Annotated in this window: 47 protein-coding genes (1 of these 47 only partly in view); 34 read left to right on the forward strand and 13 right to left on the reverse strand. The window is 51.7% G+C overall.

Annotated elements, in window-relative coordinates; genetic code table 11:
• On the forward strand, positions 1-160 hold the 3' portion of the coding sequence (gene folE, locus MKY82_RS04400; RefSeq protein ID WP_071220880.1) for a GTP cyclohydrolase I FolE. The gene continues 434 nt to the left of window position 1, outside the view; only the last 160 of its 594 coding nucleotides appear in the window; its start codon lies beyond the left edge, outside the window; it ends in the stop codon at positions 158-160.
• A gap of 108 nt (positions 161-268) precedes the next feature.
• On the opposite strand, the gene MKY82_RS04405 is transcribed toward folE, so the two are convergent.
• From MKY82_RS04405 to MKY82_RS04430, 6 genes are all read right to left on the reverse strand, one after another.
• Complete coding sequence (locus MKY82_RS04405) at positions 269-541, reverse strand: hypothetical protein (protein ID WP_194540905.1); 273 nt, start codon at positions 539-541, stop codon at positions 269-271.
• 33 nt (positions 542-574) lie between these two features.
• Positions 575-1849 (reverse strand): hypothetical protein, encoded by a 1275-nt coding sequence (locus MKY82_RS04410; RefSeq protein ID WP_339295563.1) that lies wholly within the window; start codon positions 1847-1849, stop codon positions 575-577.
• A gap of 71 nt (positions 1850-1920) precedes the next feature.
• Positions 1921-2199, reverse strand: a complete 279-nt coding sequence (locus MKY82_RS04415) for a hypothetical protein (protein ID WP_071220877.1) — start codon at positions 2197-2199, stop codon at positions 1921-1923.
• Between the two features lie 237 nt (positions 2200-2436).
• Positions 2437-2835 carry a hypothetical protein gene (locus MKY82_RS04420; protein WP_220686565.1) on the reverse strand — a complete coding sequence of 133 codons (399 nt, stop codon included), beginning with the start codon at positions 2833-2835 and terminating at the stop codon, positions 2437-2439.
• Positions 2836-2968: 133 nt separating this feature from the next.
• Positions 2969-4144 carry a Fe-Mn family superoxide dismutase gene (locus tag MKY82_RS04425; protein ID WP_220686564.1) on the reverse strand — a complete coding sequence of 392 codons (1176 nt, stop codon included), beginning with the start codon at positions 4142-4144 and terminating at the stop codon, positions 2969-2971.
• Between the two features lie 132 nt (positions 4145-4276).
• A complete protein-coding gene (locus MKY82_RS04430; RefSeq protein ID WP_194540909.1) occupies positions 4277-5269 on the reverse strand; it encodes an alpha/beta fold hydrolase in 993 nt (330 codons plus the stop codon).
• Between the two features lie 221 nt (positions 5270-5490).
• On the opposite strand from MKY82_RS04430, the gene MKY82_RS04435 reads away from it, so the two are divergent.
• The gene (locus MKY82_RS04435; RefSeq protein ID WP_339221641.1) at positions 5491-6231 is read left to right on the forward strand and encodes an IclR family transcriptional regulator; all 741 of its coding nucleotides are present in this window, start codon (positions 5491-5493) and stop codon (positions 6229-6231) included.
• 204 nt (positions 6232-6435) lie between these two features.
• Here the strand turns inward: MKY82_RS04435 and MKY82_RS04440 are convergent, their stop codons facing one another.
• Positions 6436-6591 (reverse strand): hypothetical protein, encoded by a 156-nt coding sequence (locus tag MKY82_RS04440; protein WP_194540911.1) that lies wholly within the window; start codon positions 6589-6591, stop codon positions 6436-6438.
• Positions 6592-6775: 184 nt separating this feature from the next.
• Positions 6776-9493, reverse strand: coding sequence for an aconitate hydratase AcnA (acnA, locus tag MKY82_RS04445; protein ID WP_071220873.1), 2718 nt, complete (start codon positions 9491-9493; stop codon positions 6776-6778).
• A 316-nt stretch (positions 9494-9809) separates the two neighbouring features.
• Between acnA and MKY82_RS04450 the strand changes: the two genes are divergently transcribed.
• From MKY82_RS04450 to MKY82_RS04515, 14 genes are all read left to right on the forward strand, one after another.
• Positions 9810-10832 carry an amidase domain-containing protein gene (locus MKY82_RS04450; RefSeq protein WP_339295564.1) on the forward strand — a complete coding sequence of 341 codons (1023 nt, stop codon included), beginning with the start codon at positions 9810-9812 and terminating at the stop codon, positions 10830-10832.
• A gap of 45 nt (positions 10833-10877) precedes the next feature.
• Entirely contained in the window at positions 10878-11972 is a 1095-nt protein-coding gene (locus MKY82_RS04455; RefSeq protein ID WP_071220871.1) for a D-alanine--D-alanine ligase, read from the forward strand.
• 98 nt (positions 11973-12070) lie between these two features.
• A complete protein-coding gene (locus MKY82_RS04460) occupies positions 12071-12388 on the forward strand; it encodes a hypothetical protein (protein ID WP_006208215.1) in 318 nt (105 codons plus the stop codon).
• Positions 12385-13386, forward strand: a complete 1002-nt coding sequence (gene uvsE, locus MKY82_RS04465) for a UV DNA damage repair endonuclease UvsE (protein WP_339295565.1) — start codon at positions 12385-12387, stop codon at positions 13384-13386. Before MKY82_RS04460 ends, uvsE begins: the two co-directional genes overlap by 4 nt.
• Positions 13387-13641: 255 nt before the next feature.
• Entirely contained in the window at positions 13642-14514 is an 873-nt protein-coding gene (locus MKY82_RS04470; RefSeq protein ID WP_194540915.1) for an inositol monophosphatase family protein, read from the forward strand.
• 64 nt (positions 14515-14578) lie between these two features.
• A complete protein-coding gene (locus tag MKY82_RS04475) occupies positions 14579-14845 on the forward strand; it encodes a hypothetical protein (protein ID WP_339295566.1) in 267 nt (88 codons plus the stop codon).
• 184 nt (positions 14846-15029) lie between these two features.
• Positions 15030-15365 carry a hypothetical protein gene (locus MKY82_RS04480; protein ID WP_194540916.1) on the forward strand — a complete coding sequence of 112 codons (336 nt, stop codon included), beginning with the start codon at positions 15030-15032 and terminating at the stop codon, positions 15363-15365.
• A 74-nt stretch (positions 15366-15439) separates the two neighbouring features.
• Complete coding sequence (locus tag MKY82_RS04485) at positions 15440-16702, forward strand: GDSL-type esterase/lipase family protein (protein WP_194540917.1); 1263 nt, start codon at positions 15440-15442, stop codon at positions 16700-16702.
• A 266-nt stretch (positions 16703-16968) separates the two neighbouring features.
• On the forward strand, positions 16969-18834 hold the full coding sequence (locus tag MKY82_RS04490) for an SLC13 family permease (protein ID WP_339295567.1): 1866 nt from the start codon (positions 16969-16971) through the stop codon (positions 18832-18834).
• Between the two features lie 303 nt (positions 18835-19137).
• Complete coding sequence (locus MKY82_RS04495) at positions 19138-20970, forward strand: sensor histidine kinase (protein WP_194545048.1); 1833 nt, start codon at positions 19138-19140, stop codon at positions 20968-20970.
• Positions 20970-22289: a response regulator gene (locus MKY82_RS04500; protein ID WP_216532522.1), complete on the forward strand. Its 1320-nt coding sequence runs from the start codon at positions 20970-20972 to the stop codon at positions 22287-22289. The genes MKY82_RS04495 and MKY82_RS04500 overlap by 1 nt, the downstream gene beginning before the upstream one ends.
• A 96-nt stretch (positions 22290-22385) precedes the next feature.
• The gene (locus MKY82_RS04505) at positions 22386-23321 is read left to right on the forward strand and encodes a sugar ABC transporter permease (RefSeq protein WP_194540920.1); all 936 of its coding nucleotides are present in this window, start codon (positions 22386-22388) and stop codon (positions 23319-23321) included.
• A gap of 1 nt (position 23322) precedes the next feature.
• Positions 23323-24189, forward strand: coding sequence for a carbohydrate ABC transporter permease (locus MKY82_RS04510; RefSeq protein WP_194540921.1), 867 nt, complete (start codon positions 23323-23325; stop codon positions 24187-24189).
• A gap of 130 nt (positions 24190-24319) precedes the next feature.
• Positions 24320-25768 carry an extracellular solute-binding protein gene (locus MKY82_RS04515; RefSeq protein ID WP_071220861.1) on the forward strand — a complete coding sequence of 483 codons (1449 nt, stop codon included), beginning with the start codon at positions 24320-24322 and terminating at the stop codon, positions 25766-25768.
• Between the two features lie 248 nt (positions 25769-26016).
• Here MKY82_RS04515 and MKY82_RS04520 read toward each other — a convergent pair whose 3' ends face one another.
• The 5 genes from MKY82_RS04520 to MKY82_RS04540 form a co-directional block, all read right to left on the reverse strand.
• Positions 26017-27003 (reverse strand): DUF4367 domain-containing protein, encoded by a 987-nt coding sequence (locus MKY82_RS04520; protein ID WP_339295568.1) that lies wholly within the window; start codon positions 27001-27003, stop codon positions 26017-26019.
• Entirely contained in the window at positions 26954-27553 is a 600-nt protein-coding gene (locus MKY82_RS04525) for a sigma-70 family RNA polymerase sigma factor (protein WP_194540924.1), read from the reverse strand. The genes MKY82_RS04520 and MKY82_RS04525 overlap by 50 nt, the downstream gene beginning before the upstream one ends.
• A 308-nt stretch (positions 27554-27861) precedes the next feature.
• On the reverse strand, positions 27862-28734 hold the full coding sequence (locus MKY82_RS04530; RefSeq protein WP_194540926.1) for an aminoglycoside 6-adenylyltransferase: 873 nt from the start codon (positions 28732-28734) through the stop codon (positions 27862-27864).
• Between the two features lie 172 nt (positions 28735-28906).
• Positions 28907-30223: a glutamate-1-semialdehyde 2,1-aminomutase gene (locus MKY82_RS04535; RefSeq protein WP_339295569.1), complete on the reverse strand. Its 1317-nt coding sequence runs from the start codon at positions 30221-30223 to the stop codon at positions 28907-28909.
• Positions 30224-30302: 79 nt separating this feature from the next.
• Complete coding sequence (locus MKY82_RS04540) at positions 30303-31391, reverse strand: LCP family protein (RefSeq protein WP_194540927.1); 1089 nt, start codon at positions 31389-31391, stop codon at positions 30303-30305.
• A gap of 129 nt (positions 31392-31520) precedes the next feature.
• On the opposite strand from MKY82_RS04540, the gene bcp reads away from it, so the two are divergent.
• From bcp to MKY82_RS04630, 18 genes are all read left to right on the forward strand, one after another.
• Entirely contained in the window at positions 31521-32003 is a 483-nt protein-coding gene (gene bcp / locus MKY82_RS04545; RefSeq protein ID WP_194540928.1) for a thioredoxin-dependent thiol peroxidase, read from the forward strand.
• A gap of 168 nt (positions 32004-32171) precedes the next feature.
• Positions 32172-33131 (forward strand): IS30 family transposase, encoded by a 960-nt coding sequence (locus MKY82_RS04550; protein WP_339223120.1) that lies wholly within the window; start codon positions 32172-32174, stop codon positions 33129-33131.
• Between the two features lie 395 nt (positions 33132-33526).
• Entirely contained in the window at positions 33527-33760 is a 234-nt protein-coding gene (locus tag MKY82_RS04555) for a hypothetical protein (RefSeq protein WP_339295570.1), read from the forward strand.
• A gap of 89 nt (positions 33761-33849) precedes the next feature.
• Positions 33850-35157: a polysaccharide deacetylase family protein gene (locus MKY82_RS04560; protein WP_339295571.1), complete on the forward strand. Its 1308-nt coding sequence runs from the start codon at positions 33850-33852 to the stop codon at positions 35155-35157.
• Between the two features lie 270 nt (positions 35158-35427).
• The gene (locus MKY82_RS04565; RefSeq protein WP_071220854.1) at positions 35428-35898 is read left to right on the forward strand and encodes a DUF1641 domain-containing protein; all 471 of its coding nucleotides are present in this window, start codon (positions 35428-35430) and stop codon (positions 35896-35898) included.
• 31 nt (positions 35899-35929) lie between these two features.
• On the forward strand, positions 35930-37105 hold the full coding sequence (locus MKY82_RS04570) for an NAD(P)/FAD-dependent oxidoreductase (protein ID WP_071220853.1): 1176 nt from the start codon (positions 35930-35932) through the stop codon (positions 37103-37105).
• 313 nt (positions 37106-37418) lie between these two features.
• Positions 37419-39197 carry a sensor histidine kinase gene (locus MKY82_RS04575; protein WP_113059338.1) on the forward strand — a complete coding sequence of 593 codons (1779 nt, stop codon included), beginning with the start codon at positions 37419-37421 and terminating at the stop codon, positions 39195-39197.
• Entirely contained in the window at positions 39172-40725 is a 1554-nt protein-coding gene (locus tag MKY82_RS04580) for a response regulator (RefSeq protein WP_339295572.1), read from the forward strand. The genes MKY82_RS04575 and MKY82_RS04580 overlap by 26 nt, the downstream gene beginning before the upstream one ends.
• A gap of 140 nt (positions 40726-40865) precedes the next feature.
• Entirely contained in the window at positions 40866-42188 is a 1323-nt protein-coding gene (locus MKY82_RS04585) for a sugar ABC transporter substrate-binding protein (protein ID WP_071220850.1), read from the forward strand.
• A 30-nt stretch (positions 42189-42218) separates the two neighbouring features.
• Complete coding sequence (locus tag MKY82_RS04590) at positions 42219-43169, forward strand: sugar ABC transporter permease (RefSeq protein ID WP_339295573.1); 951 nt, start codon at positions 42219-42221, stop codon at positions 43167-43169.
• 31 nt (positions 43170-43200) lie between these two features.
• Entirely contained in the window at positions 43201-44034 is an 834-nt protein-coding gene (locus MKY82_RS04595; protein WP_100540217.1) for a carbohydrate ABC transporter permease, read from the forward strand.
• Between the two features lie 188 nt (positions 44035-44222).
• Positions 44223-45770: a helix-turn-helix domain-containing protein gene (locus MKY82_RS04600; protein WP_339295574.1), complete on the forward strand. Its 1548-nt coding sequence runs from the start codon at positions 44223-44225 to the stop codon at positions 45768-45770.
• 17 nt (positions 45771-45787) lie between these two features.
• Positions 45788-47632, forward strand: a complete 1845-nt coding sequence (locus tag MKY82_RS04605; protein WP_339295575.1) for a sensor histidine kinase — start codon at positions 45788-45790, stop codon at positions 47630-47632.
• Complete coding sequence (locus tag MKY82_RS04610; RefSeq protein ID WP_339295576.1) at positions 47604-49136, forward strand: response regulator; 1533 nt, start codon at positions 47604-47606, stop codon at positions 49134-49136. Before MKY82_RS04605 ends, MKY82_RS04610 begins: the two co-directional genes overlap by 29 nt.
• A gap of 126 nt (positions 49137-49262) precedes the next feature.
• A complete protein-coding gene (locus MKY82_RS04615; protein ID WP_145040907.1) occupies positions 49263-50966 on the forward strand; it encodes an extracellular solute-binding protein in 1704 nt (567 codons plus the stop codon).
• A gap of 85 nt (positions 50967-51051) precedes the next feature.
• Entirely contained in the window at positions 51052-52011 is a 960-nt protein-coding gene (locus tag MKY82_RS04620; RefSeq protein WP_339295577.1) for an ABC transporter permease subunit, read from the forward strand.
• The gene (locus tag MKY82_RS04625) at positions 52011-52970 is read left to right on the forward strand and encodes a carbohydrate ABC transporter permease (RefSeq protein WP_007127858.1); all 960 of its coding nucleotides are present in this window, start codon (positions 52011-52013) and stop codon (positions 52968-52970) included. Before MKY82_RS04620 ends, MKY82_RS04625 begins: the two co-directional genes overlap by 1 nt.
• A gap of 57 nt (positions 52971-53027) precedes the next feature.
• Complete coding sequence (locus MKY82_RS04630) at positions 53028-57461, forward strand: endo-1,4-beta-xylanase (RefSeq protein WP_339295578.1); 4434 nt, start codon at positions 53028-53030, stop codon at positions 57459-57461.
• Positions 57462-57671: the final 210 nt, after the last annotated feature.

Raw genomic sequence — 57671 nt, forward strand, 5'->3', positions numbered from 1 at the left:
GCCAAACGGCGTGATGGTCGTTGTGGAAGGCGAGCATCTGTGCATGTGCGCGCGCGGTGTGAAGAAGCCGGGCAGCAAAACGGTCACGTCAGCTGTACGCGGTACCTTCCAGAGTGATTCTGCACAGCGTTCAGAATTTCTGTCTTTGATTAAAGACTAAGCAGGATCCAGACAATTGCAAAAGGCTTCGCCCACGGAGGCGAAGCCTTTTTTTGTGCTCAGCAACGAATGTGAGCTCATATGTTAATCGATGCAAGGCAAGGGCTTCTTAAGAGGCCCCATCCACTTGTTTCATATACTGCACATATTGGATGAGTGCTTGTTTTTGCTCCTCGATATCCCGGATGCGGCGGGACATCTCCATGAAGAAGGTTTCAATCTGATCGCGCAGCACATTGGCGGATTGTCCCTTCCAATCCTGCAGACGGGCGTACATGACCCGTGCCTCCTGTTCGTCGGCCCGAATGGCTGCCAGCAGTCCTGACAGCTCGCGTTCGGCCTGAAGCAAATCATCCAGCTCCAGCAGAATCTCTCGACTCATCTCCATCCCTCCCGGTAGTTTTCGTATTGATGTTTACCCGCTGTTGTCTGTCCGTTCAAATAAATCCGCTTTGAATTTAATATACTGAACGATGTCGGTGGTATGCTGCAGATGCCATTGACTCATCGACATGATAGATGTATCCAGCTGCTGGACAATAGGCTGCAGACGTCTGCTGTGGCTGGAGAACATGTATTTGGAGAGACGCTGCCGGATTCCTTGGATTTCGGCATCACTTTGATGGGCGTGTGCTCTCCATTTCTCGGCTACGCTTCGCAGCTCGGCAGGGGTTACCTGGATGGTACCGGAGGAGCCTCCTGCGGAGCCGCCCAGGGCTCCCAGCGAGCCGCCCAAACCTAAGCCCAAATTGCTCAGCGGTCCGCCAAGACCAAACAAGAGATTGCCGTGAGCAGGGATTCTGGGCGAATCGACGGCTTTATCGGTAGAGCCGTCATAAAGACGGTTCGAAATGTAGCCATCCTCGAATCGATAGCGGTCAAGCTGATGATAATTGGGGCCGCCCAGTGTATTATCAATTTTTTCTTTTATACTGAGACCGTCATTGGCGTCTTTATAACTGGAGTCTATGTAATAGGTAGAACCGACATGGCCATCGAAGCCGCCGAGCGCGCCGCTGGCAATAATGTCGCCTGGATGGGCGAAATTAATGATTTGGGAATCGAATTCCCCGTTCTCTGCCTTTCTTCTGGCTTCAGGGGAGAGGCTACCGATGACCGACGGAGCACTGAAGGTGACAGCCGACATGCCCGTATAGGCGGCAGCATATTGCGCGTTGGCTCCCCCTAGGGAGTGACCCGTGAGGGTGAAATCAACACCCTTGTATTTCTCCTTCATTTCCAGCGCATAATCCTCGGCTTGATACAACTGGTTGGTTCCCAATATATCCGTTTTTTTATCGATCTGCCGCGATTGTTCACCGAACCAATCCGTGACATCGTTAATCCCCGTGGCTTCTTTGACTTTGTCTACATGGTCCGCCCAAGGTGGCCGAAATTCCGGGATTTTTCTTTTGATCTCTTCAATACCAATGTCCGCATCGGCCAAATAATCGGGGAGAGCATGGGATAAGTCTTTCCCTGCCTCGGTGCCCCGGTAAGCGATAACGGCCTGATTCGTTTCCTTGTTGTAAAAAGTTACCGCATCAAAGCCTGATATGCTGTTGCTCTTATAGTCCTCAAGGACTTCCCACCCAGGCAAGTCCTCAACGGTATCTTCTTTTTTCAGATCGAGATAAGCCGCTTCTGACATCAATCGGTACGTCTCGTCATCCACTTGCGGTGAACTCAAATATACTCCCTCCTTAACATGACTCAGCAGGATCAGAACCTTTAGTTACAGCCAAAAGGCAGCACAACCCATCACTCGCCCTTAATCGCTTTTCTGAGCTCCGGGTTCATTACGAAATTAGATGTCTCGCCTGTGTTGAAATCAACGGATATTTTAAAGGTTTGTTCCGGATGATCTACTACAAACCCTTCAAGGTTGACCTTGTCCGCTACAATAGAAGGCATCATCTCTTCTTTGGTAATCTCGACATCCAAGTTGTATTTCTCTTTAAAATGCTCAACGGCTGTGGTCTTAGCCTTCGTTATGACTTCGTCCGAGCTGTCGTCTGTATTGGCTTGGTTATTGTTCACTGGCTGGCATCCTCCAACAATTAAAATGATAAGCACAAAAGCAAAAATGAAAACACGTGATTTGAACCTACTGTTCACACTGACCCATCCCTTCAGTGGTGATGTTCTGCTCTTACAGGCATGCTGAATCTTGCAGTACTAGTTTGGAACGCAGCGTTTCTCTTCGTTTCGCCTTAGGCAATGTAGAAGTGGCGCACCAAGCTTACTGTCATATCATAATCCAGCATATGGTAGCGTTCAACCGAATAAATAACCAGATATGTAGTAAAAAAGACCTAACAATAGGCTCGGGTTATTCCTTAGTTTTAATAATCTGTCCAATTCTGGACTCATGACCAAGTGCCCGGTTTCAAGGGTCTTGTAGTTTACAGATAAATTGAAAGTCTGATCGGGATGCCCTATGACAAAACCTCCAACATCAATTTCATCGGCGACATATGTAGGTAATTTATTTTGGCTCGTTATTTGGACCTCCAGATCGTACGTTTCCTTAAAGTATTGAATCGCAGCATTGCTTGCTGCAACGATGGATTCATTGCCATGGCGATTGTCATTGTTGATGGAAGACGGATGGCCGCATCCTACGGATACAAAAAAAGGATGAGTAAGGTAAGCAATCCCGACCCCTTTATCCAATGTGCTCCAGTGTACAGAGAATCACCCCTTTGAATAAGGATAAGCCCTCCTTAAGCTCCATAATGAAGTAAGGAGGGCTATAGACATCATACCCAATATTAACCAATGTGAAGCAACCCAGCAAGGCTTTAAATTAAAAAGGCTTCCATTTCAGCTCACTGGCATGCTTGAAGCGCTCCGCAACCGCTGGCCAGTAGACCACGTTCCACCAATCCTTGATGTAATCCTTGCGTTTGCTTTGATGTTTGAGGTAGTAGGCGTGCTCCCATACATCCAGTGCCAGAAGAGGTACGACGTCCCACTGGGAGAGGTTCTGATGCTTCTCGGCTTGCAGAATTTCCAGTCGATGGCTGCGCGGACTCCAGACGAGGATCGCCCAGCCGCCGCCTTCCACTTTGTCTGCAGCTTCGGAGAAATGCTTTTTAAAGCGATCGAAGTTTCCGAAATCCTTCTTGATCTGCTGGGCAAGCTCCCCGCCCGGTTCCCCACCGCCCTGCGGGTTCATAATGTCCCAGAAGATCGTGTGCAAATAGTGGCCGGCTCCGTGAAAAGCCAGCTCGCGTTCCCAATGCTTCACCAGCTCGAAATCGCCGCTTTTTCTGGCCGCCTCCAGTTTTTTCTCCGCTTTGTTTAAACCGTCGACGTAGCTTTGGTGATGGATATCGTGATGAATCCGCATGGTTTTCTCGTCGATATGAGGCTCCAGCGCATTATATGCGTAAGGCAGCGGAGGAAGGCGATGTCCGCCAATCGGTACGGCCTTGCCGCTGTCTCCCATGCCTTGAATGGACAGATCAGCCTCAGAGCGAGATGGCGGTGGGGAGGAGGCCTCGTGAAGCGTCATGGATTGCACCGGCATCTCCACATCCATAAATCTCTCCAGCGCTCCAGCGGAGTTGAGCGTCTCCAGCGCGTTCAGGAAGTATTCGGACTCCCGAATCACATGGTGCAGCACCGTGCTGGCGAGCGGCACTTTCCGAACAGCCTCACTATGCTCCTTCAAGCCATGCAGTTGGCGGATGAACTCTCTGGATTGCTCGCAGGAAGCGCGCAGCAGCTGTTCGACCTGGGCCAGCACCTGCGGAGAAGGAGGCCCGTCATAACGGAGAATGTGGCGCAGAAGTTCGTCTGCTGCCTTTTCCGTGTCGGAGAACACCACGGCCCATTGATCCAGCATTTTGACATAGTCCGGCTCCAGATCCGGCACAACGGCTTTGATGAGTCCGGTATGCTTCCTTTCCTGATGCTTCCAATAGCGGATCTCTTCGAGTAATCGTACCGGGAGCCTCGCTCCGTAAATAAATAACATGTCCGTTCCCTCCAGTATCAGGTTCACTAAACACACTATATTCACGTGACGGCCTGTATTATGAGGGGGAAATAAAAATACCCCCGCCGCATCAAAGCAGCAGGGGGAAGTGGATCGTATGATCATTAAGCATCAGGATTCATCCGGTGTTTCGAGTTTTCCTAGAAAGGTGGATACTCTGCGCAGATATTCTTTAGGGTGTTCACGGAAGATAAGCTCATGATGCGCATCCTCTACAATCCAGGAATCCGAATCCGTATGGGTTTGGTTGGAAGCAATCTTCTCGGCGATCGGGTAAGGTGCCTTGTCGTCTTTCGTTCCGTGAATGAACAAGGTCGGGAACGGATAATCGTGCTTCTTCACCTCATTGTACGGGATCTGATCCAGGCTGGTGCCATTGAGCACCGGGAAGAGCAGCTCCAGAATCTCCAGGGACGGATGACGAGGAAGATTGATCTGGTTGTGAATGTTGTGGTAAAGCGTGTCCGGCTCCAATAAAAAGGCGCTGTCCAGAATCATGGCATCTACATCCTTGGTCTCAAGCCCTGCCTGCAGCGCCGTACCGGCACCCATGGAGAAGCCCCAGACGACAATTTGCTTCGCGCCGCGCTGCTTCACATGTTCAATGGCCCCGAGAAGCTGGCGTTTCTCTTCCTTGCCCCCGGTTGCCACTTCCTTGCTGGTCTGTGAGGCAAAACCGTAATCAAACATCAGCACATTAAAATTCATGTTGTGCGCGTAATGGGCGATATCGTACATCGGTACCCAGGTTTCCTCCCGGTTAGCGCCGTATCCGTGGCTGAGCACGATGGTTTTGGAGGAGTTCTCGGCCGGGATATACCATCCATTTATATTTCGTTTGCCGTCAATGGAGTGGAACGTGATATTCTCGTAATTCATATCTTTAGCAAGCTTGGGATTGGAGTAGAGCGGAGCAACCGTCGGATTCGACAAAACCCATGCAATATAGGCATGAAGCGCAATAAAACAGAAAACCAGGAAAAAAACGACAGATAATAACAACGCTAATATAATATGCTTTAAACGAACCAAGCCTGTCGACAGCTCGGCTGGCGTGTCATTTAATTGGGAGAGTGGGGCATTACTACCAGTCGTTGTGCTCATAAGTGGCCCCTCCTTACCATATAGTCTGGATTTGTTTCGTTAACATGAAAGAGTTGGAATTATAATAATCGTATGCCCGGATGCCTATAAAGTCAATGCAAATCCATAGATTGTAAGACAACTGTAAAGTCCCTGTCTCGATGGTTTACTTTTGAGAAGAATTCTCATATAATTCTTGTAACCAGGTTTCATAGAATGAAACAGGAGAGGAGCTGGTCGGGATGGAAGACCGTAAATTGACGGTGCGTGCTGTAGAGCGGGCGCTTGATATATTGATGTGTTTTACGAAAGACAGTGAACTTGCCCTCACAGAGATTTCTACCCTTATCGGATTACATAAAAGTACCGTTCATCGGCTGCTAACAACGCTGGAAGACAAAGGATTCGTTGTGCGTAACAAAGAGACGGAGAAATATCGGCTCGGCTTGAAGATATGGGAGCTGTCCATGCATCTGTCTCAAAGCGACGACCCGGCGATTCGCCTTCTGCCCGCGATGGAGGCCTTACGGGATCAGCTTGGGGAAACGGTGAGTTTGTATTTAAGAGACGGTTCGGATCGTCTTCGGATTCAAGCGGTTCAGAGCAACCAGGGCATTCGGCGGGTCGCCCAGGTCGGAGTGCGACTTCCGTTGTCGGTTGGCGCTTCCAGCAAGGTACTGGTGGCCTTTGCGCCACCGGCCGATCAGGAGGAGCTGCTGAATGCGCCGGATTGGCCGGAATCTGTCGACCGGATCGTTTACCGGCAGCAGCTGGCCGAAATACTGGAGAAGGGATACGCGATCAGCATCGAAGAGCGCGAGCCTGGAGCCGCTGCGGTATCGGTACCCATCTTTGACCGGAATGGTCAAGTGGCGGCAGCACTGTCGATGTCAGGGCCAGTCACCCGCCTGTCAGCGGAAACGCTTCGCGAACATGCGCCAATCCTGATGGAGGCGGCACGGGAAATGGGAATGATGATTTAATTCATTCTATTGCGAGAGTGCGGACAGCATCACTATAAGTTATTGAATGACCGGGCGGCCCCATGTGATACAGCTGCCCGGTCATTTTTTATGCGGGGAAAGAGCGCTCGATAACGAGCAAAAAGACCTTACCCATGATCTTGGTGATCGTAGGAACGGTCCTTTTTGCCGTGACGGCATCGCTATGTAACAGGCAAGGCCAGCTTAAGTCAGCTTCGTGTTCTTTTCCTTCATTTTCTGATTAAGGATCTCTTGAAAGGTGAGGGCTTTATCCGTCGTTTCGTCCTTCTTAGGCGCTGCCACCGGCTGCGGCCGTTGGTATTGATATTGGAACGAAGCTAACGTATGTATTTTGATCATAGGTACTTTCCTCCTGGGTATGGATTTTCCGGAAATGTTTTTTACCAATTAACCTTCATGGCGTCATCCGAAACGGAAAATCCAATATTCAGGGAAAAAGTACCGAAAAATAACAAAATCCCCATCATCCATAAGCGGATGATGGGGATTTGTTCCTAAGGCTAAAGCGCCTGTAGGGTGTGTCTTATTGGTTCGATGCGATCATTTGACGCAGTACCGTTTGGAGGATACCTCCATTGTGGTAGTAGTCCACGTCCACCATGCTGTCGAGGCGGGCGATAGCTTGGAACTCGAATTGGGTTCCGTCTTCACGCGTAACGACAACGGTCAATTCCTGACCAGGCTTCACATCGTTGCTGAGGCCCAGAATATCGAATGTCTCGCGGCCGTTCAGACCAAGGCTCTTCCAGCCGTGACCTTCCTGGAACTGGAGCGGAAGCACGCCCATGCCCACAAGGTTGGAGCGGTGAATACGCTCGAAGCTTTCAGCCAGCACGGCTTTGACGCCGAGGAGATACGTACCTTTTGCCGCCCAGTCACGGGAGCTTCCTGTACCGTATTCTTTACCGGCGATAACGACGAGGTTCTGTCCGCCTGCTTGATAATTCATCGAAGCATCATAGATGGACATCACTTCTTCCGTTGGCAGGTAAGTCGTAACGCCGCCTTCCGTCCCTGGAGCTACCTGGTTACGGATCCGGATGTTAGCGAAGGTACCGCGCATCATGACTTCGTGGTTACCCCGGCGGGAGCCGTAGGAATTGAAGTCTTTGCGCTCCACGTTGCGGTCGCTCAGATATTTACCGGCCGGGCTGTTCACTGCAATGTTACCCGCTGGGGAGATATGGTCCGTTGTAACGGAATCGCCCAAGAGAGCCAGCACGCGCGCTTCCTTGATGTCCTGGATGTCGTTCAGGCCGTTGCCCAGGCCTTCAAAGAATGGCGGGTTCTGGATGTAAGTGGATTGATCGTCCCACTCGTACAGTTCGCCTTCAGGAACAGGAATCTTGTTCCAACGCTCATTGGCGGTAAACACATTCTCGTATTTCTCACGGAAAGCGTCAGGGCTAACGGCTTGACCGATCGCTTCGCGGATTTCCGCACTCGTTGGCCAGATGTCTTTCAGATAGACAGGCTCATTGTTCGGATCGTAGCCGATCGGTTCGTTCTGCAGGTCGATGTTCACTGTGCCTGCCAGAGCGTAAGCAACAACCAATGGCGGCGAAGCCAAGTAGTTGGCTTTGACTTGAGCATGCACGCGGCCTTCAAAGTTACGGTTACCCGACAATACGGCGGCTACCGTCATGTCGTTGTCGGCAATCGCTTCGCTCACTTCATCCGGCAATGGACCGGAGTTACCGATACAAGTTGCGCAGCCATAGCCTGCAACATAGAAGCCGAGAGCTTCAAGGTAGTGCAAGAGACCGGACTTCTCGAGGTAGTCGGTTACGACAAGGGAACCTGGGGTCAAGCTGCTCTTCACATAGCCAGGCTTCGTCAGGCCGCGTTCAACGGCTTTCTTCGCCAGGAGACCTGCGCCGAGCATAACGCTTGGGTTGGACGTGTTCGTACAGCTGGTGATGGCTGCGATAACAACGGCACCCGTTCCCATTTCACTGGTAGAGCCGTCTTTATGATTGACTTTAACGGTTTCCGCAATTTTCTCATCGCTGAGGCCGTATCCGCCTTTGTCGATTGGCGTACGGATGATATCGTTAAAGTTCTGTTTCATGTTGGTAAGCTCGATACGGTCTTGCGGACGCTTCGGTCCAGCCAAGCTCGGTACAACCGAAGCGAGATCCAATTCGATCACATCGGAGAACTCAGGGTCCGGCGTATCTGCCGTACGGAACATGTTTTGCGCTTTATAGTAGCTCTCCACGAGCTCAACCTGCTCATCGGTACGGCCCGTATTCCGGAGATAAGCCAAGGTTTCGCTATCAACCGGGAAGAAGCCGATGGTAGCGCCGTATTCCGGAGCCATGTTGGCAACCGTTGCGCGGTCAGCCAGGCTGATGTTAGCAAGACCAGGACCGTAGAATTCTACGAATTTGCCTACAACGCCTTTCTTACGGAGAAGCTCGGTTACTGTGAGGGCAAGGTCGGTCGCTGTTGCGCCTTCCGCCAGGCTGCCCGTCAGCTTGAAGCCGATAACTTCAGGCGTTACAAAATACAGCGGTTGGCCGAGCATGCCGGCTTCCGCCTCGATACCGCCTACGCCCCAGCCCACAACGCCAAGACCGTTGATCATGGTTGTATGGGAGTCCGTACCTACGAGGGAATCAGGGAAGACCAGCGTTTCGCCGTCAACCGTCTTCGTAGCCGCTACGGAAGCAAGGTATTCCAGGTTAACCTGGTGAACGATCCCCGTTCCAGGAGGAACTGCGCGGAAGTTGTTGAATGCCGTTTGAGCCCAGCGGAGGAAGCGGTAACGCTCTTCGTTACGCTCAAATTCAAGCTTCATATTCGTTTCCAGAGCTTGATCGGTACCAAAAGCGTCAACCATGACGGAGTGGTCGATAACGAGGTCGACCGGAACGAGAGGGTTGATCTGTTTAGGGTCGCCGCCGGATTTTTTAACGGTGTCACGCATAGCTGCAAGGTCTACGACAACCGGAACACCGGTGAAGTCCTGCAATACGATACGGGCAGGAATGAACGGAATTTCCTTGTTGTTGTCGCGTCCTTCATTCCACTTGGACAAGAGTTTTACATGATCTTCGGTAATTGCACGTCCGTCGAACTGACGCACGGCTGCTTCCAGCAGCACCCGAATGGAGAAAGGAAGCTTGGATACGCTGCCGTATCCTTGCTCTTCGAGAGCCTGCAGGCTGAAATAACGGTAACTTTTACCGCCCACCTCCAGGTTGCGGGAGATGGAGAATTGATCCTTTGCTGGCATTGATGAACCTCCTTAAGTCATTTCATAAATCGAATAAAGACAGTTTGAGATAAATCCTCTTTCGTTTCACTAGGTGAAACCTAATTTCATAAATTAACTACTTTAAGTATACCGTTTTCAACTCGCTGCGTAAAGCATTTTTTATAGAAGAAACGTATTTCAAAAAGGTGAAAACAAGCCTGTTTTTTACCCGAATACAGTCGCTGTGATCCCGGTGTTTCTGTATTCTCTTGACCGAAGTACATAGCCCGAACATTTTCTTCATATAGTTGTGATAGGGAACAGCGTGAAAGGCAAGGTTAGAGGAGGAGAGTAGATGAACAGTCTGAAGCAAGCAGAGAAGCCTTGGAAGCAAGCTCTATATATTTACGTCAATCAATATAACCAGAATCGCGTGGACTATTCTTCAGGCCTGAAAGAGCAGATTGTAGCGGATCTGAATTTCCTGGTAGAGAGAGGAGAAAGGCAGTTTCGGCTGCAGTCGTGGTATGCGCAGCGGGAGGCAGTGCCGCTTAAGAGCGAGACTCGTGCCCGCCTCCTGCGCATTCTGAGGGAGACGGAGGATGATGTGGTCGCGGACGTGCGGCTTCACAGTGTATTTTATTATGAAAAAAGAGGGATGACGCACCGGGAGGATACGGTTTTTAAAGAGCGGCTGACGCTGATCCGGGACGGGGATGCCTGGTTGATCGTAGGCATCGAACGTCTTCAGGATGAACGCCATCCCCTGCAAAGAGCCGATGTTCCGGCAGCAGGCGCGGATGTGGCTGGTAGAGAGCCGTCCACTCCCTTTATGAATGGACGCGTATACGCCGCCGGCAGCAGCCCGCGGTCCGGCCGTTACGAGCGTGAAGCCGCAGCTGCATATGCCGACCGTTGGTGGGATTCCGGGAATCCGGAGTTTGAGGAATTTGACGTGGATTGCACGAATTATATCTCCCAGTGCCTCTTTGCAGGCAAAGCCCCAATCCACTATACTGGTAAAAGAGAAACGGGATGGTGGTACAAAGGGTACGTAAACCAACGGGAATGGTGGAGCTACAGCTGGGCGGTATCGAACAGCTTTGCGCATTATTTGAACGCCAGTACCTCGGGACTGCGGGCCGAGCGGGTGGAGCGTCCCGAGCAGCTGATGCTGGGGGATGTCATCGTATACGACTGGGATGGTGACGGCGCGTTTCAGCACAGCACCATCGTGACGGCGTTTGACGCGGGCGGTATGCCGCTCGTTAATGCACATACGGTGTCCAGCCGTCATCGCTATTGGGACTATCGGGATTCCTACGCTTGGAATGATAACACCGAATACCGGTTTTACCATATCCCCGATTTTTTTTAAGATGACAGCATGTCGTGCTGCAATACGGACAAGAGAGAGGTTAACATGGGACAGGATAAATTGACGGTAGGTTTAGTATACGGGGGTAAATCCGGCGAGCATGAGGTGTCGCTATCCACGGCATTCGCGGTCATGAACGCTTTTGATTTTGATAAATATGAGATTGTTCCGTTTTATATTTCCAAGCAGGGCAGCTGGAGAATCGGCAGCAAGCTGTCGGCTCCTTTTGCCCAGCTGGAGGAATTGAAGCTGGCTGAAGGGGAAGGCACGCAAACCGCGCTGAACGCCGTGTTCAGCAGATTGTATGGCCAAGAGAGTCAGGCGGTGGATATTATGTTCCCGCTGCTTCACGGGACGTTCGGTGAGGACGGAACGATTCAGGGACTGTTCGAAATGGCGGACATTCCTTATGTGGGAACCGGCGTGCTTGCGTCGGCAGCGGGGATGGATAAAGTCGTGATGAAGAAGCTCTTCGCACAAGCAGGGCTGCCGCAATGTGAGTACTGTTATTTCAATCGTACCCAGTGGGAGCGGAGCCAGCATGAAGTGCTGAAGGATATCGAGGACAAACTCGGTTACCCGAGCTTCGTCAAGCCGGCCAACCTGGGTTCAAGCGTCGGGATATCCAAGGCTAAGAACCGGGAGCAGCTTAAGGCGGCGATTGAATCCGCGCTCCGGTTCGATGACAAGATCATCGTAGAAGAGTTCGTGGATGCGCGCGAAGTGGAGGTCAGCGTGCTCGGCAATGATGAGCCGATGGCATCCGTTCCGGGTGAAATTGTCTCTTCCAGTGAATACTACGACTATGCGGCCAAATATACGGATGGACAATCACAGATGCAAATTCCGGCCGAAATCGAGCCGGATACGGCTGATCGTCTGCGCGACCTCGCCATTACCGCGTTCAAAGCGATTGAAGGCGGCGGCATTACTCGGGCCGACTTCTTTGTCCGCCGTTCGGACGGCGCGATTCTGATCAATGAAGTGAACACGATGCCTGGCTTCACGCCGTTCAGCATGTACCCGCTCTTGTGGCGGGAAACGGGCGTGTCCTACCGCGAGCTGCTTGACCGGATGATCGAGCTGGGTCTTGAGCGGTACAACCGCAAGCAATCCCTGATTTATGAGAACCAGGCGTAAGCCGTCACAATAGGATATGAAATACCAGGGGGAGTCCGCGCTATTTAATACGGCTCCCCTTGAGTCTAATATTATGGGATGAAAGGAAGATACGTATTATGGGATTTCAAACCGAATTCAATTCCGTTTGTAAGTTTAAGAGTGAGCAGGAGCTCTATGAGCTGCTGGAATACGGCCGCGGTAAAATGCTGAAGGACGGGCTCCGGGTATTTCCGACAGGACAGAAGGTTATTGCTTATACGCCGGATAATCAGGCGGTGGCCATCGTCCTGATCACTGCATGCGTATCGGAGATTAACTTCCAGGGCCGCGAGGTCACTTCGGTCGAACTGCAGCTGATCCGCAAATTGACGGATGAGGAAGCACGCGTACAAACAGCGCTGGCTCACGAAATGTTCTTTGGAGATCATGCATGATTGTCCGTTTCGGTTATGTAGCCATGTCCACGGTCGTGCAGAATGCTTCTCCTTCCAAGACGATGACCATGAAGAGTTTTATGAAGCTGAATGACCGTGAGGCCGGCTTACACAAACTGGAGCGGATCGCGAATGAGAATCTACATAATACCCTTCGGCTTCTAAAGCATAATGCGGCTCACGATATCAAGGTGTACCGCTTCTCGTCCAAACTGATTCCGCTGGCCACGCATCATGATATGCAGGATTGGAATCCGTTCCCGGCTTTGCGGGAAGGCTTTCAGGCCATTGGGGAATTCGTGAAAAAGCACGGAATGCGGGTCTCCTTTCATCCGGATCATTTCACGGTGCTGAGCACGCCGCGTCCCGAAGTGCTGGCCAATTCGATCCGTGATCTGGAGTCGCACGTCCATATGCTGCGGGCGATGGAGCTGCCTGCTTCGATGAAGAACAACATCCACATCGGGGGAGCTTATGGGGACAAGCCCTCGGCAGCGGCGCGATTCGTTGAACATTTTCATGAGCTTGCGCCGCACATCAAGGAACGATTGACCCTTGAAAATGACGATAAAACCTTTACCGCCCAGGAAACGTTGGCCGTATGCAAGCAGACCGGGCTGCCGATGGTACTGGACATTCATCACCAGTGGGTCAATAACGATGGCGAGGCACCCTGGGAGCTGTGGCCGGATATCCTTCGCACCTGGGAGACGCCGCTTGCGCAGGCCGATTCGGACCGGGCGCAGCCGCTCCCGCCCAAGATTCACGTATCCAGTCCCAAGAGCCCTACCGATATCCGCAGCCATGCGGATGGGGTGGATGTCGTGCCATTGCTGGCGTTTTTACGGAATATTGCGGGGGCTACGCCGAAGGTGGACGTCATGATTGAAGCGAAGATGAAGGACGGCGCCTTGTTTGATCTGATGAAGGATTTGGGAGATTATACGGAAGAGGGCGTAACCATTCTCGACGGTGCTTCCATCGAAGTAAACCCATAACCGGGTAAGATGAGATTGTTAACACTTGCAAGTTGATGGATTTTGGGTTACGTTGGAAGTATCCAAACAGAGATTCCCCTTAACACATGACATCGGATAAAAAAGTTCGTTCTCGCCAAGCATTCAGGTGCACAGCATAGGACGGACTTTTATTGAAATAGGCGGAATTTTCGCATGGTTGCCCTTTCGATTACCGCCATGACTGAATAGGATGTAGGGATTGTCAAAAATCACTAGATTTATATAGAAAGTAGAGTGAATGCTTTGAACGAGAATGAAAAGATTCCTTATGTTGTCAGCAGTAAGAGCTACACCGCCGTTGCGATTAATTGCGCCGCCAAAGCGGGAGAGTGGATTAAGAGCAAACTCGGTACCGTCAAGCAGTTGAGCACCAAGTCTTCGGCACAGGATATCGTAACCGAGGTGGACAAAGGCGCGGAGCAGATGATCCGCAAGCTGATTTTGACGCACTTTCCGGATCATGCGATCCTCGGAGAAGAAGGGGTTGCCCCGGGTAGCGATGCCTACAATAAGGCACTCGAGGACGCCAAGGACGAAGAGTATCTCTGGATTATTGACCCTGTGGACGGAACGACGAACTATGTTCATGGATTTCCGTTTTACTCCGTGTCGATTGCACTGGCTCATCATGGAGAAGTCATTGTCGGCGTTATTTACGACCCTTCCCGGGACGAGTTGTTTGTTGCGGAAAAAGGAAAAGGAGCCTACGTTCACGGCAACCCTACCTATGTTTCCAAGGAAGATCAATTGTCGGACAGCTTGCTGGCCACGGGCTTCCCGCTGGACAGCACGGTCAACCTGCCGCTGAATATGGCGGAGCTGCAGGCGCTGCTGCCGATGGTCCGCAATGTAAGAGCAGGCGGCTCCGCTGCGCTTCATCTTGCTTATGTGGCTGCCGGCCGCCTCAGCGGATACTGGGAGCACGGCTTGAGCGCTTGGGATGTTGCTGCAGGCGCACTATTGGTTCAGGAATCCGGCGGTAAAGTAACCGATACGGAAGGAAAGCCATATGATCTGTCGGTGCGTCATTTGGCGGCAACCAACGGGCTGATTCATCAGCGTTTTCTGGATACACTAAAAGACGCCGGCGAAGCTTTGGTTCGCTAAACGGCCAGGGACGACAGAGAAATGCAGGTCACTTACAACCGCTTGATAAAGGAGTGTGCTTACGATGAATGAGAAGTCGGATCAGGATTTGGAGCGCCAGCTCAGCGAGATGTTGACGGACGGTGAAATGCAGAAAAAGGATCGGGAGAAGGAGGAGCGCAAGCTTCTTTCTCCGAAATACGAGATCCGAATTCAGACGCAGCTTGATCCTATTGTGGAAGAGACGCAGAAGTACCGCAGCATGGCGAAGGAAGTGGATGATCGCTATGACAAGTACATGGATAAGGCAGTTAAGAAGGATAAGCCTGAGGATTCAGGTGAAGAAGCTTGATAGCGCTTTAAGGATGGGATGTTTACGAAGTGGGACATTTCTATTCGTTAAAGGCCCGAACCAGGAATGGACAGCATAGAGCGTGCTGTCCATTTTTTTATGATGGCTGGCCAAGATCACACTGTTCTAGGCTGGCTCAAGTTGGTGTGACTATGGTTGACCTTGACCACATAGGGGGGAGATCATGCGAGTTCGGATTCAAATATGTCATGTTCTGGGAGGCGCATCCGGGGCAGCCTCCATGCTGCTATGGTGCATCCTTATCTTTTTCAACCCTTATTCCGATGAGACCAGCTGGAAACCAGCCTTAACTACGTTCGTTATGCTGTTTCTTCCAGCCAGCTTGGCGATGCTCGGGGTGCTTTATTCCTACCGGTTGCTGCTGCTGGTTGCTTTTGGATGGTCGATATTGCCAAGCCTGTATCTGGCAGCCACGCCTGGGATATTTGCTTGGTTTGGAGCTACATCTCTTGGCTATTTATTCGCTTATCTTCTCATGAAACCTTATCGTCCTGGTTGAGTTCAGTACCATTCACAGGTTGCTGGTGGTAAAATAAGGCTGTACTAAGATATTGACGTTGAGGGAGTGAAGGCATGTTCAAACAATGGAAGAAGGGGCTGGCGGCAGTAACCGGCACCTTGACGCTCGCGGTGGCACTGGTTGGACCGAGCGTTGCGCCGGCTTATGCCGATGAGGTTACAGCCAAGGATACATATCATATTGTAGCGCTGGGGGACTCGTTGACTGTCGGGTATGAGCCGGGAATGGATCTGAACAGCAAGCCTTACGGTTTTGTTGACCGGCTGTATGAGCAAGGTTTGTTCCACGGCCGGACCGAGGTAACGAATCTGGGGATCGGCGGATTGAAAACCGATGGGCTGAACCATTACGTCAAGGCCGTCTTGGATGAACGCGCAATTACGGCGGAAGAGCTGCAGCCTGGGCTAAGCGGCATCGATCCACGCACGAAGCAGATTGGCGCTGACGCAGCGAAAGCCAAGCCGATTATCGCGGGTGCGGATCTGATAACCATTACGATCGGCGGCAATGACATGATGAGTCTGGTCAGCACCGTGGAAACATTAAGCGATGAACAGTTGAAAACTAAGATGCAGGAACTGTTCAAGATCTATACCGATAATGTCTCATCCGTCATTACCAACTTGCGCGCCATCAATCCGGATGCCGCAATTGTGGTGGCGGACCAGTATAATCCAGTGCCCAAAGTCGCTGACGAGATCGCATATGCTAAACTGCTTGCAGCATCCGGAGAGTTTACGAAGCTGGTGGAAGGCGTAGCTGACAGTTTTGCCACTCAGGGCGTGAATATTAAGGTAGCCCATGTGGCGAAGAAGTTCGTGGGCTCCGAGCTGACGATGACCCATATCCTGAAAGACGATATTCATCCGAACCAATATGGATATGAGACGATGGCCGGTGTGTTCGCAGAGACGATCTGGGGCAGCTACAAGAATCCCGCTGTTCAAGAACAGGGGCAGCCGATGCGCATCATCGTGAAGGGGCAGGAGCTGAACACGCCGTATAAGCCGATTCTTCGCGATAATCTGAATTACGTAGCGATACAGGATATCGTAGATGCAGTGGGGGCGACGACCACATGGGAAAATAAAACGTCCAGTGCAACGATTACGTTTGGAGATCAGACGGTGGTAGTGAAGATCGGTGCCAAAACCGTTCAAGTTAACGGAACGGCTGTACCGATCGATACGCCGGCTTTCCTGCAAAAAGTAGGAAAAGAAGATAAAACCTACGTCCCGCTCGCGGTGATTGCATCCGGTCTTGGTTTTGACGTTCAATACAGCACCAAATTGCGTACCGCATTCATTAATTTGTAATCCCATAAGCAAGCTGCATCGGCTGGAAGGAGCCGATGCAGCTTTTTTTGTCATTAGCGTTTTTGTGATGTTTTTAACATAAGTAACTCCAGGCAGATGGTACAATACGACATCATTTCCTTTCATGGGTGGTTTGACATCAGAACGGATTTTGAGCCCCTTTCCTGACATATGAAAGTGCAGATGCGCGAACTGGGCAGGGGAAGGCTTATGGAATGTCGAATCTTGGAAGAAACATAGATAGGGCATGATAGGGGGATCAAGGAATGAATGGACCGATGATCGTTACGTTGTCTGTTTTGGCCGTGGCATCCGCATTGTTCATGTCGGGAAAAGTGCGGTCGGATTTGGTCGCGATCGGCGTGTTGATGGTACTTATGTTAACGGACATTTTAAGTCCGGCTGAAGCCCTTTCGGGCTTTTCCAATTCGGTTGTCATCATGATGATCGGTTTGTTTGTTGTGGGCGGGGGGATTTTTCAGACCGGATTAGCCAAGATGGCAAGCGGAAAGCTGCTGAAGCTTGGAGGGGGAAGCGAGACCCGGCTCTTGATTATGATCATGCTGGTAACGTCGCTCATTGGCGGATTCGTCAGCAATACCGGCACGGTAGCGGTCATGCTGCCCATTGTTGTCAGTCTGGCGTTCAGCGCCGAGATTAATCCGGGGCGGTTGCTGATGCCCCTTGCTTTTGCCAGCAGCTTGGGGGGCATGCTCACGTTAATCGGCACACCGCCGAATCTCGTGATTCAGGAGACGCTGATCAACGCAGGATACGAACGGCTGTCGTTCTTTGCTTTTTTGCCGATCGGACTTGTCTGTTTGGCAACGGGGATCCTCGCGATATTTTTCCTTCGCCGTTTTCTTCCCAGCAATGAAGAAGGGGGTGCAGGTAAACAGGGCGGGCGCTCGCTTCGAGAGCTGGCCAAACAGTATCGGCTGACCCAGAACCTGTATCGGATTCAGGTTAGTGCCGATTCCTCCATTCGATCCAAAACATTGCGGGAGTTGGACATTCCGGCGAAGTTCGAAGTGAACGTCATTGAAATCCGCCGTAAAATGTCAGCCAAGAATCAATTCTTCAAAACGATCAACCAGGAAATCGCCGGTCCCGAGACCGTGATTGAGGAAGACGACATTCTGTATGTAAACGGCCCGTTCGAGCGGGCCTCGGAGTTTGCGGAGACGTATGGGCTTGTCATGCTGGACCAGCGTGTACCCGAGCATCGAAAACGTACGGAGGAGTCGCAGTACGCCACGAGTGACGTCGGCATTGCCGAGGTGATGCTGACTCCGTCCTCTCGCCTGATTGGCCGGCTCGTCAAGCACTCGGGTTTCCGCGAGAAATATCGGGTGAACATATTGGGGATTCAGCGAAAAGAACAGTATCTTCTGCATCATCTGAAGGAAGAGAAAATGCGCTTTGGCGACGCGCTGCTCGTTCAGGGAACATGGAAGGATATAGCCCTTCTGGCGGCCGAGCAAACGGATGTCGTGGTGGTGGGGCAGCCCGTGGAGGAGTCGCGCAAAGTGACGATGGACCACAAAGCGCCGATTGCGGCCGGGATTATGCTCTTGATGGTGATCCTGCTGGTGACCGAATGGATTCCGGCGGTGGCCTCCGTGATGATTGCCGCGGTGTTGATGGTGGTGTTCGGATGCGTGCGTAACATGGAGGAGGCCTACAAGACGGTCAACTGGGAGAGCATCGTGCTCATTGGCGGCATGATTCCGATGTCCATTGCCATCGAGAAAACGGGAGCCGCCACGCTGATCTCGGATATGCTGGTCCATTCACTGGGAAGCTATGGTCCGCTTGCCCTGCTGGCAGGAGTGTACTTCACCACCTCGCTGTTAACGATGTTCATCAGCAATACGGCTTGCGCCGTATTATTCGCGCCGATTGCGTTATCGGCTGCGATCCAGATGGGAGCCAGTCCGTATCCGTTTCTGTTCGCCGTCTCCATTGGAGCGAGTATGTGCTTTGCCTCACCGTTCTCCACGCCGCCGAACGCGCTCGTTATGTCGGCTGGCCGTTATAAATTCAGCCATTATGTGAAGGTCGGATTGCCGCTTCAACTGGTGATCGGCCTGGTCATGATGGCGGTACTGCCGCTGTTCTTTCCGTTCTAAAGGAGAACCGGCACATAACACCCGCATGTTCCATCCGATGAGGATTGCGCATGCGGGTGTTATTCCATTTTGGGGGCAGCATGTCGTGAAGCCTTGTCCGATCAGTACCCCCTTACTCCTCGATCGATCGACTCCCGCCAGACACGCCCGCCGCTTTTGCAGGAAATCGCCTGTCGTAAGGCTAATACATCCACTTAGGAATTTCTGCCTGATCGTAAAAATACGCATCATTTCCGTAGAAATGACTACGCTGATGCCGCTGGATTGTTGCTATGCTTGAGAAAGCCGGAGGTGCAAGGGCCGATGAAGAACCGCTTGAAAAATCCACTGGGCCGAATGAATATCAAGCAGCAGATGATTCTGCTGTTCCTGGTGCTGGTCATTCCGTTGTTTGCGCTGAACGCCTACGGGAATTCCATGGCCGGTCAAATCCTGAAGCGCCATGTGACCAATGCTTATATCGAACTGAACAAGCAGAACTTTAAGCTGATTAACCGTGATATTGAAACCGTTAACAAAGTGACCTCCACGGTCATCCAAAATTCGCAGATCCAGCAGCTGGATCCCTTTGCCGAGGACACCGTTCTCGCGCGCGTCAAAAACTACGAGCGGCTGGAAAAGATGCTGCTGTCCTTCTCCCAAGAGACGGATGAACGCGAGCCGGTTTATTACTCGCTCTATGTGTATGACCCGAACAACAGCTATTTCTTTGCTCCCTATTACCCTGACCGCCGAAAAGCGGGGGTATATTTTTTCTCCGACGAGAAGGAGAAGCCGGCATGGTTCGATGAAGCCGTGGCGATGAAAGGGAACGGGTATCTCAAGCGCATAGCGAATCTGTCGCCGCCGGTACAAGGGCGCCAGGATCAAGAGACCTTAAGCTATGTAAGGGCCGTGAACAATATTTATAAGGGCGGAACCATCGGCGTTCTGGTGGTCACGAATTTAGACGCGCGGATCGGCGAGTCGTTATCGACGGTTTCGATTCCGGATGGGGAGCTGTATTTTACGGATGGGAACGACCATATCCTGACTTCGTCGGTACAAGGCATGGCAGGGAGGCTGGAATTGCCCCCTGAAGCGGATCCGGGTCAATCCACGATCGGCATCATGGACGTGATCACGTCGGATTTTATCTATGTTATTGACTATAACTACGTGCTCAATCAGAAGCTGGTCTACAAGGTGCCTGTCAAAACGCTGCTCGCCCAGCAAAGCGAGATGAAACGTGTTATCCAGGTCATCTCCATCGCTTACTTTGCCGTGGGTCTCATTATCGTTTTTTATTTCTGGCAGTCGCTGATGACGCCGCTCCAGAAGCTGGCGCATTTTGTGAGAAGGTATGAACCGGGGAACGTCGTGCCGGAAACCCCCTACAGGCGCAGAAAAGATGAAGTCAGTGTCCTCATCTCCACGATCTATGACATGGCCCGCCGATTGAATGATCTGATCCACTACAAATACCGTATGGATCTGAAGCAGAAGGAAGCGCAGCTGCAGCTGCTGTATCAGCAGATTAACCCCCATTTGCTGTATAACACCTTGGAAAGCATCTATTGGAAGAGCACGATGGAGGGCAATACCGAGTCCGCCGAGATGATCAAGGATTTGTCCAAATTGATGAAGATCAGTCTCAGCCGTGGGCGGGATCTCATCACGCTTGGGGAAGAGCTTGAGCATGCGGGGGCTTATATCAATCTGCAGCTGAACCGTTACGATTATCAGTTTACCGTCCACTGGGAAGTGCCCGAGTCCTTGCTGGTGAACCAAGTGCCGAAGATTACGCTGCAGCCGCTGCTGGAGAACGCGATCATTCATGGCATTAAAAATATGGGCGAGGACGGAATCATCCGGATTTCAGGCCATATAGAAGAGGGACAATGCCGGATCGTCATTGAAGATAACGGCTTCCGCCCCGTAAACTACGAGTCCATCCACAGGCTGCTCCATGATGAAGCGCCGGACCCTTCGCTGGGCTACGGCATCCGCAATATCCAGGAACGGCTCCAGCTGCATTTTGGAAGCGGCTGCGGTCTGCAATATAAACCAAGAGAAGAAGGGGGAACCCGCGTGACGATCACGATTCCCCGAATAGATGAAACAACCATTATCGCAACCGGACAGGAGGTTTCCTGATGTATAACATTTTGGTGGTAGATGACGAGCCTTTGATCTGCAAGGGCTTGGCCGGGCTGTTAACGTCCTCGGGCCTGGCCATCGATGGGATTGCTACGGCCTACAGCGGGCAGGAAGCACTGGATTACATACGGATGGGAGATATCGACCTGCTGGTCACCGATATCCAGATGGGCGAGATGAACGGCATCGAGCTGATGCAGCAGGCCAAGATCGTGAAGCCGTGGGTTCAGACGATCATTATTTCAGCCCATGAAACATTTCAATATGCACAGCGGGCGCTCCAGCTCGGTGCCAAGGATTATTTGATCAAACCGCTGAACAGCGAGCAGTTTCTGGATTCGGTTCGCAGCGTTCTGCTCAAGATGGATCGACCGGCGCCTCAGATAGAGCCATTTCTCATGGCCGATAACGAGCATTTTCGGATGGAGGAGACTCCGTCCGAACGAATAGAGCGGCTGAATCAGCGGCTCTCCACGGAGCGGGATCAGCCGCAACTGGCCGGCCTAGACGAATCGGAGCTGGGCTTGATCGGTCCTTATTTTGCCGTTATCAAGATGAAGCTGGGCTTAAGGGAAGACAGCAGCGCTTCTTTTTCAAGGCAAGATATAAGCCTGATTCAATATGCCGCGCTGAATATCGCCAAGGAGCTGCTGGAGCAGGAGCCGCACGCCTTCGTATTCTATTCGCCGGAGCGGGACATCAACATCATCCTCCAATGGAGCGAGCAGGAGATGGAGGAGAATGCGGGCGGCAAGATCCAGCATCTGGAGATGATCGGCCGGAGTCTGCACCACCATGTGGAGCTGTACCTGAAACGAAGCTGTACCGTTGGGATCAGCCAAATATTGAGGGGGCCCGAATTTTTGAGTGTGCTCAGCCGTCAGGCGGACAAAGCGATGCTGTGGAGCGAGCAGCTGCAGGACTTCCACGTGTTTTATTACGGGGATTTCAATTGGCACAACTATGCCCAGGAGACGTCGCATGAGGTGCTCTCGAGCCAGGGCAATCGGATCGTAGAGAATACAAGGCAATATATCGAGGAGCATTACCGCCAGAAGGGATTGACGATTCACGAGATAGCCAAGAACAATCACGTGAGCCCGAACTATTTGAGTTATCTGTTCAAAAAATATACCGGCAGCAGCCTGTGGGAGTATGTCGTGAAGCTGCGGATGGAGGAGAGCAGGTCCCTGATTCTGAGCACGGATCTCCGCCGCTACGAAATCGCGGAGCGAGTCGGCTATGAATCTCCGGAGCATTTCAGCAAAATCTTCAAAAAATATTACGGCGTCAGCCCCAGCGAGCTAAAGAAGTAAGAACGGCTATACTTCACATAGTTTTAGACATGTTCGAAGACTCCCTGTCTTTTTACAATTAAAGCTGGACATTTAATTAAGGAATGAGGGAGTCAGATGGAAGAAACGGCCATGCCGCAAGGCCAGGCTCGGATAGAGCCCGGTCATCGCACCCGACAGGAGCACAAGCGCAAGCCGCTGTGGAAGAAGTACATATGGGGGTATATGTTCCTCGTTCCAGCCATTGCGATCTTTATCGTCTTTTTGTGGGTGCCGATCTTGAAAGGGGTCTTTTACAGCTTTTTTCATATCGATTTCGTAAAAGGAAACACCTTCGTCGGGTTCGATAATTATGCCAAGGTTCTCAGCAATCCCGATCTGCTGGTTTCCGTTCGAAATACATTGTATTTTATGCTGTTAACGCTGGTCATCGGCTTCTGGGTGCCCATCGCGGCCTCTATCGCCATCTCGGAGCTGAAGCTGTTCCAAGGCTTCGCCCGGATTGCGGCGTATCTACCGTTTGTCGTACCCGGCGTCGTGCTTTACGGCATGTGGAGGTGGATGTATGACCCGGTAGGTCCGATCAACGCCCTGTTCGGCTTCTTTGGGGCAGAACCGGTATCCTTTATTTCGGATAGCCGTTTCTCCATGGTGTCGCTGGTCGTGATGGAGACATGGCAGCAATTTGGCTCGGCGATGCTGATCTATCTGGCCGGCGTGCTCAGCATACCGAAGGATTGGTATGAAGCCGCAGAGATCGACGGTGCGGGCGTATGGGCCCGGATTAAATACATTACGCTCCCCTCGATGCGCAATTTGATTATGCTCATGCTGATCCTGCAGCTGATCGGCACTTCGCAGGCGTACCAGTCGCAGCTTGCAATGCTGGACGGCGGACCGAACAAGGCCACGCTCACCTATGCGCTTCTAACCGTAAAATACGCGTTTAACCAGCTGGATTACGGGGCAGGAACCGCGATGGGCATCTTGATGTTTCTGGTGCTGAGTTTGCTGGGCATCCTGCAATTCAAGATGAACAGGGAGGAGTACTAGGATGAAAGAGAGAGGCATACTGTCCGCTTCGGATCTGAGAAAACCGTGGAACAAGGCGATATACGGATTGATGGTGCTGTGCATTGCGGTGATGATCTTTACGATGCTGTATCCAATCGGCATGACGATGTTTAACGGGCTGAAGAGCAATCAGGAGATCAATACGTTTCCGCCGCGCTTTTTCCCGTCGGAATGGCATTGGGATAACTTCCCGAAGGGGTGGGAATACATCGATCTGCCGATGTTTCTGAAGAATACGCTGCTTATTTTTGGCGGCAATCTGCTGGTGACGATTCTGGTACTGGGCTTGGCGGCATTCAGCATTTCCCGTATCCGGGTTCCCTATCACCGCGTCATCTATTTCTTCATTCTCATGACCTTGTTTATTCCGGCGTCGAGTTACATGATTCCGAACTTCGTCAATTTGAAGGAGCTGGGGCTGCTGAATTCCTACTGGGCCTTCTGGCTGCCGGCCGGAGCGAATGCGTACTTCTTCCTGCTGATCAAAAACTTCTTCGATGGCATTCATCCGGAGATCTTCGAGGCGGCACGCATCGATGGCGCTTCGGAGTTGAGCAGCTTCCTGCGAATTGCCGTACCGCTGTCTGTCCCGATTTTTGCAACGCTGGCGATTTTTATCTTCTCCACGGCATGGAATGACTGGTTCTGGCCGTCGCTGGTCATGCAGACGCAGGACAAGTACACGCTGGCCACGGCCATCTACAAGTATGTCATCAACGCAAGGAGCCTGGACAGCAGCATAAAATTCGCGATCCTGTTCATGGTTATGGTGCCGCCGATCTTCGTATTTCTGGTGTTCCAGAAATTCATTATGCGCAGCGTCAGTCTCTCGGCTGTTAAAGGGTAGGGCAGCGTGTACACCATCGTAGCCCTGCACATGATCGTCATATGAATGCACATCGTCCTTTCCGAGTTTCAATTTTATGATGGAGATAAGAAAGAACATTATCAATTCAATCAGGAAAAGGGGAGTATCCATGCGCAAGTTCTCAGCATTACTGATCTGCCTTATGCTGTTCAGCTCCTTGCTCGCCGCTTGCGGCGGAGGCAAAGCAGCGCCGGAGGCCGGCAATAAAGACGGAGGGACTGCCAATTCAGGCGGAACGACTGCAACGCAGACGGATGAACCGAAACAGGATATCGCGGATCAAAAGATAACGATCAAGATCCACTATCCGCTGCCGGATGATACAACGCTGCGTCAGCAGGAGGATGATAAAATCGCCCGTTTTCAGGCGAAATATCCGAACGTGACCATCGTGAAGGACGACTGGCAGTACAGCGTCAACGAAATTGGGGTCAAGATGGCTTCGAACGAAGCGCCGACATTTTATAACACTTGGGCTACGGAAGCACAGCTGCTCGTAGAGCGGGGCTGGGTGGCCGACATCACGGAGTTCTGGAACGAGTGGGAATACAAGGACGACATGAATCCCGTGCTCCAGGATCAATTCATCGTGGACGGCAAGGTGTATGGCGTTACGCAGAACGGGTATATCACGTCAACGATCGTGAACAAGAAGCTGCTGGATGCGAAGGGCGTACCGGTTCCGCCGATGGATTGGACGTGGGACGACATGTACAACACGGCGAAAGGGGCCGCAGATCCGAAGGCCGGCATATCCGGCATCGCGCCGATGGGCAAAGGTAATGAAGCGGGCTGGAACTGGACCAACTTCCTGTTCGAAGCCGGCGGGGATATCGAAGTGAACGAGGGTGGCAAAGTGAAGGCCGTGTTTAACTCGGAAGCCGGCGTGAAGGCGCTGGATTTCTATAAAAAGCTGAGATGGGAAGCGAATGCCATTCCGCAGGACTGGGCTCTCGGTTGGGGCGATGCCGTCAGCTCGTTCCAGCAGGGACGTACGGCGATGGTCATTGCAGGCGCATTTGACGTGATCCAGCCGGCATTGAACGAGGGCGGCATGAAGCCTGAGGATGTGCTGGCATATCCGATGCCTGCCATGGAGAAAGGCGGAGCGCATCACGGCATTTTGGGCGGTAATTATCTGGTCATCAACCCGAATGCCACGAAGGAAGAGCAGGAAATGGCTTTCCGTTACATCACGTTTGATTATTTTACGGATGATGCGCTGAAATCGGTGGAAGATACGATTAATGCCCGCAAAGCCGAAGGCAAATACTTTGTACCGACGCCGCTGGAATATTTCAGCGATGATTCCGAGTATGCCGCGAAGGTAAAAGCCATCTACGATAAGTACGACAACGTCTACAAATATGATCCGCAGCTCTTCAGCCTGTTGGAAGGCAAACCGGAAGCGCAATTCGGCACGCAGGATTATTATGCGGCGATGTCCAACGTTGTACAGGAGTCGTTCTCGAAGGAAGGCACGGATTCCAAGAAACAGCTGGATGAAACAGCCAAGCTGGTTCAGGAGAACTTCTTCGATAAGATCGAACAGAAGTAAGGGAGCGGCTGCCCCGAATGGGATTGGGGAGAATTCTGCAGCACAGTAAAGAGAGACGCCGGGGCGGCGTCTCTCTTTGCTTTCTCATATCCTTGGAAATAGTTGCTCAAGCCGGGCGAAAGGTCAGCCCTTCTTAAACACGGTCGCCTGATTCGTGTCCGGATCCCGAAACTGCCACAGGCGACTTTTTTTATATTGGTATAATGATTGCTATTATGACAGCCCTAAGCCAAGTGACATCACGCTGCTTACTTGGAATCCGCCTTCGGAATGATTGTCTTGGCAATGCGTATCAGCTCTTCGGCAGCGATGTCACCCGTGGTAGAGTTGAGCGAAAGCATGTAGTGATGTCCGGTGGTTGGTTCTTCATAGACCCAGTCCAGCTGCGCCAGCTGCTCCGAGTTTCCGCCGCTCCACGTTTTTTGCAGCACGTCCTGCCCGTTGATCTCGATTTTCCGGCTGGTCATGCCCGTGCTCTCGTCCCAGTAGGAGGTCACGCTCCCGTGGTCCCCGTTATTCAGAATGGTAAGGGAGACTTTTTTATTGCCGCTGGCATAATATACCGTCGAAAGCCAGAATTGATCGGTGAACTTCACCGGCATCAGAGCGTAGTCCTTCCCGGAGGCTTTGGCTTTTTCTAGCAGCTTTTTGGCGATGTCGGCTTTTTCCTGCTCGGTCAGCGGGGTTACATCAGTCTCGCGTTCCATGTGCACACTGGCGTTTTTGAACGTATATGTGCCCGAACCGGACAGTTCCTTGGCCAGCGGCAAACCGGGCACGTTCACCATGCTTTGCAGCTTGGCGAAATCCTTTACGGCATGCGGAGTGGATTTGATGTCGATGACATGCTTTGGATTATCCGGTACAACATAAATGATGGCGGCTTCGCCCGGCTTGATCTGTTCGTCCCAGATGGTGTTCATGAGATGTATGCGGTTCAGTTCCTTTTTTGAATAGTTTTTTGGTGAAGGCGCCTGAGCGTCCGATTTCTCCTCATAGAGAACTTCCCCTTTGCTGTTGGTTAAGGAATGGTACTGTACGGCGGCAAATCCGGTCGATGCGGTTAGCAGCATGCCGGCCATTAAGAGAATGCTAACTTTGTATTTCACAAAAAATCGCTCCTTTTTAAGTTGTTTTTCCCGAATTTGGTTCATGACGTGTTCCTGGAGGGCCGTCCCCGGCGGTTCAACCCTTTGAAAGAGTGGTTTCAGGTCCTGATCGTTGTCCTTGCTCATTCGTTTCTTCCCCCTCTGCCATGGCGTAATGTTTGCGGAACTTGGCTGCGGCCCGCTCATATTTTTTCCTGAGATAGGTCGTGTTGTGTTTCAAAATCAGGCTGATCTCTTGATAGCTCTTGTCCTCGACACAGCGCAGGATGAGCAGGCTTCGTTCCTCGGCGGTCAGCCTGGCCAGCGCCCGGAGCACGGATGGATTGTAGTATTTGTGCTCGATGACCTGATCGACATGCCGGTTATCCTGATCCTTCTGATACAGAAAGGGGAGGAATCGGGATAGCTTTCGCTTGCGGAGGTAGTCGATGCACTGGTTGCAGGCGATGCTGTACAGCCAGGCTTCGAAGGGCTTGTCCGGTTCGAATTTAGATAGATTGCGGTAAGCTTTCAGAAAAGCTTCCTGGGTGCAATCTTCGGCTTCGGCATAGTCGCCGAGCATGTGATAGCAATAGTTGAAGATGGCTTTATTGCAACGGTTCATGATCAGCTCATATTTGTCGATCTCTCCCTTCAAAACATCAGCAACGATCTGATGGAATGCTGGTTCATCCAAGTGGTTTCACCCCTTTACAATTTGTATTACGTTTGGGCAAAGCACAAATGTGACAAATGGATTCAATAAATTTTGTTTGCAGGAGAGCGCAGTCGCCAAGATCGGGTTGAAGTAAAGGAGCGGCTGTCCGCGGATGGGATTTTGGAGAAGTCTGCAGCACAACAAAGAGAGACGCCGGAGCGGCATCTCTCTTTGTTGTTTCATATCCTTACGATCGGGAGTTGACTTGGACCAGTGGTCAGCCCTCCTCGAGCACGACTGCCTGATTCGATAATTTGAATCAAGGGTACCGCAACGTCCCGCATATCTTAATAGATCTCGCTCGCATCCGCCGGCAGCTGCCGGACATGCTGCAGGAAGCCCGTTACGCGCTGATCCTGCCCCATATCATATTCAAAGCCCAGCTGCTCAGCGACATCCAGCGCGGTTCTGCGGAACAGCGCTCCCATCGTAAACAACGCCTCCCACACTTCTTCGTAGGTTCCGCGAGGGTAGGTGGACATCAGCTCGTTCCAGCTGTCCGCAGACAGGTAGTTTTTCAAGTACTTGCCGTTCTTGCCCACGCTGAGCGAGAAATCGGTCTGGGCGCCCACCTGCCACTCCAGCATTTTCATCAGCATCGGCCGCATGATGTTGTGGAAGTGGTCTTGGGCATACAGTATTTCTTCCCGCCACAAGCCCTTGGCTACATACGTGGATACCCACCAGAACTCATTGCAGCAATCCTCGAAAAAGGCTGCGGACGGACGCTTTACCCAAAAATCCTCGTCAGACGGAGCCGGAATCGCCGGGAACGCCTGATCTTTATCCATTAGGATTTGGATCAGTTTGTCCTCCTTGCAGTATTTTTCCTTCTCCTCGATGGGAATCAGGGTCATGTCAATCCGGTTGCCGTCGGTAAACAACATCAGGTACGAGAACCAGCCTCCAAGATCCGGAGGGAACAGGGCCATGTCTTCGGGCGTCTGCAGAATAATCCGTTCACCGAAGACGTCGATCCAATCCGGGTCCTGAATAAAGCTCTCCATGTCCGTGACATGAAAGCTGATATCGTAATCCTGAAATATATCCTTAGGCACGTTGGGATTCGTTCGGGAGCCCTCCAGGGTAACGGCCCGAACCCGTTCGTCGCGGGCTGCGTAGCCCAATACCAAATCCATCATTTCTTGCTCGCTTCTCATGTTATCCAGCCTCCGCATTCATATTTAGATTGCTCACGATTTGAATCGGGCAGGTCAGGAGGTCCACGAATTCGGACCGTTGAAGCACGGCAGGGACGTGGAGCATGTTATAACTTGTTCAGCCGCTTTTTCATGAGGAGATCTCCTTTCGCGGGTTATGCATTTATCTATATTAATTCTTCATGGCCTTAAAAGATTCCTCCGCAGCCTCAAGCGTAGCCTCAATGTCGGCATCCGTATGGGCTGTGGTCATGAACCAGGCCTCGTACTTGGAAGGAGCCAGGTTCACGCCGCGGTCCAGCATATGGCGGAAGAAAGCGGCGAACGCTTCGCCGTCGGTGTCCTGCGCTTCGTCATAATTCGTGACCGGGTGATCGCAGAAGTGAGTGGAGAAGGAGCCCCGGATGCGGTTGATTGTGAGCGGAATGCCGTGGCGGTCGGCGGATGCCTGCAAGCCTTCCGTCAGCTTGATGGTCAAGCGCTCCATTTCTTCATATACGCCTTCACCCTGCAGAACCTCCAAGCAAGCGATTCCGGCGGCGATGGAGGCTGGATTACCCGCCATGGTTCCTGCCTGATAGGCAGGACCGAGCGGTGCGACCTGTTCCATCACGTGTTTACGGCCGCCATAGGCGCCGATAGGCAGACCGCCGCCGATGATTTTGCCAAGCGCCGTAAGATCCGGCTGAATCGCCTCGTGATTGTCCAGACCCGCATAAGTTTGGGTAGATCCGTAGTGGAAGCGGAAAGCGCTGATAACTTCGTCATAGATGACCAATGAGCCGTTATCGTGCGTCATCTGGCATAGGCCTTCGAGGAATCCCGGTTTCGGCATGACCATCCCGAAGTTGCCAACGATCGGCTCCACCATAACGGCGGCCACATCATCGCCCCATGCGTCGAGGGCAGCCCGCAAGCCTTCCAGATCGTTGAACGGAACGGTAATGACTTCCGTCGCAATGCTGGCCGGGATCCCGGCGCTGTCCGGAATGCCGAGCGTGGAAGGACCGGAGCCTGCTGCCACGAGGACAAGATCGGAATGGCCATGGTAGCAGCCGGCGAACTTGATGATTTTGTTGCGCTTGGTGTAGGCGCGGGCCACCCGGATCGTGGTCATGACCGCCTCGGTGCCGGAATTGACGAAACGCACCTTGTCCATGGACGGGATGGCAGCCTTCAGCATTTTGGCCAAGGTGATCTCAAGCTCCGTAGGCGTCCCGTAGAGGGTGCCGTTTTGAGCAGCTGCCGTGATTGCGGCCGTAATATGCGGATGGGCATGTCCGGTTATGATCGGGCCATAGGCTGCCAAATAATCGATGTAGCGATTGCCGTCCTCGTCCCAGAAGTGAGCTCCATTCGCGCGTTTCATGAAAACGGGGGCACCGCCGCCTACGGCTTTGAACGAACGGGAGGGGCTGTTTACGCCGCCTACGATATGCTGCAGCGCTTCTTGATATAGAGTTTCTGAACGGTTTCTTGATGTTGTCATTATCATTAACTTCCTTTCTTCATGAAGCAGGACAGGCAGCTATAATGACATAGCTCCTGTCCTGCTTGCTGTAAGTGTATTAGTTACGATCCGTTGTTGCAGATGGAACAGTAGAGCTATCCGAATGACCATTCTCAGAATCGTCATTCTCGGAACCAGTGGTTTCAGAATTGCTGTCCGTACCTTGGCTGCCTTCTGTCTCAGGATCAGGCGTAGGCGGATTTAAGATGTCCTGGATATACTGTTTCAGCGTATCCGAATTGCCGACCGTTAGAACGGCTGCCCCGCCGATATGTTCTTCTTTCAGGAGCTTCATCGGAGGCACCTGTTCGCTGCCGCTCATTTTACTCTTGTAGGCAACGTTCGCAAGCTTCCACATATCCTCAACATCGAGATTGGTATCGATATACGGGCTGACGGACTTCAGAATGTCCGGAAGCTTCATGATGGAAGTGGTGGTCTGCATTTTCTTGGCTACGGCTTTCAAGAGCTCGCGCTGACGCTCGGTGCGGGTAAAGTCGCCCATCGCATCATAGCGGAACCGGACATATTGCAGCGCCGCATTGCCATCCAGATGCTGCATGCCTTGCTTCAGTTCGATGTCGTATTCGTTTTTGTCTGCTTTACTGGAATAATTCATGTCCTTCTCAACATAGAAATCAACTCCGCCGACGGAATCAACCAGCTTCATGAAACCCTGGAAATCCGTATAGACGTAGTATTGAACCGGAATGCCCAGCAGATCGCCAACAGCCTTCATGGCCGTATTCGGGCCGTGTGTAATGGCCGTATTGATTCGGTTTCGGTCATATCCGGGTATTTCTACGTAAGTATCGCGCAAAATAGAGAATAAGTGCATTTTCTTCTTCACGGGATCAATCGAGGCAACAAGCATACTGTCGGATCGAGGAATTTCGCCTTCCTCAAAACCGCGCGCATCCACGCCCATCAGCAGAATGTTAACCGTCTCCGTTCCTTCCCACTCGGGTGGTGCCGGAACTTTGGCATCTACCTTTTCGATTTCACGAAAAGGGGAGGATTCACCTGATTTCTGAAGACTTTGCAAGCCGTCGTAGAACGATGCCGCATAATAAATGCCATAACCAATAATAGCGGCAAGGATGAGGCTGACACTCCATATAATCGTCTTCTTTGTTTTTTTGGTCATTGTGTTCTTCCTTTCGGATTACGCTGATGAATGAATTCGATAGAACATTTGAACATTCGACATTCATTCTATTATAATTTTTTTCGAAAAGACAATCAATTTTCGGGACTAAAGTCCGTATTTTAGGAGTTGAGACTTATCGCAGATCAAACGCAGTTGACAGTTGGAAGCCTGGTGCCGGATTTTTCACTTCCGGCTTCGAACGGGGAGAAGGTAGCTTTAAGCGATTTTCGTGGACGTAAAGTCGTGCTGTTCTTCTATCCGAAAAATATGACCCCAACCTGCACGGAAGAGGCTTGCAGCTTCCGGGACCATTATGGAAGCTTGGAGCAGGCAGGGGCAGTCGTGATCGGGATTAGCCCGGATCCTCTGAAATCCCATGCCAAATTCATCGATAAGCATAGCCTGCCCTACTTGCTCTTGTCTGATGAGGAGCATAAGGTAAGCGAAATGTTTGACGTGTGGCAGATGAAGAAGATGTTCGGCCGCGAGTATATGGGTATTGTACGCTCGACCTTCCTAATTGATGAGCAGGGAAAGCTGGCCGCCGAGTGGCGGAAAGTGAAAGTAAAAGGTCATGTCGAAGCGGTTCTCGCAGCCGTGCTGTCATAGCTATATGAAGAACGGTCCCTCAGCATGCCTGAACAGGCATGATAAGGGACCTTTTTTTAAAATGACGGATTGTAATATGAAGTGCGACACCTAAACAGAAATAGCCCATGGGAACAATTCGTGTAGAATGAAGTTACCACACACCATTCACACAAGGAGAATCATCCCATGGGTTACACTCATCTTAACATAACCGAACGCAGTCAGCTAGAAATCTTGCTACGCTTAGGATGGTCAAACCGAGCCATCGGAAAAGAATTAGGACGGCATCATTCTGCAATTGCTAGAGAACGGTTGCGCGGAGTAGACGCAGATGGCGTGTACTCCGCGCAACGCGCACATTCGGCTTACCACGAACGCCGAATGTTTAGCAGACCTGCAGGAAGTTTTACTACGGAGCTGGCCCAGGAATTAGAAGCGAAGCTTGCGCAAACTTGGTCTCCGGAACAGATCGCCGAAGAACGTCGTATGAGTGGGAAACCCTTTGTCTGCTTTAAGACAATCTACCGCTGGTTATATGCGAAGCGCATTGCTGCAGGTGAAGTAAAGGTACTGCGCCATAAAGGGAAGCGACGTAAGCCCACTGAGACACGTGGGCGCTTCCTCGTGGGAAAGACCATTAGTCAGCGCCCCAAAGAGATCCGTAAACGAGAATCATTCGGGCACTGGGAACTGGACACAGTAGTCTCCAGTCGTGGTAACAGTCGCGCTTGTGCCGCTACATTCATCGAGCGTAAAACAAGGCTCTACGTAGCTGTGAAGATGCCTGACCGTACGGCCCACTCCATGGAGGTGGCCTTTGGCGTTGTTGCAAGCCAGTACCCCCAAGGGACATTCCAGACGGCTACTGCGGATCGAGGGAAAGAGTTCGCCTGCTATAAGCAGCTAGAAACCTTTCATGGCGTGGATGTCTATTTCGCTGATCCCTACTCATCATGGCAACGTGGATCCAACGAGAACAGCAACGGCCTACTTCGAGAGTTTTTTCCAAAGGGTCATGATCTCGCTGAAATTACCGATGAGGAACTGGCCGATGCTATCCGCCTCATCAACCTCCGGCCCCGAAAGTGTCTAGGTTGGAAGTCTGCTCACGAATCGTTCATGGCAGAGCTGTCGCACTTGGCTTGACAATCCGTCAAATAAATAAGACCAGAGGTATAGGTCGGCGAAGGGAGAGTAGGGGGCCACCGGCTCTCGCAGCGGCTCGCCCGCGTTTGGCTGTTTACCGAAAACGAGCTGTTTCGGGCCGGCAGACATAGGATCCGCTGTATGCTGTAAAAACGAGCTGTTTTTGAGCCCGTTTGGACACTCGATCCGCTATTTACCGATAACCGATCCATTTGGTAGGCCATCCGGACAGAGGATCCGTTAATACACCCAAAATCACGAATTTAGCCCGCAATATCTTGCAATAGCGGATCTCATGTCCTCATACCTCCATTAAAGGGCAGAAAACAAAGGAATAGCGGAACCACAGTCCTCGAATATCATCAAGTACCGCTAATCCAGGAGAATCAAGCTGTTTGGGAGTACCATGCCCTGTTGCCGTCATTCGCCTGTTGCCGTCATTCGCCTGGTCCCGTCGATTCCAGGGCCCAGTCACATGGGCTTTTAGCGCGTTCACGGCATTGCCCCAAGAAGGTTCCGTTGCTCTCAAGGAGGGCGGATACGACATTGCCGGAAGAAACGGAGAAGACTCGAACGAACGTACCATTTTCTTGTTTGCCCGGATGTTCTATCATCCCTTCCGGTTGTAAAATATCAAATCCTAGTCTTTTTTTGAAACGCCCTCCATATAATCTATCAGGAAGCCGAACTCATAGAAACGATGGAGGTAGAGTTGATAATGAAAAATATGGTGCGGGTAACATCAATTGCGGTATTTTTCGGCGTGTTGGCATTGCTGATCATGATCGGTATGGGGCTTGAGGTCCAGCGGTCGATAGACATATATGTGGAACAGGCTCCTCTGGCATCGGCGCCAATGACAGTAACTCGGCAGGATGTACAGGTTAAGCCCGAAGAGGCCAGCCTGCCAATCGTCACGACTGCATTCAAGAATACACCGGCCGTGAACGCCGCACCTGTTCAATATAAGAAACAAAGTGACAAAACGGTATACCTGACATTTGACGACGGGCCATCGGATCTGACGCTGGATGTTCTGGATATTTTGAAGCGCGAAGGAATTAAAGGCACATTTTTTGTACTGGGCAAGGAGGCGGAGACCCGTCCCGAAATTATCAACCGCATCTATGAGGAAGGCCATGTGATTGGGAATCATACATATGATCATCGTTATGACGAGCTCTACGGGCATTTTCAGGATTTCTGGGGGCAGATTAAGAAAACGGAGGAAATCATTCGTTTAATTACGGGTGAACGGCCGCAGCTGGTCAGAGCTCCCGGGGGGACGGCCGGACATTTTGATGAAGCCTATTTTCAATACATGAAGCAGGGGGGATATCATGTATTCGATTGGAACGTCGACAGCGGCGATTCCAAGTATCGAGGCGTTCCGGTTAAAGACATCGTCAAAGGGGCAACCACGAAAGTGAATGGCAATGAGGCGATCGTGCTTCTTCATGACGGTAAAGGGCATGCTGAGAGCGTCAAGGCCCTGCCGGAGATTATTTCCTATTATAAAAAGCAAGGCTATGCCTTTGACGTATTGTCTACTGAAGTCCAGCCTGTTCAATTTCGTGCACAGCAGAGTGCACGTAAGGCTTCGCAGCCTTCAAAGCAGTGGATTCGCGAACATGTCACAGCCAATGCCGCGCTATTTGAGACCGGGAGAACGCTCGCTGTGGAATTTGGAGGAATGGAGACTGCATTCGCGGCAGGTGAATACAAAATGGTGGACGGCCGGTTGATGGTACCGCTGCGTTCCCTGGTGGAGCGGCTCGGCGGAAGCGTGACCTGGAAGTCTCACAACAAGACGGTGCAGGTGACACTTGCAGGGAATCGCTGGGAAGCGGACCCGGTGGGTGGATTGCTATTCCCCATGCAAACAGGAGGCAAACCGGTGTCTTCGGATATTCATTTGATCGGCGGTACGGCTTGGATCCCGCTTCGGGAAGCGCTTGACTTTTCCGGCCGCCCTGTTACAAGAGTTACATATGAAGAAAGCGAGTATCGCGTTCTAACTTTGTAGTCGAAAATTGCATTTTATGTTTGTAATTATGCTTCACAAGTTATAGACTAGTACTTAGAGATATTTATCACAATCCCTAAGATTGTTTCCGAATAAAGGAGGGGGAAGTTTCCCCCTGCTTTATTTTTGGCGATAGTGAGTCACCCATAAGTTCGCACTTTTGTAAGTGATGCATAATAGATACCGGTTATCCCAAAATTAAAGCTAGCCGGTTCGATCGTCGCCAAGTTCATCTTGGGAATTCACTTAAAGAAAAGGAGGCAATTCTTTATGACAGAAACATCTTCTCCACAGCCGTCCGAAACTCCGGAAAATGTTGTAGGAAACCAAGAAGCTGCGGCGTCCAGCCGTCCTGATGTGCTGCTCGAACAACTGCTCAAGCCCGAGGTTCAGGAATCCCTCACAACTCTCGTGGACAATCTTCCAAAACTTACGGAAATGCTGACCGTCATGACTAAAGCTTATGACTTCGGTAAATCCGTAGCTACGGATCCCGTGCTTGCGGAAGACACCATGGCTTCCCTTAGCGGATTCGCGAAGCCAATCACGACAGCAGCAAAAAGCGTTGCATCTGCAGCTATCGAAGCCGGAGACCGTGTACACGCTCAAGGCGACCAAGCTCAGATCGGCGTATTTGGTCTGATGAAAATGCTAAAAGATCCTCAGGTTCAAAAGGGTCTTCGCTATGCTCAGGCTTTTTTGGACGTTCTTAACGATCGCGACCAACAAAACAAGCGTTAATCCATAATCATACGAAGAACGGAGGATGGTCATGTCTAAACATATTTTAATTTTGGGCGGAGGCTATGGCGGCTTGCTTAGTGCGCTTTCTGCACGCGAGCATTTTGGTGCTGCTGCAAAAATCACGCTGATCAACCGTTTCCCAACCCATCAGATCATTACGGAATTGCACCGTCTGGCAGCAGGCAACATCGCAGAGAAAGCAGTAGCTTTGCCGCTCGACAAGCTTCTGCGCGGCGCGAACGTTGACCTGCGCATCGGCAACGTTAAGGAAATCAAGCCGGATGAGCGTTCGGTTTCCCTCGATGACGGCGGAAACTTCACCTATGATGCCCTGGTTATCGCACTGGGCAGCGAAACGGCATTCTTCGGCATTCCGGGACTGCAAGAGAACAGCTTCATTCTGAAGTCCGTGAACGATGCTAATCGTCTGCGTGCTCATGTGGAGTCCCGTATTGCGGAATACAGCAAAACGAAAAACAAAGCGGACGCTACCATCGTGGTTGGCGGCGGCGGCTTGACAGGCGTTGAGCTTGTTGGTGAATATGCTGATATGAGAAGCGAGCTGGCTCGCAAATACGGTATCGACCCACAAGAAATCACCCTTTATTGTGTTGAAGCAGCTCCTTCGATTCTGCCGGGATTCCCTGCTGAATTGGTTGACCGCGCGACAACAAGCCTGCAGAAACGCGGCGTGAACTTCCTGACCGGATTGCCGATTACCAAAATGGACGGTACAACCGTTGAACTGAAAGACGGCAGCACGATCGAAACCAGCACATTGGTATGGACTGGCGGCGTACAGGGCAACTCCGTTGTGGCTAACTGCGGCATCGAAGTCAATCGCGGACGTGCGGTTGTTAACGAATTCCTGCAATCCGCATCTCACCCTGATGTATACGTTGCAGGCGACAGCGCGGTGGTTATGGGACCTGAAGGTCGTCCATACCCGCCAACGGCACAGCTTGCATGGCAAATGGGCGAGCTGATCGGCTACAACATCTTCGCTCAATTGAACGGCGGCGCACCAGCTTCGTTCACACCGGTATTCTCCGGTACGCTCGGCAGCTTGGGACGTAAAGATGCCATCGGTACCATTGGCGCTAACAAGACCCAATTGAAAGGTCTGCCTGCAACCTTGATGAAAGAAGCAAGTAACATGCGTTACCTGTCTCACATCAACGGTTTGTTTACACTGGCTTACTAAGCCTAGAAGGCGGCATTATATCCACATATAAAGAGATGGACCCGAGATTTTCGGGTCCATCTCTTTTTTTATTTGCGCAGCCCAAACATAAGCAGATGGACTTAGGGACATCGACATGAAAACATAATACGATGATTACACCCGGGAGCGAGGGATACAGCAGGACCTTCATGGTGCTCCGGAGCGGGATGTTAGAGAAGGAGGTAAGGGAAAGGCAGAAGGTGAAAAGGAAGAAGAAAGAAGGTCAAACAGTTATGTAAGCGCTATCGTAAAAGGTTCGCAGTTTTCATTTTATGAAACGGAGGGAGTTTGTATGCGGGGATATCATCGTCTTCATTCCATTGTCACTCAACTGTTTTTGTTTTTTTTCATCGGCACAACACTCCCGGTTCTCATTATGGGGTTCCTGTCGTATAACAAATCGGCCTCGATCGTGGAGGAACAGGTCAGTAAAGTGGCTTCCCTCACCATCACCCAAGTCAGTGACAAGCTGAACATGTTCTTCAAGAAGCTGGACGACTCCTCGATGATGGTGCTGAACAGCAAGGTGGTTCACGGCATACTAGAGGATCAGAATATCAGTAAGTATGACCTGACCTTGAAGGTGAAGGAGGGGAAGGACCTGCTGACCTCCATCATGATTAACTCGCCGGAGATATTGGACGTGTACGTGTTTGACGTGCAGCGGAACAATTCGGTCCTCAGTGCCGATTCCTTGATGTCCATCCCGGACCAGTGGGATTCTCCATGGTATCGATCGATTCTGGAGGCGAACGGACAGGCGGTATGGTTCGGCTTGTCGGATACCTCCTACCTGAAGCAAACGGGAATGGGATTTCCGGTCTTCGGACTAGGTCGGGCGATTCGGAGCTGGGATACAGGGGAGATTGTCGGAGTCATGTTTATCGAGATTATGGGGGATGTCCTGATCGATGAATTAAACCACGTCCAGTTCGGGGACACGGGGTATATGTACGTGGCCAATGACGAGAATCGTTACTTCTATCATCCGGATCCTTCGATGTACGGGAGGCAGTCCCGGATCAAGCTGCCCTCGGATTTGACGGAATATAACTTAAACAACAACAAAACGCTGATGATCCCCTCGCGCCTGAACAACGGCTGGCATGTGGTAGGCATGGTGCCGCTGAAGGAACTAACGGCCGATTCCGCCAGCATCCGGAGTTTCACGGTCTGGATTGTATTCGGATCGATTCTGGCAGCGATCGGCATGGGTTATTTCATGACGCGGAGAATCGGCAATCCGCTCGTTCACCTGAGCCGCTTGATGCGCAGAAGCGAGGCAGGCGATTTATCGGTCCGCAGCAAGAATGTAGGACCCAGCGAGATTGGTCAGCTGGGCAGAAGCTTCAACAAAATGATAGAGCAGATCGACCTCCTAATCCGGCGCATCGCCGCGGAGGAGTCCGAGAAGAAAAAAGCCGAAATCCGCGCGCTGCGGTATCAGATCAATCCCCATTTTCTCTACAATACACTGAACTCGATCCGCTGGATGGCCAAGCTGAACCGGACGAATGACGTGGATCAATCGGTTACGGCCCTTGTTCATCTGCTGGAGGGGAGCCTGGAGCGCAATGGGGTGTTCATACGCCTTGGCGATGAACTGGAGCTGCTTCGCAAATATATGATCATTCAGAATTACCGCTATGACCACCAAATCGAGTTAAGGATCGATTGCCCTGAGGAGATGGAGGGCCTTTATGTTCCCCGGATGCTGCTGCAGCCGATCGTGGAGAATGCGATCTTTCACGGAATTGCCCCGCTTGATGAAAGGGGCGTCATTCAGATCCGGATAACATCGCAGCAGCAGGATGTCATGGTGCGGATCGAGGACAATGGAATCGGCATTAAGCCTGAACGAATAAAAGGACTGCTGTCCTATGAGCAGGATCACTCCAAGCATGGCATGACCCATATCGGCCTGCGTCATGTTCACCAAACGGTTCAGCTGTATTACGGCAGCAGATATGGGGTATGGGTGGAAAGCCCGGAAGACGGAGGAACGCGGGTCACAATCACGTTTGCGAGACAAAGGGGGGACGATTATGTACAGAGTGCTGCTCGTGGATGACGAAGCGATCGCGCGTACGGGGCTGCGCTCGACCTTCGACTGGGAGAAATACGGTTACCGGCTTGTGGGCGAGGCTTCGAATGGACAGCGGGCCATGAAGTGGATCGTAAACGGGGATTTGGACATTCTGATCACGGATATCGCGATGCCGGTCATGGACGGGTTGGAACTGACCCGTCGGACAAGGGAGCTTTGTCCTTGGGTAAAGGTACTGCTGCTCAGCTGTCATAGCGATTTCGAATACGTGCGCGAAGGCATCAGGCTTGGTGCTTCCGATTACATTCTCAAGCCGACGCTCGATGCGGACTCTCTGGGTGCCGTGCTTGATCACATGCGTCTGAAGCTGGAAGAGGAGAAGCAGATGCAGCGGATTCTGACCGAGCATGAGCAGCAGCAGCGGCTGAATAAGAAGAAGGCCGCCGAGAAAATGTTCTTTCAGGCCCTTTCCGGAGAGCCGGGCGCAATCGCCGGCCTGGAAGCACGAAATCATAACGGCGATTATATGCTGGCCGTGCTCCAGCTTGATTCTGATCCAGGGGCTGGCACGGCCGGGGGGCAGCACAAGGATTGGCATGACGAGATCGAGCGATTAATGGAACAGCTATATGACCAGGTACCGGAGGCGCTGGCCGTTCGGCTGGAGACGGACCGGATCGCTGTGTGCTTGCCGTTAGGGGACGAAACAAATCGGCAGGTTTTAGAGCACGAAGCGGCTATCCGTCTGCCGATCCGATGCACCATGGGGCTCAGCAGGAGATATAACGGCATGGATAAGCTGCAGGAAGCGTTTCGAGAAGCTAGCGAGAGCCTGGAGGGCCTCTTCTTCCATCGAGATCAACAGATTCTTCGGGCAGAGGAGCTCCCTCTTACCGATGCCGATTTGGTCCAGAAGACGTCTGCTTCCGAGATGCATGCCCTAAGAGCTGCCCTGGCGGTTGGAAACATGGTCAAAACCGAAGAGCGGCTGCAGTCGGTCATGCAGCGCTGGCAGCCTGGACGGATGAAGAAGCAGGAGGTCCTCCGGGAAGCAGAGGAACTTCTGAGCTTGCTTGCTATGTTTCATCTTCCCGGCGGCCCGCCGCTTCCGCAGATCGGGGAAGTGGGCAAGCTTCGTTCGGTGGAGGAAGTGAAGGAGCTGGTGCTCCAAGGCTTCCATACCTTGCGTGAGGAGGCTATGCGGCACCCTTTACCGGAATCCACGCTGCATGAGCGGATCGTGCTGCAGGCCGTTCAATATATTAAGGCGCGCTTTGCCGAGCCGATCTCCTTGCAGGAGGTGGCGGACGAAGTGGCCGTAAGCCGCAACTATTTTAGCGAAATGTTTAAGCGCGTCACCGGACACAACTTCATTGACTATGTGATTGATCTGCGGCTGAAACGGGCCAAGGAGCTGCTCTCCACCACATCGCTGCGCGTGTATGAGGTGGCGGATCGCTCCGGATTCAATGACGTGAAATACTTCAGCAAACTGTTCAAGAAGATGGTAGGCATGACGCCCGCGGAATACCAGGGACAGCATCGAAAATAATGGGAATTTCATAGGATCGGAAAAGAATCCACTTTTTCGGAACAAAATCCGTTCAAAAGCTTTTTGTCAAAATTTTATAATTAAAGCGTTTACAAGAGCTTGCCAGCGAGTCCAAATATGGTTTGAATGGAGGAAATGAAATGACAAGGAAACAGGTGAGAGGGTCATTGCTTGCAATCATTCTTCTACTATCATCCATACTCCAAGCGTGTGGAGGCGGTGGAACATCAGAAGGTGGGGAGTCCGGAAGCGGTGAGAAGGTCAAGATCAAATGGGCGACCTGGGGAAATCCCGGCGAGCTTACCCGCTTTCAGGAGCTCACGAAGGACTTTAATAAGAAGCACTCGGACATTGAGGTCGAATTTATTCCGATTCCGGGCGAGTATGATCAGAAAATATTAACCCAATTAACAGGAGGGACCGCCCCGGATATCTTCTATGCGGGGGACGCCCTGGTCGTGAAACTGATCGAGAATCAGAGCATTGAGAATTTAACGCCGTATATGGATGCACCGGAAAGCGTGATCAAGAAGGAGGATTATTTTGAAGGCTTGTGGGGCGCAGCCGTTCGGGACGGTCAGACCTTTGGGGTGCCGGTGGACTGTAATCCGATGGTGCTGTGGTACAACAAGAAGGTGCTGAAGGAAGCAGGGATCACCGAGATGCCGGCCGATCTTCAGGCGAACGGACAGTGGACCTGGGACAAATTCAAGGAAATGTCGGACAAGATCCGGGACAGCAAAAAGTACGGCTACGTGCTGGATAACTCCTGGAACAGCTATCACAGCTGGGTTACTTCTAATGGCGGCCGAGTATACGACGACGAAGGGAACTTCGTAGCGGCTTCGGATCCGAAGGCGATGGAGGCGTTCCGCTTCCTGTACGACAACGTGAAATCCAAAAACATTACCTTCTCCGGCACGCTTCCCAAAGGGCAGGGCGGGGATGCCATGTTTATGTCCAACCAGGTCGGATTCGTTGCTGCAGGCCGCTGGTACCTACCGCTGTTCAAGAAGAATCAAGGACTTGAATATGACGTGGTCACATGGCCAACCAATACCGGCAATAAAATCGAGCCGGCCGGTATCCCGACCGCATACATGGTGATGAACAAGGCATCGAAGAATAAGGAAGCAGCTTACACCTTCTTCTCCGAGTACGTAAGTAAAGAGGGTCAACGTTTCCGCCTGCAGGGCGGCGGCAATGCCGTTCCGTCGGTACAGGGAACGGATGAAGTGGTGCTGGAAGGCAATCTGCCGGAGCATGCCCAGTTATTCCTGGACGCGCGTGAGATCGGGTATTCCCTGACTCCGTTCGAGGCCGGCATTCCCGGGCTTAGCCAGGATATTACGTCCAAGTTCGAGGCGTTGTGGCTGAAAGATCAGGATCTGGAAAGCTCGTTGAAGGACATTCAGGATATGGCCAACAAGAAAATTCAGGATTACAAGAGCGGCAAGAATTGATCCAGCTCTGGGGAGGAACGGTGAGATGAAATGAAGACGCAGCCTGCTGGAAGCTCCGGAGCCGCTCCTTCTCCGGAGCGGATTCCGGAGAGGAGAACGACCTTAAAGAGCAAGACGTCCGACGGTTTATGGGGGTACTTTTTTATCTTTCCCCAGATGATCGGCCTGATCGCCTTTTCATTGATTCCGCTGATCTCGGCTTTTGTCATCAGCATGATGAACTGGGACGGCATGGGAGCGAAGAAGTTTATCGGTCTCCAAAATTTTGTGTCCCAGTTTCAGGATGAGGAGTTCCATATCGCTTTGGTGAACACGGTGTATTACACGATTCTGTCGGTGCCGACAGGCATCGTTCTCGCCATGCTGGTGGCGGTGGGTTTAAACCGGGTTCGCGGAAAGATTCTGTACCGGCTGATCTACTTCATGCCGAACATTACGATGTCCGTTGCCGTGGCCGTCGTGTTTATGTGGCTGTTCAACGCCGACTTCGGCCTCATTAACATGTACCTGCAGCAGTGGTTCGGGATAACGGGCCCCTCCTGGCTGACGGATTCCAGGTACGTGATGCCTTCGATTGCCCTGCTGAGCGTCTGGATGGGGCTGGGAGGCAACATGGTGCTGTTCCTGGCCGGGCTTCAGGGCATCTCGAGAAGTTATTACGAGGCGGCCGAGATTGACGGCGCCGGCAAATGGCAGCAGCTGATCCATATTACGATTCCGCTGTTATCGCCGACGACCTTTTTCGTCACGATCATGTCCATCATCGGTTCCTTTCAGGTGTTCGACCAGTCGTTTGTCATGACCTCCGGCGGACCGGCAAAAGCCAGTTATACGCTTGTCTATCACATCTACGAGACGGCCTTTGCGGACTTTACCTTTGGCAAGAGCACGGCGTCGGCGGTCATCCTGTTCGTGATGATTCTGACGCTCACCTTGTTCCAGATGAAGATGTCCAAGCGGTGGGTGCATTACGAAGACTGATGGCCGAACCTTTAGGAAGGAGGGAAAATGAATGATACATCGGGGATTGAGGATGTCCACCGTGGTGCTGCATATCGTGCTGATCCTAGGCGCCTGCATGATGGCCCTGCCGTTTGTGTGGATGGTGCTGAGCTCGCTCAAGGATTTGTCGCAAGTATTCGTCGTGCCGCCCAAGTGGATTCCGGACCCGTTCATCTGGTCCAATTATAAGGATTCGCTGACGGCGCTGCCGTTCGGGCGCGCGTATTTCAACAGTTTCTACATCAATATAATCGTCGTAGTTTCACAGCTGGTTACCTGCTCCATGGCGGCTTATGCTTTTGCCAAAATCACGTTCCCGTTCCGGGAGCCGCTGTTCATTCTGTTTCTGGCAACCATGATGGTGCCGGGACAAGTGACCATTATTCCGCTTTATTTGATCATGAAAAATATCGGATGGCTGGATACGCATCTGGCGATTATCGTCCCTTCTGCGCTGCTGAACGCCTTCGGGGTGTTTCTGCTTCGGCAGTTCTTCAGAGGCATTCCGAAGGAAATGGAAGAGGCGGCCATCGTGGACGGCGCGAATCGCTGGACGATCTACGCCCGGATCATGCTTCCTCTAATCAAACCGGCTTTATCGGCACTCGGGATTTTCACCTTTCTCGGGATGTGGAACAACTTCTTTAACCCGCTGATATTTCTCAGCAGCACGGATAAGTTTACCGTGCCGATGATGCTGAATTTGTACCGGGGCATGTATTCAACGGATTGGACGCTGATGATGGCGGGGGCCTCCATTGCGCTCGTCCCGGTTCTCATCGTGTATATCATCGGGCAGAAATATATTATTGAAGGCGTTACTTTATCCGGAATTAAGGGGTAGGCGAGCTTAAGCAGCCCGTAAGCGGAGTTCTTGTACAGGAACCCCGCTTACGGGTTATTTGTGTTCTGAACAGGATACCAATATAAAGCAGAGGAGCTGCAGTATATTCTCACAGATATACTAGTATGGTAGTATAAGGTAAAATGAGTGCGCTTACATCTAACATATCATGAAGGGGGTCGAGGGTATTGTTCAATGTACTTCTGGTGGACGATGAACCATGGGTTCTGGAAGGACTTCGAACCATGATCGATTGGAACCGGTTTGGATTTCAAATATGCGGAGAAGCCCTGAGTGCTCCGGAAGCGCTAAAGTTAATGGAACAGTTGAAGCCCGAGCTGGTGATGACGGATATCCACATGCCAGTCCTGAACGGCCTGGAATTGATTGAGCACAGCAAACGGATACTGCCTCTTCCTCCGAAATTCGTTATTCTGAGCGGATATGATGATTTTGGATACGCGCATCAAGCCATGCGCCAACGGGTCGCCGAGTATTTGCTGAAGCCGATTGATGACGAGGAGATCGAGGCTGTGCTTGCCAAGCTCAGCCATGAGATCCAGGACGAACGAGACGCTGAACGCAGCTACCGGAAGAAAGCGGGCCTTGCCGTCCATTATTTGTTGAACCGGCTCATTCGGGACGAGTTGAGCCCTGATTTGGCCGAGCAAGCCGGCAAAGCGATGCAAATCCAGGGCGAGCCGCTGCTGCAGTGCCTATTGATTGAAACAGGGATGACTGAAACGGGGGTGGATTGGATCGAATGGATGGCCGATTACGGGCCTCCGAGCTTACTGGGATGCTTCCAGGACAATAGCGGGAGCATCGGAGTGGTGCTGCATGTCGAGCATTCGACTCCGGATGAGGTTATGGAGACTGCGCTGCAGTTGCAGTCTGCTCTGGCCGGGGAGCTTGAAGGGCCGGTTATCGTGGCTTTAAGCGGCATAGGGGCAGGAATCCATGCGATCGGAAAACTTTACAGGCAAAGCTCGGAGGTGCGCGACGATAAGCGAAGCCAAGGCAGAAGCGGCGTGTTTTGTTACCAAGAGCCGAGAGGAGTTGAGCGGCTCCGGGGACTTCCCTTCGGATGGATGGACGAATTGCTTTCCGTCATTATGACGGGGGAGCATGCGTCCATCGAGTCATGCTTGGCGCGGATTTTTGCGGCCATGACCGATCATCCCCTCCACCTGAGGGCTATTCAAGCCGATGTGGCCGATCTGGAATTAAAGCTGTGTCGAAGAATCGCGGAGATGAATGGAGATCCGGATCTATTCATGGACCGGCTGCAAAGGAAGCTTGGTCATCTGAGTGATGCTTGCCATAAAGCGCCGTTGAAGAATTATATGCGGTTGCTCGCGTTTGAGGCCGCTTCGCAGCTGGAAGAGTTAAGCAAGCTTAACGAGCACAACACCATTTTTCAAGTGATTCAGTATGTCGACCGGGAGTACCGGAGCCGGCTTCAGCTTCAGGATTTGGCACGACATTTCCATATGAACGCCACCTATTTGGGGCAGCTGTTCAAGAAGCATGCTGGCAAGCCGTTCAAGGAATACCTGAATGACAAGCGGATCGAGGAGGCCAAGCTGCTGCTGAAACGGAGCGGAATGAAGGTTTCCGAGATTGCGCTCCATGTCGGGTTCCCGAACGCGGACTATTTTATCCATAAGTTTAAGTTGACAACCGGGATTCTGCCCTCGAATTACAAGAATCATGTTGAAAGCAAGCAGTGCTAAACCGGGAGGGTGCCTTCATGAAGAGAATGTTCAGGCTGGGGAATTTCGTCAACGATATTCCGTTGAAAACTAAATTTTTTCTTATTTTTGTCATTGGTGTACTGCTGCCTATTCTGGTGGTCAACCTCATCTTTATGGATCGGATGTCGGAGCTGATCCGGGAGAGAGAGGAGCAGAACCTCGATATCTCGATGGAGCGGGCTAGGAAGGATATTCATAATTTCATCGACGGCGGGGTGGCTGTAAGTCATGCGCTGAGTACGGATAAGACCCTTTACGAAATGCTCGATCGCGAGTATGAGTCCCAGTTGGACTTCTACGAAACCTTTGATGAGCAGCTCCGGAATCGGGTAACGAGCTACATACCGGTTAACAACCAGATTCAGCGGATTAGCATCTTCACCGAAAATTCCACCATTGTGTCCGGCGGCAATTATCATGTGATCAACGATAATGTGCTCGAGAGCGACTGGTATGCGTTGTGGAAGAGCTCGGCCCATCCGGTGCTGGTGGCGGCATACAGGGCTACGGAGGCAAGCAATTCGGCTTCGACGGTTCCGTATTTAAGCGTCATTGAGAAGATGGATTATTTTGATAGCTATTCCACTTATGAGAAGCTGCTTCGCATCGACATCGACCTGAGCAAGATCTATGACGTTATTGTACGGGAACGCGATTATCTGGATATGTATTTGGTGAACGAGAACAATGAGATTATTATGTCGGCCAGCAGCGGTTATGAAAGAGGGAAGTACAGCGCATATTCGAAGCTTGACCTGGAGCAATACGATGAAGAGGATCGGCATGTGTTCTCGATCGGAACGGCCAGGTACGTGAAGGGGTGGAAGCTGATCGGCATCAACCGGGGGAGCCGGATTACGAGCGCCATGCTGGATATGCAGCTGTTTACCGTTGTATTGGCAGCGGTTGTTACGCTGGTTGCGGCGGTCTTTATTACCGTTATGCTCCGGTCCTACAATTACCGGGTGAAGCGTTTGTCCCGTCATATGCAGAAGGTGAGCAACGAGAAATTCGACTTGATTGAACTGGACGAAGGCCGGGACGAAATCGGCGGACTCATCCGGAATTTCAATCAGATGACAGCGAAGATGAACTCCCTGATCAACAATGTGTACAAGCTGGAGATTCAGAAGAAAAGCCTGGAGATGGAGAGGGTACGGGCTGAATTGAACTTTTTGCAGAGCCAGATGAATCCCCATTTCCTGTTCAATACCCTGAATGCGATATTGGTCGTCTGCACGAAGAACCAATATACGGATGTGACGGATATTATCAAAAGCTTGTCCAAGCTGCTTCGCAGACTGCTGAGCTGGAGAGAGGATTTGGTCTCCGTGGAGGAGGAAATCAGATTTATCGAAATGTATCTCAAAATCGAAAAATTCCGCTTTCGGGATAAATTTGAATATCAATTCAACATCGATATGGAAGCGCTTCATTATAAAATTCCGAAAATGAGCATTCAACCGCTCGTTGAGAATGCATGCAAATATGGCCTGCAGGCGATGGATGGAGCGGGTCTGGTAACCATAAGCGCTTCGGTTGCCCGTGATTATCTTCGCATCGTCATTACGGATAGCGGTAAGGGCATTGAGCAAAGCAAGCTACGGGACATTATTCTCTCGGTCCGTAACGAGCAGTTCTCGGGCAACAGCTTCGGTATTCGAAACGTATATCGGCGGCTGGAGCTGTACTACGACGATCATGTCATTTTCAACATTGCCAGCACCCCGAATCAAGGGACAACCGTTTCATTCGAGATTCCGATCCGGCTGTTGGAGTCTCGGGATTTAGAAGGCGAAGAGGGGGAGAACCATGCCATTCAAGGTGCTGTTGATCGATGACGAACCGGGTGCGCTGGAAGGGCTGGCGCTGTGGATCGATTGGGAACGCTTGGGGTTTAGCGTCTGCGGAACCGCGGACAACGGAGTGGAAGGCTTGAAGATGATTCATGGGCTTGCGCCGGATTTGGTCATTACCGATGTAAACATGCCGCTAATGGACGGGCTTCATATGATTGAAACGTGGCAGCAGCATCACCGGGATAGCGGTGTGAAATTTGCCATCATGAGCGGCTACAGTGAATTTGAATATGCAAGGAAGGCATTGCGGCACGGCATCCATCACTACATGCTGAAGCCTATTATTGCAGAGGAAGCCGAGGAGGAGCTTGGCAAGATTCATGCAGAGCTGATGCAGGAGCATCGCAGATTAAGCCTGAGCGCGATTGCCAAGAGGGAAGAGGATGTTTCGCTGATCATGCAAACGCTCCTGGAGATGCCGCTTCGGGCTGGCGGCCTGTCGAAGCTTCAGGTTTTATCCTCCGCCTATCAAGTGTGGAACGTATGTCTGATCCAAGCAGAGCCTGCCTTGTTTCCTGACGTCCGGGAAACCGTCGTCCGCTTGTCCGCCCACGCGAATTCGGAGTATGTCATCGATCTGGAACCGAACCGGCTTGGTTTGGTGTACGGTTATTCCCCTGACAACGGGATCGTACCCTCAGGCACGATCCGCGAGCTGGTCCGCCATTATGCAGGACAGCGGCTGTTTATGGCTGTAGGAGAAGGCCAGCAGTCTCTGGTGCAGATCCGTCGCTGTTATGAGACCGCCAGGGAAGCCATCGAGCATCAATTTTACGATAAGGCGTACGGCGGGATGATTTCATATGAAGAGGTACGGGATCGGCCGTTTCATTATCGTTACCCCACGAGCCTGATGGATGATGTCGTCAGGTCCGTGGAGCTCCTTGACAAGAAGGAATACCGCGAGGCTGCCCGATTGGCTGCGTCCACGTTTGTGGAGCAGCGAATCGCGCCGGGGATCGTGAAGAAAATGGTGATCCATGTTTTGTATAAAATCATGGATTTGGTGAGGGAGGCGGAAGGTGCGGAAGCTCGAATCCTGGCAGCCAAATCCAATGCAGCTGGATTAACGGACGGGACCTTCCATCTGAACGACTTGATGGGAGAGCTGCTGCGCTTCGGGGAAGAGTGCATCGAGCTTCTTCTCAAGGAACAGGCCCGGCATTCGCAAGGCGTAATCCAGGAGATTAACGATTATATTCGGCAGCACTATCGCGAGAATCTGACCATTAAGCGATTGGCGGAGCTTTTTTATCTGCATCCCGTCTATCTCGGCCAGCTGCTGATGCGTAAGAATGGGATTGGCTTCAACGAACTCATACATAATTTGCGGATTGAGGAAGCGGCCACGCTATTGAAGCAGAACAAGCTGAAGAACAGCGAAATCGCCGAAAGGGTCGGCTACACCCACTACAACCAATTCCTTAAGCATTTCGAAAAAAGATGGGGCATGGCACCGAATGAGTTCAAGAAGAGGATGTTCTAAAGTTTTTAAGGTTAATGCTTTAATTATAGTATAGTCCGCCTTTGAAAGCGCTTTTAAAATAAAGGAAGGTTACACGAAGAGGCGTATCGACCAACGGTGTAACCACATTATGACGGAGGTGCTTTTATGGGGGGTAAGACAAAATCATGGCTTCGGCTCAGCACGGTGTTGCTGTTGTCGCTTTGCATCGTTCTTACGGGCTGCGGGGGCGGAAACGGAAATAGCGGGGCCCAGCCGGAAGCAAAGGACTCCGCAGAACAAACAACACCCGGGACGGACGGGGATAAGATCGAACCATTTGAGGTGAGTGTTTTTATCGGTCAACCCGACCAGCAACCAACACCTGACAACAAGATTTATAAATTAATCAGGGAAAAGACAGGAGCATCCTTCAAATTCGAGTTCCTGGCAGGCGATATTGACCAGAAGCTCGGCGTTATGATTGCAGGCGGCGATTATCCGGACATGATGACAGCGAATCAAAAGCTGACAGCTGCCGGTGCCTTTATCCCGCTCGAGGATTTGATTGAAGAACATGCGCCAAACTTGAAGAAGCATTATGAGAAGTACTGGAACATGATGAAAGACCCGAATGACGGTCATATTTACAATCTTCCAAATTACGGTGTAACGAATGCTGATGTTACCTCGTCTTATTATTCGGGCCCAGCCTTCTGGATTCAGAAGGACGTATTGGCAGAGGCAGGATATCCAGAGGTTAAAACCTTGGATCAATATTTTGACATCATTAAACAATACAAGGAAAAGCATCCGACCATTGACGGTACCCCGACGATCGGCTTTGAAATTCTGAACTATGACTGGAAAAACTGGGGCCTGTTCAATGCTCCTCAGCATTTGATCGGTCATCCGAATGACGGCGGTGTAGTTGTTAAAGACGGCAAGGCGGAAATTTTTGCCGATAAGGACTATGCCAAACGTTATTATAAAAAACTGAACGAAATGAATGCCCTGGGTATCATCGATAAGGAAACGTTCACCCAGAACTTTGACCAGTATATGGCGAAAATCTCCAGCGGCGCAGTTCTTGGCATGTTTGACCAGCACTGGAACTTCCAAAGCGCAGAGGACGCGCTGATTACCCAGAAGAAAGATGAAAGAACGTATGTCGGTCTTCCGCTTGTATTTGATGAAAGTATCAAGGATCATTACAAAGATCGTCCGGCTCTGAACCTCAATAACGGTTTCGGGATCACGGTCAACGCATCCGAAGAGCAGGCGATCAGAATTATCAAATTGTTGGATACGCTGATTCAAGAAGATTGGCAAAAAATCTTGTCCTGGGGGATCGAGGGGGAAGATTACATTGTCAAGGACGGCCGCTTCATGAAAACGCAAGAGCAGCGCGATCTGTTTACCGATGCAACCTGGAAGCTCGCGAATAAAGCCGATTCTTTCCACGGTCAAGCACCAAAAATGGAAGGTTTATTCTCGGACGGCAACGCTACAGACGGCGCTGCACAGCCTGAAGAAATGGTAGCCGCTTTGAGAGAGTATGACAAGAACTTCCTTGCCCAATACGGTTTCAACAGCTATGTTGACTTCTTCAGTCCAGCTCCTGAGAACGAGATTGCTTACCCGGCATGGTCTGTCGACCTGGTAGACGGATCTGAAGCGAAAATCGTGAATACGAAGCAAAATGAGTTGTCCACGAAGTACTTACCAAAAGCCATTCTTGCTAAACCGGAAGAATTCGACAGCGTCTGGGATGAGTACGTCACTGATATCCGCAAGCTCAACATCAAGGCTTACGAGGATCGGATTAATGAAGTGCTGCAATGGAGAAGAGACACTTGGTCTGTTAAGTAAAGCAGCGGAAGGTACATGAATCGGAATGGGGAAGGCTCCTTGCCTTCCTTTTTACGAAATATAGGGTTTTGGGGAGAACAAACTTATGGAAGAGACCGTAGTCAAAGACTCTGCCGTCCGCAAGCCTAAGACAAACAAGAAAATCACCTGGGCCGTCCTCAAAGAACAGAGACAGTTGATCTATATGTCGGTGCCTCTGATGGCTTACATCATCTTGTTTGCCTACGTTCCTATTTGGGGATGGACCATGGCTTTCCAGAACTACAAGCCGGCTAGAGACTTTAGTGAACAGACGTGGGTAGGATTTAAACATTTTGAATTTCTTTTTAAGGATGAAAGTTTCCTGCAAGTGCTTCGCAATACGCTCGCAATGAGTGTTATCAATATGATTCTCGGCTTTACGACTGCAATTATCCTTGCATTGTTACTGAATGAAATCAAGAAAGTGGTTTGGAAAAGAACCGTACAGACGATCTCCTATCTTCCGCACTTTCTATCCTGGATCATCGTAACCGGGATTGTGGCGACGAGCTTGGCTTCGGACGGAATCATCAATGATGTCCTTATGAAGCTGCATCTCATCAAGGAGCCGATCCAATGGCTCAGTGAAGGCAAATACTTCTGGGGAATCGTCGGAGCGTCGCATGTTTGGAAAGAAGTCGGCTGGAATACGATTATATATTTGGCTGCGATGGCATCCATCGACCCGGCGCTTTATGAGGCTGCCGATATGGACGGGGCAAGCCGCTATCGGAAAATGTTCCATGTTACTTTGCCGGGCATTAAGCCAACGATCATCATTCTGTTGATCATGCAGGTCGGTCACATTCTGGAAGCAGGCTTCGAGGTTCAATACTTGCTGGGCAACGGTCTTGTTGTCGACTGGTCGCAAACGATTGACATTTTCGTGCTGAAGTACGGGCTTGCCCAAGGCAATTACTCATTAGCAACGGCTGCCGGTATATTTAAAACGGTCGTTAGTGTGACGCTGTTATTGATTGCAAACGGAGTCGCGAAACGGCTAGGGGAAGAGAGGCTGCTATAATGGCAAATCAAACAATCAGCCCTGGGCCAGCAACTGCTGCCGCAGCGCCTAAATCCGTCAGAAAAAAAAGAGTAGAGCCGATCCTTTTTAATACATTCAATACCTTGTTTATGATTGGTCTTGTCGTTGTCACATTATATCCGTTTCTGAACACGATCGTCGTTTCCCTGAATGCGGGGAATGATACGATCCGGGGCGGAATCTATCTCTGGCCGAGGGAATTTACCTGGCAGAACTACAAGGCGGTATTCGCTTCGGGAACGATATATGACGCGTTCTGGATTTCCGTGGCAAGAACAGTGCTTTCAACGCTGCTGAATCTGGTCTTGACCACGATGCTGGCGTATACGCTGAGCCGTCGGGAATATGTATTCCGCAAGCCGATTACATTGATCTTTATTCTGACGATGTACTTTAACGCCGGCTTGATTCCTGGATATTTTCTGATGAAGGACTTGCACCTGCTGAATTCGTTCTGGGTATATGTGATCCCGTCGATGATCAGCGCATTTAATATGATCGTTATCCGGACGTATATCGGAACGATTCCGGAAAGCTTGGTCGAATCGGCAAGAATTGACGGAGCCGGAGATTTTAAAATCTTCATCCGGATCATCTTCCCGCTGTGTAAGCCGGTGTTGGCAACCATTGCGCTGTTCGTGGCCGTGGGGGCTTGGAACTCCTGGTTCGATGCATTCATCTATACCTCCTCCCGCCAAGAGCTGAGCACTTTGCAGTATGAGCTGATGAAGCTGCTGTCATCCAGTATGAACGCGAACAGCAACCCGGCAGTGGCTGCAGGAGCCGGGATGACGCAGGACGCTGCGGTGAACATGGTAACGCCGATTTCGATTCGCGCTGCCGTAACGGTCGTGGCATCGGTTCCGATTCTGCTGGTTTATCCGTTCATGCAGAAATATTTCGTAGTCGGATTGAACGTGGGCAGCGTCAAGGAATAATCCAGGTTTCGCTATATGACAGACCATAAATGCAACCAATGAGGAGGCAAGCATTTCGTGTCTAAGAGAACAATCATTAGAAGGATCAGCCTGATGCTGATCGCGTTCATGCTGCTTATTCCGCCTGGCTGGAGCGCAGCGGCGGTTGATCCGGCTCAAACGCCCGCTGATCAGGATCTTGTGATTCACCAGCATTTCGATGGCGGGACGGAGGGGTGGTTCAAACGGGGGACGGAGACGGTGACCTCGGCTACCTATGCATATGAAGGGACGGGGAGCCTGCTGACGGAGGGAAGGACGGCGAATTGGAACGGACCGGGATTTGATCTATCCGCCACGAACCGGCTGGACAAAGGAGCTACCTATGAAATTTCCGCATATGTCCATTTGAAGGAGGGCACCCAAGGGACTCAGCAGCTTCAGCTTGCCATGCAGCAAACCGGAGCCGAGCCGGAATATGTGAACTTCAGCAGTCCGGTCGATGTAACTGCCGACGGGTGGGTAGAGGTGAAGGGCCATTATAAATACGATGCTAACGCTTCAGCCTTGCAGGTATATCTGCAGAGTCCAAGCAGTGCGGACGCCGCTTATTATATGGACGAATTCAAGGTCCGGTTGATTGAGCCGGCACCAGACCCGGGTATTGAGATACCGGGGGGAAAGAATACGGTCGTATGGGATTTTGAAGACGGAACGACGATGGATTGGGGACCACGCGATTCGGAGACCGTAGAAGCTGTCCCAGAAGCAGCCCGTAGCGGCGGCTACGGCTTAAAGGTCCATGAGCGGTCGAACAGCTGGAACGGGCCCAGCCAAGACGTTAAAGACATCATGGTGAGCCAAAAAACGTATACGATCTCAGCCTATGCGAGGCTTGAGCAGGCGCCTGCCGCTCCGGTCAAAATATCCCTTTCGATGGAGAACAAAGCAGCGGGCGCAGCAGAAACGTCCTATACGACCGTTGCCTCAGCCTCCGCGAGCGGCACGGAGTGGGTGGAGCTGAAAGGAACCTTTGGCTTCACTTCAGATATGGAAACATTGAAGCTGTATATGGAAACCTCGGATCTTTCCAATTTCTATATCGATGACATTAAGCTCGCACTGCCGGGCTCGATTCAGACGGATATTCCCGCGCTGAAGGATGTGTATGCGGATTATTTCGAGATTGGGGCAGCCGTGGAGCTCAAGCATCTGTCCGGCGTGCACAAGGAGCTTCTGGATTACCATTACAACTCGCTTGTTGCCGAGAACGTGATGAAGCCGGAATCTCTCAGTCCGAGAGAGGGAACCTATAACTTTACCAACGCGGATCTCATCAGCGATTATGCCAGGGATCATGGCATGAACCTCCGGTTCCATACGCTGCTGTGGCATCAGCAAGGCGCCGAATGGATGCTGAAGGATGATCAGGGCCAATATCTCGAAGCCACGCCGGAGAATAAAGCGCTCGTCCTTCAGAGACTGGAAGCTTATATCCATGATGTGGCCGGCCGCTACAAGGGAGATGCCCGCGATTGGGACGTCGTGAATGAGGTCATTGACGAAGGGCGTCCGGACGGCATGCGGGACAGCCAGTGGTACCGGATAACGGGACTCGACTATATCCGGACCGCCTTTCATGCGGCGCGTGACGCTGCCGGCCCCGAGGCCAAGCTCTACATCAACGATTACAGCACGCACAACCCGAAGAAACGCGATTATCTGCTGAATCTTATGAAACAGCTGAAGGCGGAAGGCGTTCCGATCGATGGCGTGGGCCATCAAACGCACATCAATATCAGCGGGCCGTCCATCCAGCAAATCTCGGATTCCATCCGGATGTTCGGCGAGGCCGGCTTTGATAATCAGCTCACCGAGCTGGACGTTTCGGTGTACACGAACAATACCGACACCTACCAGACCGTTCCCCAGGAATTGCTCGACAAGCAAGGCTATCGGTACAAAGAGCTGTTTGAAGAATTGAAGCGGCTGGATCAAATGGGCGCCGATGCAGGCGTGGAAGGGGGCTGGATCAGCAATGTCACCCTTTGGGGGATCGCAGACGACCATACCTGGCTGCATGACCGTCCCGCGGGTACGGGACGACAGGATGCCCCGTTTCCTTTTGACAAGCAGTATCAGGCCAAGCCAGCCTATTGGGGGATGGTCGATCCTTCCAGGCTAACGATAGTAAGAAAGACCGGAATGGCCGTGGAGGGCAAGGCGGTTGTTGACGGACAACCGGATTTTGCCTGGAATCTGGTTCCGGCCTTTAAGACGGAGCAGCTTGGCTCGCTATCTGCCGAATTTAAGACGCTATGGGACAGGGACCATGTCTACGTCAAGGTTGACGTGTCGGACGGCTCGATATCTCCCGGAGATCAGGCCGAAATATTCGCTGTAGTGAACGGTGCTGTGCAAAAAGCCGAGATTCAGCGTGGAGCCGCCAATACGGTCGAGACCGCTGCGGGTTACGCTGGGGAAGCCCTCCTCCAGTTAAACGGAGCAGGAGCGCTGGGCGGCGAGATTTATTTCGATGTCCGAGTAACGGATTCCGGCTCGGATGACGGCTCCGAGCATGGCAAGAACGGAGCGGTGGTGTCCTGGAGCGATCCAAGGCATGCCCAGGACAGCGATCAGGAGGGACTCGGCATTCTAACGCTCTCCGCTGCGCCGAAATCGGCCCAGGCCGGCTATGGCACCCCAACGGTAGACGGCGAACTCGACGGCATCTGGAAGGATGCCGGGGAACTGGCAACCGACGTGTGGGTCGAGGGAAACAGCGGCGCGACCGCCACATTCCGGACGCTATGGGATGAGGATCACCTGTACGTTTATGCCATTATTAGCGACAGCTTGTTATCGGATGCGAGTCCCAACGTATGGGAGCAGGATTCGGTAGAGATTTTTGTGGATCAGAATAATGGAAAGACGGATGTTTACCAAGAAGATGATGGACAGTACCGGATGAACTTCAACAATGCGCGTTCCTTCGGCGGTCATGCGGGCGAGGATAATTTCGTTTCCGCTGCGAAGGTTATCGAAGGCGGATATGTCGTTGAAGCAGCGATCCGCCTGGATAAGATCAAACCTGAGAAAGGGACGGTGATCGGTTTCGATTTTCAGGTGAACAACGATGAAGACGGCCAAGGTACAAGAGACAGTGTGGCTATATGGTCGGATCCGACCGGCCAATCCTATCAGAACACGACCCGATTCGGCGTGCTGGAATTTACGAAGAGCTCCGCTCCCGGCGGAGGAAATGGAAACGGCGGAGAACAGAGTGGGGGCGGCAACAGTGGAAGCGGCGGAACTGCGGGCGGTGGCGGAAGCAGTCCGAGTCCAGCTCCAAGTACGTCTTCACTCGAAATCCGGAACCATGACGGGCGGATCACGGTTGGAGTCTCGAGCCGAGTGCTTCAGCAGGCAATGGAAAAGGCAGTGGCTGGAACTACCGGAACGAAGCGGGCGCTTGTTAACGTTCCGGCGCAGAGAGGAGCCCAGTCCTATGACATTCTGCTGCCGGGTAAGTGGCTGCTGGAGAATCCGCAGGCCGTTCTCCTAGTCCAAACGGAGTTCGGTACGCTGGAAATGCCAAGCGTGTTGATTCAGGGGACCGGTGTAACGGATACGGAAACCGTAACGCTGCGTCTGGAGAAATCGTCGGGCGGCAATCTGGATGCGGCCCTTCGCGAGAAGATCGGCGATCGTCCGGTGTTCCGGGCAGAGGTTCTTGCTGGCGAGAGGGCTTTGTCCTGGAAACAGGGTAAGCATCGTCTCATCTGGTCGGTGCCTTATTCCCCCACCGAGGAAGAGCTTGCACGACCGAATCATATCATGGTTTGGCATATCGACTCTAACGGGCGCGGGGTTCCGCTTTCCAGCAGCCGGTATAACTCCGCAGATGGGATCGTTCGTGCTGCGCTGCCGCATGGCGGCACGTTTGCAGTCGCCTCCGCATACAAGACGTTTCATGACCTGAAGCATGTGCCGTGGGCGATCGATGCAATCGAAACGATGGCATCTCGCGGGATCATTCAAGGTGAGACCGAAACAAGATTCAATCCGTTGAACCCGATTACTCGAGCCGAATTCCTCGTTCTGCTCGTACGCGCGTTGGAGCTGGAAGGCTCGGGCGAAGGCCGGGCAGCGTTCGGAGATGTTTTGCCTTCGGCATATTATTACGAAGACGTGCAGATCGCCGCAGAGCTTGGGCTCGTTCAAGGTGTCGGAGGAAACCGTTTCTTGCCGGACACGCCAATGAAACGCCAGGACATGATGGTAACGACGCAGCGTGCTCTGGAGGCAGCTGGCAAGAAGCTGGAAGGACAGGGGTCACTGGATTCTTTTGCTGATGGGGATCAGGTCGCCGAGTATGCTAAATCGAGTGCAGCAGCGCTTGCAGGTTCGGACATCGTGAACGGAATGAACGGCAAAATCGAGCCGAAAGCATACTTTACGCGTGCTCAGGCGGCTGTGATCCTTGACCGGATTTGGAATTGGAATGATTAAGGCTGTGAATCGTTAATACGATGATCAGACTTGAACGATGAAAGGCAGAATGGAACGATGAAAGCCAGAATGAAAATTATGAATGAGTTAGAGGCCAGCCTGTATAACGGGCTGGCCTTTTTTGTGTAAATGCCGATTAGGCCAGGCGGACCGTACGCTATAAATCATGCAAGACAGGCCAATGCTTTTCTAGTAAATGACGTCTATCTT

Source organism: Paenibacillus sp. FSL W7-1279 (assembly GCF_037969845.1).
GTDB lineage: Bacteria > Bacillota > Bacilli > Paenibacillales > Paenibacillaceae > Paenibacillus_AQ.

What these genes read in the sequence shown, in the direction of transcription:
- MKY82_RS04405 (WP_194540905.1), bottom strand. Translation starts at nt 541, where the DNA reads ATGAGTCGAGAGATTCTGCTGGAGCTGGATGATTTGCTTCAGGCCGAA.
- MKY82_RS04425 (WP_220686564.1), bottom strand. Translation starts at nt 4,144, where the DNA reads ATGTTATTTATTTACGGAGCGAGGCTCCCGGTACGATTACTCGAAGAG.
- MKY82_RS04430 (WP_194540909.1), bottom strand. Translation starts at nt 5,269, where the DNA reads ATGAGCACAACGACTGGTAGTAATGCCCCACTCTCCCAATTAAATGAC.
- MKY82_RS04435 (WP_339221641.1), top strand. Translation starts at nt 5,491, where the DNA reads ATGGAAGACCGTAAATTGACGGTGCGTGCTGTAGAGCGGGCGCTTGAT.
- MKY82_RS04440 (WP_194540911.1), bottom strand. Translation starts at nt 6,591, where the DNA reads ATGATCAAAATACATACGTTAGCTTCGTTCCAATATCAATACCAACGG.
- acnA (WP_071220873.1), bottom strand. Translation starts at nt 9,493, where the DNA reads ATGCCAGCAAAGGATCAATTCTCCATCTCCCGCAACCTGGAGGTGGGC.
- MKY82_RS04450 (WP_339295564.1), top strand. Translation starts at nt 9,810, where the DNA reads ATGAACAGTCTGAAGCAAGCAGAGAAGCCTTGGAAGCAAGCTCTATAT.
- MKY82_RS04455 (WP_071220871.1), top strand. Translation starts at nt 10,878, where the DNA reads ATGGGACAGGATAAATTGACGGTAGGTTTAGTATACGGGGGTAAATCC.
- MKY82_RS04460 (WP_006208215.1), top strand. Translation starts at nt 12,071, where the DNA reads ATGGGATTTCAAACCGAATTCAATTCCGTTTGTAAGTTTAAGAGTGAG.
- uvsE (WP_339295565.1), top strand. Translation starts at nt 12,385, where the DNA reads ATGATTGTCCGTTTCGGTTATGTAGCCATGTCCACGGTCGTGCAGAAT.
- MKY82_RS04475 (WP_339295566.1), top strand. Translation starts at nt 14,579, where the DNA reads ATGAATGAGAAGTCGGATCAGGATTTGGAGCGCCAGCTCAGCGAGATG.
- MKY82_RS04480 (WP_194540916.1), top strand. Translation starts at nt 15,030, where the DNA reads ATGCGAGTTCGGATTCAAATATGTCATGTTCTGGGAGGCGCATCCGGG.
- MKY82_RS04485 (WP_194540917.1), top strand. Translation starts at nt 15,440, where the DNA reads ATGTTCAAACAATGGAAGAAGGGGCTGGCGGCAGTAACCGGCACCTTG.
- MKY82_RS04490 (WP_339295567.1), top strand. Translation starts at nt 16,969, where the DNA reads ATGAATGGACCGATGATCGTTACGTTGTCTGTTTTGGCCGTGGCATCC.
- MKY82_RS04495 (WP_194545048.1), top strand. Translation starts at nt 19,138, where the DNA reads ATGAAGAACCGCTTGAAAAATCCACTGGGCCGAATGAATATCAAGCAG.
- MKY82_RS04500 (WP_216532522.1), top strand. Translation starts at nt 20,970, where the DNA reads ATGTATAACATTTTGGTGGTAGATGACGAGCCTTTGATCTGCAAGGGC.
- MKY82_RS04505 (WP_194540920.1), top strand. Translation starts at nt 22,386, where the DNA reads ATGGAAGAAACGGCCATGCCGCAAGGCCAGGCTCGGATAGAGCCCGGT.
- MKY82_RS04510 (WP_194540921.1), top strand. Translation starts at nt 23,323, where the DNA reads ATGAAAGAGAGAGGCATACTGTCCGCTTCGGATCTGAGAAAACCGTGG.
- MKY82_RS04515 (WP_071220861.1), top strand. Translation starts at nt 24,320, where the DNA reads ATGCGCAAGTTCTCAGCATTACTGATCTGCCTTATGCTGTTCAGCTCC.
- MKY82_RS04520 (WP_339295568.1), bottom strand. Translation starts at nt 27,003, where the DNA reads ATGAGCAAGGACAACGATCAGGACCTGAAACCACTCTTTCAAAGGGTT.
- MKY82_RS04530 (WP_194540926.1), bottom strand. Translation starts at nt 28,734, where the DNA reads ATGAGAAGCGAGCAAGAAATGATGGATTTGGTATTGGGCTACGCAGCC.
- MKY82_RS04535 (WP_339295569.1), bottom strand. Translation starts at nt 30,223, where the DNA reads ATGACAACATCAAGAAACCGTTCAGAAACTCTATATCAAGAAGCGCTG.
- MKY82_RS04540 (WP_194540927.1), bottom strand. Translation starts at nt 31,391, where the DNA reads ATGACCAAAAAAACAAAGAAGACGATTATATGGAGTGTCAGCCTCATC.
- MKY82_RS04550 (WP_339223120.1), top strand. Translation starts at nt 32,172, where the DNA reads ATGGGTTACACTCATCTTAACATAACCGAACGCAGTCAGCTAGAAATC.
- MKY82_RS04560 (WP_339295571.1), top strand. Translation starts at nt 33,850, where the DNA reads ATGAAAAATATGGTGCGGGTAACATCAATTGCGGTATTTTTCGGCGTG.
- MKY82_RS04565 (WP_071220854.1), top strand. Translation starts at nt 35,428, where the DNA reads ATGACAGAAACATCTTCTCCACAGCCGTCCGAAACTCCGGAAAATGTT.
- MKY82_RS04570 (WP_071220853.1), top strand. Translation starts at nt 35,930, where the DNA reads ATGTCTAAACATATTTTAATTTTGGGCGGAGGCTATGGCGGCTTGCTT.
- MKY82_RS04575 (WP_113059338.1), top strand. Translation starts at nt 37,419, where the DNA reads ATGCGGGGATATCATCGTCTTCATTCCATTGTCACTCAACTGTTTTTG.
- MKY82_RS04580 (WP_339295572.1), top strand. Translation starts at nt 39,172, where the DNA reads ATGTACAGAGTGCTGCTCGTGGATGACGAAGCGATCGCGCGTACGGGG.
- MKY82_RS04585 (WP_071220850.1), top strand. Translation starts at nt 40,866, where the DNA reads ATGACAAGGAAACAGGTGAGAGGGTCATTGCTTGCAATCATTCTTCTA.
- MKY82_RS04590 (WP_339295573.1), top strand. Translation starts at nt 42,219, where the DNA reads ATGAAGACGCAGCCTGCTGGAAGCTCCGGAGCCGCTCCTTCTCCGGAG.
- MKY82_RS04595 (WP_100540217.1), top strand. Translation starts at nt 43,201, where the DNA reads ATGATACATCGGGGATTGAGGATGTCCACCGTGGTGCTGCATATCGTG.
- MKY82_RS04605 (WP_339295575.1), top strand. Translation starts at nt 45,788, where the DNA reads ATGAAGAGAATGTTCAGGCTGGGGAATTTCGTCAACGATATTCCGTTG.
- MKY82_RS04610 (WP_339295576.1), top strand. Translation starts at nt 47,604, where the DNA reads ATGCCATTCAAGGTGCTGTTGATCGATGACGAACCGGGTGCGCTGGAA.
- MKY82_RS04615 (WP_145040907.1), top strand. Translation starts at nt 49,263, where the DNA reads ATGGGGGGTAAGACAAAATCATGGCTTCGGCTCAGCACGGTGTTGCTG.
- MKY82_RS04620 (WP_339295577.1), top strand. Translation starts at nt 51,052, where the DNA reads ATGGAAGAGACCGTAGTCAAAGACTCTGCCGTCCGCAAGCCTAAGACA.
- MKY82_RS04625 (WP_007127858.1), top strand. Translation starts at nt 52,011, where the DNA reads ATGGCAAATCAAACAATCAGCCCTGGGCCAGCAACTGCTGCCGCAGCG.